Below are 56,300 nucleotides of genomic sequence, written 5' to 3' on the forward strand. Positions count from 1 at the left end.
CATGGCGGGTTACTACTACCGTCTGCTGGAGCGGGCTGACGAGCGCATGCGTATCGGCCTGACCGTGATGCACTGGCGGCATGACAAGGATTTGGGCGATTACTATCTGGGCCAGGGCGGCTACTACAGCCCGGAGCGCTACAACTCCATCGGCGTGCCGTTCAGCTATGCCTGGCGCAACTACGATTGGTCGGTATTGCTGGAAACCTCGGTCAGCTGGTCCCAGGCTAAGAGTGGTAGCCGTCCGCGCTATCCCAACCAATCGCTGAACGACAAGATGATCAATCGCTATGATCTCGAAAGCTCGAACCTCGGCGATATCAGTGAGGGCAGTACCAGCAACGGCGTGGGTTATCACCTCAGAGGCTTGTTCGAGCGCCGCCTGAGCGACCACTGGGCCTTGGGCGGGGGCTTCGACTGGCAGCACAGCGATGACTACGCGCCGAGCAGCGCCATGCTCTACGTGCGGTATCTGTTCGAGCCCTGGCGCGGCAACCTGCTGTTGCCGGTGGAACCGCTGGAGCCCTACAGCGAGTGGCGTTGAGGCCTGGCAGCCGCTTTTAGCAGGAACACCTGCCCCTGCTGAAAGCGGCCAGACGGTCCCCAAGATGAACAACAATTCATCCAGGCGATCCATCGCCCCCGGTTGACGACAGGGGGAGGGCAAGGCGTACTATTGATAGTTAGCAAACTATGAATATCCTTGGTTCCTCTCATGACGCTTGATGCACTGCACATGAAGATCAGCAGCGGCATGGTCGTGGCCGCCCGCCACTGGCGACGCATCTGCCAGGCGGCCCTGACGGGCTACGGCATCTCCGAAGCCTGCGCTGTGCCACTGCTGATGATCGTGCGCCTGGGCGATGGGGTGCACCAGGTCGCGGTGGCCCAGGCCGCCGGCCTGGAAAGCCCGTCGTTGGTGCGCCTGCTCGACCAGCTGTGCAAGGCCGAGCTGGTATGTCGCAGCGAAGATCCCCTGGACCGCCGTGCCAAGGCCCTGAGCCTGACCAAGGAGGGCCGCCGTCTGGCCGAGTCGATCGAAGAAGAGCTGGTGCGCCTGCGCCGACAGGTGTTGCGCGGGATCGACCAAGCCGACCTGGAGGCCACCTTGCGGGTGATCCAAGCCTTCGAAGACGCCAGCCAAGTCGCACCGGGCGGGCTTGCATGAACGGCTTCTTCAGTTCGGTCCCACCGGCCCGCGATTGGTTCTATGGCGTGCGCACCTTCGCCGCTTCGATGATCGCCCTGTACATTGCCCTGCTCATGCAATTGCCACGTCCCTACTGGGCCATGGCCACGGTGTACATCGTCTCGAGCCCCTTCGTCGGGCCGACCAGCTCCAAGGCGCTGTATCGCGCCTTGGGCACGTTGCTGGGTGCCGGCGGGGCGGTCTTGCTGGTGCCGCCTTTGGTACAGTCGCCAGCGCTGCTCTGCGTCGCCATTGCCTTGTGGACCGGCACGCTGCTGTTCCTGTCGCTGAACCTGCGCACGGCCAACAACTATGTGCTGATGCTGGCCGGCTATACCTTGCCTATGATCGCCCTGGCTGTGGTCGACAACCCGCTGGCGGTGTTCGATGTGGCCTCCTCCCGAGCCCAGGAAATCTGCCTGGGCATCGTCTGCGCGGCGGTGGTCGGCGCGATCTTCTGGCCGCGCCGCTTGGCGCCGGTGGTGCTCGGCTCGGCCAACGGCTGGTTCCACGAGGCGATTCGCTACAGCGACACCTACCTGGCCCGCGAAGTCGCCGCCGACAAGGTCGCCGGCATGCGCGCCTCGATGGTTGCCACCTTCAACGGTCTGGAGATGATGATCGGCCAGCTCGGCCATGAAGGCACCGGGCCCCACACCCTGAAGAACGCCCGGGAACTGCGCGGACGGATGATCCACCTGTTGCCGGTGATCGACGCCTTGGACGATGCGCTGATTGCGCTGGAAAACCGCGCCCCGGCCCAGTTCGCCCAACTCCAGCCGCTGCTGGCCGAGGCTCGCGCCTGGCTCGAAGGCACCGCCAAGGACGCCTCGCTGGCCCGCTGGACCGCCCTGCACGAGCAGCTCGAGCGCCTGCAGCCCAGCGCAGCCGCACTGGACCAACGCCAGCAATTGCTGCTCTCCAACGCCCTTTACCGACTGAGCGAATGGATCGACCTCTGGCAGGACTGCTGCGCCCTGCAGCACGCCCTGCGCAAGGATGACGCCACGCCCTGGCGCGCGGTGTACCGCCACTGGCGCCTGGGCCGACTGACGCCGTTCTTCGACCGAGGCCTGATGCTCTACTCGGTGTTTTCCACCGTCACCGCGATCATCGTCGCCAGTGGCCTGTGGATCCTGCTCGGTTGGAACGATGGTGGCAGCGCGGTGATCCTCGCCGCCGTGGCGTGCAGTTTCTTCGCCGCCATGGATGACCCGGCACCGCAGATCTATCGGTTCTTCTTCTGGACGCTGATGTCGGTGATCTTCTCCAGCGTCTACCTGTTCCTGGTGCTGCCCAACCTGCACGACTTCCCGATGCTGGTGCTGGCCTTCGCTGTGCCGTTCATCTGTGTCGGTACCTTGACCGTGCAGCCGCGCTTCTACCTCGGGACCTTGCTGACCATCGTCAACACCGCCACCTTCATCAGCATCCAGGGCGCCTACGACGCTGACTTCCTGACCTTCATCAACGCCAACATGGCGGGCCCTGTGGGTTTGCTGTTCGCCTTCATCTGGACCTTGCTGTTGCGTCCGTTTGGCGTGGAGCTCGCGGCCAAGCGCCTGACCCGCTTCAGCTGGCAGGACATCGTCGAGATGACCCAGCCCGCGACCCTGGCCGAGCATCGCCATGTCGGCGTGCAGATGCTCGACCGCCTGATGCAGCACCTGCCGCGCCTGGCCCAGACCGGGCAGGACAGTGGCGTGGCGCTGCGTGATCTGCGTGTGGGCCTCAACCTGCTGGACTTGCTGGCGTACATGCCGCGAGTCGGCCAGGCGCCACGCGAACGCCTGCAGACCGTGGTGGATGAGGTGGGCGCTCACTATGCCCAGTGCCTGCGCGCCAAAGAGCGCCTGCACGCCCCGGCGGCATTGCTGCGCAACATGGAGCGCGCCCGCCAGGCGCTGGCCCTGGATGCGCACGACAACGACCGAGGCGATGCCCGCGTGCACCTGTTGCATGCCTTGAGCGGCCTGCGTCTGGCGCTGTTGCCGGGCGTCGAGGTGATGCTCGAACCGGCCGACCAACCGCAATTGCCCCCGGGCATCGATGGAGCCCCACTGTGATCGGTGATCTGGATATCAGCGGGGTATTTCTGCCCACGCTGCTGGTGATGATGGTCTTCACCTACCTGTTGTTCCTGGGCGTGCACGCCGTGCTGGTGCGCCTTGGGTTCTACCGCCTGGTCTGGCACCGGGCGTTGTTCAACGTTGCCCTTTACGCCGTGCTCCTTGGCGCGGTGGATCACTTTTGTCGAAACCTGATGCTGCCATGAAAAAACCGTTGTTGACCTTGGGCCGAGTGGTCCTGACATTGCTGGTGGTGACCTTCGCGGCCGTGCTGGTCTGGCAGATGGTCGTGTACTACATGTTCGCGCCCTGGACGCGCGATGGGCACATTCGTGCCGACGTGATCCAGATCGCCCCGGACGTATCGGGGCTTATCCAGAAGGTCGAAGTGCGCGACAACCAGATGATCAAGCGCGGCGACGTGCTGTTCACCATCGACCAGGACCGCTTCACCCTGGCCCTGCGCCAGGCCAAGGCGACCCTGGCCGAGCGTCAGGAAACCCTGGCCCAGGCCTCCCGTGAGGCGCAGCGCAACCGTAAATTGGGCAACCTGGTGGCGGCCGAGCAGTTGGAGGAGAGCCAGTCGCGTGAGGCACGCGCTCGTTCGGCGGTCAGCGAGGCCCAGGTGGCGGTGGACACGGCCCAGCTCAACCTCGACCGTTCGGTAGTGCGCAGCCCAGTGGACGGCTACCTCAACGACCGCGCGCCGCGTGCTCATGAATTCGTCACCGCCGGGCGGCCAGTGCTGTCGGTGGTCGACAGCGCCTCGTACCACGTCGATGGCTATTTCGAAGAGACCAAGCTCGGCGGTATCCACATCGGCGATGCCGTGGACATCCGCGTGATGGGCGACAACACCCGGCTGCGAGGCCATGTGCAGAGCCTGGCGGCGGGCATCGAGGATCGAGACCGCAGCAGCGGCGCAAACCTGTTGCCCAACGTCAACCCGGCCTTCAGCTGGGTGCGCCTGGCCCAGCGGATCCCGGTGCGTATCGCCTTCGATGACGTGCCAGAAGACTTCCGCATGATCGCCGGGCGTACCGCCACGGTGTCGATCATCGAGGGCCAGCGGCCATGAAACAGCTGATCCTGGCGGGGCTGTGCCTGTCCCTGGGCGCCTGCATGATGGTCGGCCCGGACTACGAAGTGCCCAAGGACGCCGCCGTGCAGCGCAGCGACCTCAACGGCCCGCTGCGCCAGGACGCCGACAGCGTGGTCTCGGCGCCGGTACCAGACGACTGGTGGCAGCTGTACCAGGATCAGCGCTTGAACGATCTGGTGCGCCAGGCCCTGGCGGCCAACACCGAGCTACGCGTCGCGGCGGCCAACATCGCCAAGGCTCGTGCCCAGGTGGAAGTGGCCGAGTCCCAGGGTGGCTTCAACGGTGGGGTCAAGCTCGGCGCCCAGCGGCTGCAGGAATCCGGCGAAGCTTTCCTGCTGCCGGAAAAGGTGCCGGTGGCCAACATCGGCGAGGCGATCATCAGCGCCAGCTACCAGTTCGATCTGTGGGGCACCTTCAAGCGTGGCACCGAGGCCGCCAAGGCCAATGCCGACGCGGTGCAGGCCGCGGCCGATACTGCGCGCATCACCCTGGTGGCCGACGTGGTCAAGGCTTACACCCAGGTGTGCTCGGCCAACGAGGAGTACCACATCGCCCGTGAGTCCCTCGACCTGCAGGAACAGAGCGTGCAACTGAACCAGCGCCTGCGCGACGCTGGCCGCGGGGATGAAACCCAGGTCACCCGTTCGCAGACCCAGTTCAAATCCTTGCGCGCCGAGCTGCCGCGCTTCAAGGCCGAGCGTGAGGCTGGCCTTTACACCCTGGCGGCCCTGCTGGCCAAGCCGGTCGAGCAGCTGCCGGCCGGCACCGCTGACTGCGCGGAGCTGCCACACATCACCCAGTTGCTTCCGGTAGGCGATGGCGCTGCGCTGCTCAAGCGCCGCCCCGACGTGCGCCAGGCCGAACGTCAGCTCGCCGCCGCCACCGCCGCCATCGGCGTGGCCACCGGTGCGTTGTATCCGGACATCAGCATCGGCGCCCAGGTCGGCACCCTCGGTATCCTTGAAAACCTCGGTGACCCGTCGACCAACCGTTGGGGCTTCGGCCCGCAGGTCAGCTGGACGATCCCCACCAACGGCACCCGGGCGCGCATCCGCATGGCCGAGGCCTCGACCCAGGCGGCGTTGGCGCATTTCGATGGCGTGGTACTCAATGCCATCCGCGAAACCCAGACCCGCCTGGCCCAGTACAGCGCGTTGCTGGAGCGCCGCGACGCCCTGGCCGACGCCGAGCGCTCGGCGAAGGAGTCGGCGGACCAGACTCACCTGCGATACCAGGTGGGACGCGAGTCGTTCCTGGCCGATCTGCAGGCGACCCGCACTTATACCGATGTGCGCGCGCAGCTGGCTGCTGCCAATACACAGGTGGCCATGGGGCAGATCGGGGTATTCCTGGCCTTGGGCGGTGGATGGCAGGGCGCGGCGGCCAAGCCTTGAGGACCCATACGCGAGCGTCATGATCAAGGGCAACGCCCTCGGCGCGGCGCAAGTGTCGTCAGTTTGTCACAAGATTTTTCATGAAATCCGCCCATGAGCCTTGAGCGAAAGGGAGTGGAAGTGAACAATGTTCTCTTTCGTATTTACCGCGAGAGTGGCCATGATGCTCCCCTTCCGTCTGCTCGCCTGGCTGCCCGCCTTGTTGCTCGGCCCGATACTGGCGCTGAGCAGCACCCCGGCGCTGGCCGAATCCCCCGCCGAGGCTGCCAAGGCGTTGCACCTGCTCGACTACATCGGCGCCGACTACCCACCGACCGTGCACGACGGCAAGGTGGTGGATGCGGGTGAATACCGCGAGCAGCAGGAGTTCAGCGCCGTCCTGGCCGAAGTGCTCAAGGCCCTGCCGGACAATCCTGAGCGTAACGGGCTCGAACAGGGTGTGCAGGCACTGCGTCAAGCCATCGACCAACGCCAGGAGGGTGCAGTCGTCGCCAAGCAGGCCCGCCAGCTGGGCGCACGACTGGCGGTGGCTTATGAAGTCAGCCAGGCGCCGATCATCACCCCCGATCCGGCCCGTGGCGCCTCGCTGTACGCACAGAACTGCGCCATCTGCCACGGTGATACCGGTGCCGGCGATGGCCCGGCGGGCCTGGGGTTGGAGCCGCCGCCGGCCAACCTGCGCAGTGTCGCGCGCCTCGACCAGCTGAGCCTGTTCGACCTCTACAACACCCTGGCGCTGGGCATCGAAGGCACCGAGATGCCGTCGTTCGCCGACCAGCTCGATGAACGTCAGCGCTGGGATGTGGCCGCCTACGTGGCGAGCCTCACGGCCGACCCGCAGGCCGCCAAGGGCGACAAGACCTGGAACTTGGCCGACCTGGCGCGCCAGACCCCGGCCGAAGTCGCTGCCAGTGAAGGCGCCGAAGCCGTGCTCGCCTTCCGCGCCCAGCGTGCCCAGCCGCCGCAGGTCAAGCGTGGCCCTGCGCAGTTGCTCCAGTACACCGCCAGCACCCTGGACAAGAGCTTGGCCGCCTACCGCGAAGGCGACCATGACCAGGCTTATGACCTCTCGGTAGCGGCCTACCTCGAAGGCTTCGAGCTGGTCGAAAGCTCCCTGGATAACATCGACACCCTTGCACGCAAGGACACCGAGAAAGCCCTGATGGCCTATCGTCAATCGCTTCAGGACGGGCTGCCGGTCGCCCAGGCCGAGCAGCGCCTGGCCGAGGCCAAGGCCAAGCTCGACGGCGCCGCCAAGCTGCTGGGCGGCGATGGGCTGAGTTGGTCGCTGAGTTTCGTTTCCGGCCTGTTGATCCTGCTGCGTGAAGGGCTTGAGGCCATCCTGGTGCTGGCGGCGATCCTGGCCTTCTTGCGCAATACCGGCCAGCAATCGGCAGTGCGCAGCGTCAATCTCGGCTGGGGCTTGGCGCTGGTCGCAGGCTTCGCTACCTGGGCCCTGGCGGCCTACGTGATCGACGTCGGTGGTGCTCAGCGCGAGCTGCTCGAAGGCTGTACGGCGTTATTCGCCGCGGTGATGGTGCTGTGGCTGGGCGTGTGGATGCACGACCGTCGCCACGCTGCGGCCTGGCAGGACTACATCAAGAGCAGCCTGGTCAGCGGTGGTGGGCGCTTCGGCTTTGCGGTACTGGCGTTCTTCTCGGTGTACCGCGAGTTGTTCGAGGTGATCCTGTTCTATGAAACCCTGTGGCTGCAGGCCGGCCCAGCGGGCCACAACGCCGTGCTGGCCGGAGGGGCTACTGCGCTGGTGCTGCTGGTGGGCCTGGCCTGGGTGATCCTTCGTGGCTCGGCCAAACTGCCGTTGTCGCTGTTCTTCACGATCAATGCGGCCTTGCTGTGCGTCTTGTCGGTCGTGTTCGCCGGGCATGGCATCAAGGCGCTGCAGGAAGCCGGCGTGTTGGGCACGCGGCCCGTGGCGTTCTTCGAGTTCGACTGGCTGGGCATTCATGCCGATGCCTATTCGCTCGGCGCGCAGGCGCTGGCATTGCTGGCGATCATGTTCCTCTATGGGCGGTCACGCCTGGCCGAGAAGCGCCGGATCGCGGCGAGCTGAAAGCCGCTCCCGCAGGCATACTGTGAACCTGTGGGAGCGGCCTTGGGCCGCGATTGGTGGGGCAAGCCCTCCCCAACGATTTCGAGGAAACACCTGCAATGCGTGTATGGATCGATGCCGACGCCTGTCCCAAGGCGGCCAAGGACCTGATCGTCAAGTTCGCCCTCAAGCGCAAGTTCGAGGTGGTGCTGGTGGCCGGCCAGGCCCAGATCAAGCCGGCGTTTGCCTGTGTTCGGCTGATCGTGGTGCCCAGCGGCATGGACGCGGCCGATGACTATCTGGTGGAAAACGCCGTGCCGGGCGAGCTGGTGATCTGCAGCGACGTGCCGTTGGCCGATCGCCTGATCAAGAAGGGTGTGTCCGCCCTCGACCCGCGTGGGCGTGAGTTCGATGAGCGCAACATGGGCGAGCGCCTGGCGGTGCGCAACCTGTTCACCGAGCTACGCGAGCAAGGGCAGGTCGGGGGAGGGCAGGCGCCTTATGGCGAGCGGGAGAAGCAGGCATTCGCCAATGCCCTGGACCGGATTCTCACCCGGCTGTCGAAGGTGTGACGAACAGCCCCCAAGGGTTGGATGGGTATCCGACTGCTTGGGGGCGGAGCTGGTCAATCGTTCTCGTGGGTCAGCTCCAGCACTCGATCCACCAGCTTGTAGATACCGCTGGCCGCCTCGCTGATGGACGTGGCCAGCATGTAGGCGGGTGTGGTCACTAACTTGCGTTGGGTGTCCTCGACGATGTCGTGCACATCGCACTCCTCGTGGGTACCGCCCATCTTCACCACCGCCGCGCTGGTGTCGGCGTCGGTACCGATGGTGCAGACCACGCCCGGGCCGTAGATCTTCGCCGCCAGCGCCGGGGAAATGCAGATCAGACCCACCGGCTTACCCGCCTCGGCGAACGCTTCGGCCAGTGCCAGCACGTCCGGATTGACGGTGCAGTTGGCGCCCTCGACGGCAAAGTTGGACAGGTTCTTCGCCGCGCCGAAGCCACCCGGGACGATCAGTGCGTCGAAGTCCTCGGCCCTGGCTTCGCGGATGTCCTTGATCTGGCCGCGAGCGATGCGCGCCGACTCCACCAGCACGTTGCGCGATTCAGGCATGGGCTGGCCAGTGAGGTGATCGATCACATGCATCTGGGCGATGTTGGGCGCGAAGCACTGCACCTGGGCGCCGCGCTGATCGAGGCGCAGCAGCGTGATCACGCTTTCGTGGATCTCGGCGCCGTCGTAGACGCCACAGCCGGAAAGTATCACCGCAACTTTTTTCGTCATGCTCATTACTCCAGTGTCGAGGCGCTAAATGTCCTCTAGTTTGGCAGATGTCGCCATAGGGTTTCCCACGCACGAGGCCTAATCTTTGGGGATAACCCCGGAGATGCTTGTCCATGGACCTGATTCTGCTGGCCGTGCCGTTCTTTTTCGTGCTGATCGCCGTGGAGCTGATTGCCGACCGCGTGCGTGGTCAGCGCAACTACCGGCTGGCCGATGCGATCAACAGCCTGAGCACGGGCGTGCTGTCGACCAGCACCGGCCTGTTGACCAAAGGCGTGGGGCTGGTGAGCTACGCCCTGGCCTGGGAATATCTGGCCTTCTCGCGCCTGCCGGGGGACGCCTGGTGGACCTGGCTGCTGGCTTTCGTGCTGTACGACTTGTGCTATTACTGGCTGCACCGCCTGGGACATGAGCGCAATATTCTCTGGGCCGCCCATTCGGTGCATCACCAGAGCGAGGAGTACAACCTCACCACCGCCCTGCGCCAGACCAGCAGCGGCTTCATCTTCTCCTGGATCTTTTACCTGCCCCTGGCGCTGATCGGCGTGCCACCGCTGGTGTTCGTTACCGTGGCCTCGCTGAATCTGCTCTACCAGTTCTGGGTGCACACGCGGCACATCCCCAAGCTGGGCTGGCTCGAATGGGTGCTGATCACGCCGTCCAACCATCGCGTCCACCATGCGCAAAACCCTCTGTACTTGGATCGCAACTACGCAGGCGTGTTCATTCTCTGGGATCGACTGTTCGGCACCTTCCAGGAAGAGGACCCTCGTGAACCGGTGGTATTCGGCGTGACCACACCGCTGGCCAGCTGGAATCCGCTGTGGGCCAACCTGCAGTTCTATGCTCAGCTTTGGGAGGATGCCAGGCGTACCCACTCGCTGCGGGACAAACTGCGTATTTGGTTCATGCCCACCGGCTGGCGTCCGGCTGACGTCGCGGCACGTTATCCACAGGCCAAGCCGGACCTGGCGCGGTTTCACAAGTTCGAGATTCCGTTGGGGCGAAGGTCACAGGTTTACGTCGTGGCGCAGTTTGCAGCCTACGTTGCCTTGGGCAGCTACCTCATGCAGGTGGCCGAACAGGTGCCCACGGCCGGCCTCGTGCTGGGCTGGACAGTCATGGCGTTTGGTTTGTTCGTGCTCGGCGCTGCACTCGAGAATCGGCCTTGGGCCAGGCGCCTGGAGCTGGCACGACTGGCATCGAATGCACCGGCGCTGTACCTGGCCGGTGCCATGGGCTTAGGGCCGGTCACGCCCTTGGGGTGGCTGCTGCTCCTGGGATACAGCGTTGCCAGTCTCTGGGGTCTGACCCGCTGCGGCTGCCTTGCGCTCGGCGCGCAGGGTGCGGAACCGGCGGCGCAACCAGAGCAGGCCACCGAGCGCCAGCAGGCCGCCGAGCACCCATAGCTCGTACTTCTTCACATTGCCCAGCATGCCTTCGAGGATGGCGCCGAAGTGGTACGCCGCGGCGCCCAGGGCCAGGGCCCAGACCGCTGCGCCGATGCCGTTGAGCAACAGGTAGCGCCGGGGTGGGTAGCCGGACAGACCTATGGCCACGGGCATGACCGTGCGCAGGCCGTAGACGAAGCGAAAACTCAGGACCCAGATGTCCGGATGGCGGCGGATGTGGTCAAGTGCCCGGTCGCCCATGGCTTGCCAGCGTGGTTTGCGCGCGAGGATGGCCCGGCCGTGACGGCGGCCCATGAAGTACCACAACTGGTCGCCGGCATAGCTGCCGAAGAACGCTGTGAGCACCACCAGATTGATGTCCATGTATCCGCGGAACGCAAGGAAGCCCGCAAGAACCAGGATGGTCTCGCCTTCAAAAAACGTGCCGAGAAAAAGGGCAAAGTAGCCGAAATCCTGCAGGAATTGTTGAAGCATTTTCTGGGGTGCTAGCGAAATGAACGCGCAGCCTACCCCTTCGCGCGCGTTCGGGAAAGTGTCCAAATGTGTCTCGACGTGAACAATTCCTACAGGAAAGGTCGCTTTGGCCTCTGGTCAAAGGGTTGCCCAATACTGTCATCCCAGCGTCATAATGGCGGCTTATAACTGTCGCGCCAGCCCGCGTGCGCGGGCCCAGGAGTCTGCCGTGAGCGTTGCCCCGTTCATCCTCCTTCCTCTTGCCACCAGGCTGCGCAGCGACCGTCGGGATGCGTTTTCCACCAGGATCCTCTCCCTCGATGTACCGCTGGAAGCTGCGCAGGACTGGTGCCGCTTCAAACGGGCAGGCGCTGATGGCATCCTGACCTCTTTTCGCTGCCCGCGCCGCTCAATTGTCGAGAGGGCAGTCACGCCCTCCAGGAACGTCAGATGAACAATGAAGTGCTAACACCTGTCGCGATCAAGGATGCCCAGGCGGTTCCCGAAGAAATGGTGCAGACCCCGCCGGATCTGCCACCAGCAGCCGAGCCTGCGGCCGAAGCTGTCGCGCCTGCGCCCGCGCCTGCCATCGCCATTCCGAGCCTGGACGACAGCAGCCTGTACATTCATCGCGAGCTTTCGCAGCTGCAGTTCAACATTCGGGTGCTCGAGCAAGCGCTGGACGAATCCTACCCGCTGCTCGAGCGCCTGAAATTCCTGTTGATCTTCTCAAGCAACCTGGACGAGTTCTTCGAGATCCGCGTGGCGGGCCTGAAGAAGCAGATCACCTTCGCCCGCGAGCAAGCCGGTGCCGACGGCCTGCAGCCGCACCAGGCGCTGGCGCGCATCAGCGAGCTGGTCCATGGCGAGGTCGAACGCCAGTACGCGATCCTCAACGACGTGCTGCTGCCGGAGCTGGAGAAACACCAGATCCGCTTCATTCGCCGCCGGCACTGGACGACCAAGCTCAAGACCTGGGTACGTCGTTACTTCCGCGACGAAATCGCGCCGATCATCACCCCGATCGGCCTGGACCCGACCCACCCCTTCCCGCTGCTGGTCAACAAAAGCCTGAACTTCATCGTCGAGCTCGAAGGTGTCGATGCCTTCGGCCGCGATTCGGGTCTGGCCATCATCCCGGCACCGCGCCTGTTGCCGCGGGTGATTCGTGTGCCGGAAGACGTCGGTGGCGCCGGGGACAACTTCGTGTTCCTGTCCTCGATGATCCACGCCCACGCCGATGACCTGTTCCAAGGCATGAAGGTCAAGGGCTGCTACCAGTTCCGCCTGACCCGTAACGCTGACCTTGCGCTGGATTCCGAGGATGTCGAAGACCTGGCGCGGGCTCTGCGTGGCGAACTCTTCTCGCGCCGCTACGGGGACGCTGTGCGCCTGGAAGTGGCCGACAATTGCCCTAAACACCTGTCGGACTACCTGCTCAAGCAGTTCAGCCTGAGCGAGAGCGAGCTGTACCAGGTCAATGGCCCGGTCAACCTGACCCGGCTGTTCAGCATCACCGGCCTGGACAGCCACCCTGAGCTGCAATACACCCCATTCACCCCGGCGATTCCGAAGATTCTGCAAAACGCCGACAACATCTTCAGCGTGATCGGCAAGCAGGACGTGCTGCTGATGCACCCGTTCGAGTCCTTCACCCCGGTGGTCGACCTGCTGCGCCAGGCCGCCAAGGATCCGCACGTGCTCGCCGTGCGCCAGACCCTGTACCGCAGCGGCGCCAACTCCGAGATCGTCGACGCCCTGGTGGATGCGGCGCGCAACGGCAAGGAGGTCACGGCGGTGATCGAGCTGCGTGCGCGCTTCGACGAAGAGTCCAACCTACAGATGGCCAGCCGTCTGCAGGCTGCGGGTGCGGTGGTGATCTATGGCGTGGTCGGCTTCAAGACCCACGCCAAGATGATGTTGATCCTGCGTCGTGAACAGGGCGAGATCGTGCGCTATGCCCACTTGGGCACGGGCAACTACCACGCCGGTAATGCGCGCCTCTACACCGACTACAGCCTGCTCACGTCCGACGATGCGCTGACCGAGGACGTCGGCAAGCTGTTCAGCCAGCTGATCGGCATGGGCAAAACCCTGCGTATGAAGAAGCTGCTGCACGCGCCGTTCACCCTGAAAAAGGGCATGCTGGACATGATTGCCCGGGAAACCCAGTTCGCAGTGGAAGGCAAGCCTGCGCACATCATCGCCAAGTTCAACTCGCTGACCGATGCCAAGGTCATCAAAGCCTTGTACAAGGCCAGCCAGTCGGGCGTGCGCATCGATCTGGTGGTCCGCGGTATGTGCTGCCTGCGCCCAGGGATTCCGGGGGTTTCACACAATATCCAGGTGCGCTCGATCATCGGTCGCTTCCTGGAGCACACGCGGGTGTTCTACTTCCTCAATGGCGGCGAGGAGCAGATGTTCCTGTCCAGCGCCGATTGGATGGAGCGCAACCTCGACAAGCGCGTCGAGACCTGCTTCCCGGTGGAAGGTAAAAAGCTGGTGCTGCGGGTCAAGAAGGAGCTCGAGGGTTACCTCACCGACAATACCCACGCATGGATCCTGCAGCCGGACGGCCGCTACGTGCGCAGCACGCCGACCGGCAACCAGAACCCGCGCAATGCCCAGGCCGCCCTGCTCGAGCGCCTGAGCAATCCGGTTCTCAACGTACGCTGAGGATGAAGTTGACCCGGGCCAGCCACTGCGCCTCGTTGGCGAAGTCGGCCTGGGTCAGCTGGTTTTCTTCCAGCCAGCCCTGCGGGAATACCACTTCCAGGTTGTCCTCGCCTGCCTTGAGCTCCACCTTCGGCATCTGCTGTGTACCGCGGATGTGGTGGAACAGGATGGCGAAGCGCAGCAGCACGCACAGACGGATCAACTGCACGCCTTCATCGCCGAACTCCGCGAACTTGTCCTTGGGAATGTTACGGCGGTGGCCACGAACCAGCAGGGCCAGCATCTGCTGGTCCTCGCGGGAGAAACCAGCCAGATCGGAGTGTTCGATCAGATAGGCGCCATGCTTGTGGTAGTGGTAGTGGGCGATATCCAACCCGACCTCGTGCACTTTCGCCGCCCAGCTCAGCAGGTCCCGCCAGTTGCCTTCTTCCAGGCCCCAGGCCTTGGCCACTTGGTCGAACGCATGCAGCGCCTTGCGTTCGACACGTGCCGCTTGGCCTTGGTCGACGTGGTAGCGCTCCATCAGCGAATTCAGGGTGCGCTCACGAACGTCCTCGTGATGGTGACGGCCTAGCAGGTCGTACAGTACGCCTTCGCGCAGGGCGCCGTCACAATGGTCCATGCGTTGCAGTTCGAGGGCGTCGAAGATCGCCTCGAGAATCGCCAGGCCTGCCGGGAAGATCGCGCGACGATCCGGCTTGACGCCTTCGAAATCGATTTTGTCGACCTCGCCGAGCTTGAACAATTTGCGCTTGAGCGCCGCCAGGCCTTCGGCGTTGACCTCGCCACTGCCCATGCCGTTGGCCTTGATCGCCGCGCCAATGGCACGGATGGTGCCAGACGAGCCGATGGCTTCGTCCCAAGTCAGGCGATGCAGGGCGTTCTCGATGCTCATCAACTCCAGGCGTGCGGCGGTATAAGCCTGGGCGTAGCGTGCGGGGGTGATCTTGCCGTCGCGGAAATATCGTTGGGTGAAGCTGACGCAGCCCATCTGCAGGCTCTCGCGCAGCAGCGGCTCGAAGCGCTGGCCGATGATGAACTCGGTGCTGCCGCCGCCGATGTCGGCGACCAGGCGCTTGCCCGGGGTATCGGCCAGCGTGTGGGAGACGCCCAGGTAGATCAGGCGAGCTTCCTCGCGGCCGGAGATGACCTCGACCGGATGGCCGAGGATGGCTTCGGCGCGCAGGATGAATTCGTTGCGGTTGCGTGCTTCGCGCAGGGCGTTGGTGCCGACGATGCGCACGGCGCCCTGGGGCATGCCGTTGATCAGTTGCGAGAAGCGCTTGAGGCATTCGAGGCCGCGCTGCATGGCTTCTTCGCTCAACTGACGCTCTTCACTGATGCCGGCGGCCAGCTGCACTTTTTCCCCGAGCCGCTCGAGAATGCGGATTTCACTGTGGTGGGCCTTGGCCACGACCATGTGGAAACTGTTGGAGCCAAGGTCGATGGCGGCGATCAGAGACAGGTTCTTCGCGGTGGTATGCGGCATGATCTCGATGTTCTCGGTCGATAACCCGCCAATCCTGCCATGATCCATGGCTTGCGCCAACGCATGACAATTGTCGGGATTGATGCAGGGCAATGTGCCACTCGATGCTATGACAGTGATGTGACAGTTTCGATTCGTGGCGTCTTGCACAACTATAGTTACACTCAATCGTGCGCGACTTCCTGTAGGACGTAGGTGCAGCTATGATGGGCAACGTTTTTTATTGCTTACGACCTTGGAGATTTCCATGAGCGACAAAATCAAACACGTCACCGACGCCAGCTTCGAAGCCGACGTACTGCAGGCTCAAGGTCCGGTGCTGGTCGACTACTGGGCTGAATGGTGCGGCCCATGCAAGATGATCGCTCCGGTCCTGGACGACATCGCGGCTACCTACGAAGGCAAGCTGACCGTCGCCAAGCTGAATATCGACGAAAACCAGGAAACCCCTGCCAAGCATGGCGTGCGTGGTATCCCGACCCTGATGCTGTTCAAGAACGGCAACGTCGAAGCGACCAAGGTCGGCGCCCTGTCCAAGTCCCAGCTGGCCGCGTTCCTCGACGCCCACCTGTGATGTGAAAAGCCCCGCACATGCGGGGCTTTTTTCTGGGCCCAAGCGCTTGTGAGTGCAGGATTGCCCGCGAATTCGAGGGTGAAGCCACGGCTGCCTTCACAGGTAAACCGGTTCCCACGAGGCACGATTTACCCAGTCAAAACCCCTAGACGTCGAAAAAAGCAAGTGTTACATTCGGCCTCGCACTGTTTCTCCGGTGCCCTCTGCACGCCGTCGCCGAAGCATCCCTAATTCGAATCAGTACGCGATCCTGTCGCCATCTAGCGGCGCGGCCTCATTAAGCCAACGCTTAATTCTCCCTTCTTACATGATTACGTCACTCCCCTTATGAACCTGACTGAACTCAAGCAAAAGCCGATTACCGATCTTTTGGAAATGGCCGAACAGATGGGCATCGAAAACATGGCCCGTTCGCGCAAACAGGACGTGATTTTCGCCCTGCTGAAGAAGCATGCGAAAAGCGGCGAAGAGATCTCGGGTGACGGCGTGCTGGAGATTCTCCAGGATGGTTTCGGTTTCCTGCGTTCGGCGGATGCCTCCTACCTGGCCGGCCCTGACGATATCTACGTCTCGCCCAGCCAGATCCGTCGCTTCAACCTGCGCACTGGTGACACCATCGTCGGCAAGATCCGTCCGCCGAAGGAAGGGGAGCGTTACTTCGCCCTGCTGAAAGTCGACACCATCAACTTCGACCGCCCGGAAAACGCGAAGAACAAGATCCTGTTCGAGAACCTGACGCCGCTGTTCCCGAACGAGCGCCTGAAGATGGAAGCCGGCAACGGCTCTACCGAAGACCTCACTGGCCGTGTCATCGACCTGTGCGCTCCGATCGGTAAAGGCCAGCGTGGCCTGATCGTCGCTCCGCCGAAAGCGGGCAAGACCATCATGCTGCAGAACATCGCGGCCAATATCACCCGCAACAACCCCGAGTGCCACCTGATCGTCCTGCTGATCGACGAGCGCCCGGAAGAAGTGACCGAGATGCAGCGCACCGTACGCGGCGAAGTGGTCGCCTCGACCTTCGATGAGCCGCCGACCCGTCACGTGCAGGTTGCCGAGATGGTCATCGAGAAGGCCAAGCGCCTGGTCGAGCACAAGAAGGACGTGGTCATCCTGCTCGACTCCATCACCCGTCTGGCCCGTGCCTACAACACCGTCATTCCGAGCTCCGGCAAGGTCCTGACCGGTGGTGTCGACGCCCACGCCCTGGAAAAGCCAAAGCGCTTCTTCGGTGCGGCGCGTAACATCGAGGAAGGTGGTTCGCTGACCATCATCGCCACCGCGCTGGTCGAAACCGGCTCGAAGATGGACGAAGTGATCTACGAAGAGTTCAAGGGCACCGGCAACATGGAACTGCCGCTGGACCGTCGCATTGCCGAGAAGCGCGTGTTCCCGGCCATCAACATCAACAAGTCCGGTACCCGTCGCGAAGAGCTGCTGACCGCCGACGACGAACTGCAGCGCATGTGGATTCTGCGCAAGCTGCTGCACCCGATGGATGAAGTTGCCGCCATCGAATTCTTAGTCGACAAGCTCAAGCAGACCAAGACCAACGACGAGTTCTTCCTGTCGATGAAGCGCAAGTAAACGCTGTAGATCAGGATGTAATTGGGGCCGCCTCGTGCCCCTTCGCGGGTAAATCCGCTTCCACAGGTTTCGTGCGATTCTGGTGGAAGCAGGTTTACATGCGAAGGGCTGCGAAGCGGCCCCAAGTCATTTTTGCCCCCAACAAAGCCTTGAACGGCGCTACACTCTGCAACCCCGATCGATACGGCCAACACGAGGCTTCTGCATGCAGTATCGCGACTTGCGCGACTTCATCCGTGGCCTGGAACAGCGCGGTGAACTCAAGCGCATCCAGGTTCCGATCTCCCCCATCCTGGAAATGACCGAAGTCTGCGACCGCACCCTGCGCGCCAAGGGCCCGGCGCTGCTGTTCGAAAAGCCCACCGGCTTCGACATGCCTGTGCTGGGTAACCTATTCGGTACGCCGGAGCGCGTGGCCATGGGCATGGGCGCCGAGTCGGTCGATGAGCTGCGTGAAATCGGTAAGCTGCTGGCCTTCCTCAAGGAGCCCGAGCCGCCGAAAGGGCTCAAGGACGCCTGGTCCAAGCTGCCGATCTTCAAGAAAGTCGTGTCCATGGCGCCGAAGGTCGTCAAGGACGCGGTGTGCCAAGAAGTCGTGGTCGAGGGCGAGGACGTCGACCTCACCCAGCTTCCGATCCAGCACTGCTGGCCGGGCGATGTGGCGCCACTGATCACTTGGGGCCTGACCGTCACCCGCGGCCCCAACAAGGATCGCCAGAATCTCGGTATCTACCGCCAGCAGCTGATCGGCCGCAACAAGGTCATCATGCGTTGGCTGAGCCACCGTGGCGGTGCGCTGGACTACCGTGAATGGTGCGAGAAGCACCCCGGGCAGCCATTCCCCGTGGCCGTTGCCTTGGGGGCGGATCCGGCGACCATCCTCGGTGCCGTGACCCCCGTGCCGGACACGCTCTCCGAATACGCCTTCGCAGGCCTGTTGCGCGGCAATCGCACCGAGCTGGTCAAATGCCGTGGCAGCGACCTGCAGGTGCCGGCCACTGCCGAGATCATTCTCGAAGGGGTGATCCACCCAGGTGAAATGGCCCCGGAAGGGCCGTATGGCGACCACACCGGTTACTACAACGAGGTGGACAGCTTCCCGGTCTTCACCGTCGAGCGCATCACCCACCGGCAAAAGCCGATCTACCACAGCACCTACACTGGCCGTCCGCCGGATGAGCCGGCGATCCTGGGCGTGGCGCTGAACGAAGTGTTCGTGCCGATCCTGCAGAAGCAGTTCCCGGAGATCGTCGATTTCTATCTGCCGCCGGAAGGTTGCTCGTACCGGATGGCGGTGGTGACCATGAAAAAGCAGTATCCAGGGCACGCCAAGCGCGTGATGCTGGGTGTGTGGTCGTTCCTGCGACAGTTCATGTACACCAAGTTCGTTATTGTCACCGACGATGACATCAACGCCCGTGACTGGAACGACGTGATCTGGGCCATCACCACGCGCATGGACCCCAAGCGTGATACGGTGATGATCGACAACACGCCGATCGACTACCTCGACTTCGCGTCGCCGGTATCGGGCCTGGGGTCGAAGATGGGCCTGGATGCCACGCACAAGTGGCCGGGCGAGACTACACGCGAATGGGGGCGTGCCATCGTCAAGGACGAGGCCGTCACCCGCCGTATCGATGAGCTGTGGGATCAGTTGGGAATAGATTGATGCAGGTAACGTTGCAGCCGTCCGGAGCGGTACTGGCCGTCGAGCCCGGAGAACGGATTCTGGATGCGGCCCGGCGTCTGGGTTATGACTGCCCCAACAGCTGCCGCAACGGCAATTGCCACGTTTGCGCCGCGCTGCTGGTAGAAGGGCGGGTGCGCCAAGAAGGTGAAGTTCGCGATCATGGCGAGCTGTTCACCTGCATCGCCGAGCCGCTGGAGGACTGCGTGGTGCTCTGGGATGGTGTGCTGGCCCTGGGTGAGTTGCCGGTGCGCAAGCTGGCCTGCACCTTGAGTGAGTGCGTCGAGGTTGGTGGCGACGTCTGGCGCGTGCGCCTGCGCGCCCCCGCCGGCAAGGCGCCGCGCTATCACGCCGGACAATACCTGATGATCGAACGTGAGGGAGCCGACAAGGCGGCCTTCTCCCTGGCATCGGCCCCCCATGGCGGTCGTGACCTGGAGCTGCATGTGCTGGCGCGTGAAAACAGCGCCCGGCAACTGATCAGCCAGTTGCAGCGCGACGGCGTGGCACGCATCGAGCTGCCGTTTGGCGACGCGCACCTGGCCGAATTGCCGGACGGGCCGCTGGTATTGATCGCCGCCGGTACCGGCATGGGCCAGATGCACAGTCTGATCGAGCATTGCCGCGCCCAAGGCTTCAAGCATCCGGTTCACCTGTATTGGGGCGTGCGTCGACCCGAGGACTTCTACCAGATCGAGCATTGGTCCGAATGGGAGCAGTTGCCGAATCTTTTCCTGCACAAGGTGGTGAGTGATCTGTGCGGTTGGGAAGGACGCTGTGGGCTGTTGCATGAAGCGGTCTGCGAAGATATCGCTGACTTGAATCAGGTGCATGTCTATGCCAGCGGTTCGCCCACCATGGTCTACGCGACTCTGGATGCGTTGGTCGAGGCCGGTATGGATGCGCATCGCATGCGCGCCGATGTTTTCGCCTACGCACCGCGGGCCTGAAACAGCACACGGCACACCGCAAAGGTGTGCCGTTTTTAATAACCGAAGTGTGCCATTCGTATTATAAGGCGCTCATTGTTGCCGCCGCGGTTAATAACTTTCACTATACTCGGAACAATACCTGTCTGTTATCCGCAAAGGCAGATGAATACTGGGCTCACGCAATACTTTTGACTTGAGTTCCGGACACTTTCTGCCGTACGGTAATTCCAGCGAGGCGTCACGGCTTTTACAGTGACAGCCTTCGGTAGTTTACGGGGAATAATGGCGGCAGCATGATGTCGACACTTGAAAGTTCGTCGTGGCAGGTGACTTATCCTCCTTCGCTGGATTTCGGTCAGCAGTTGACCGAAGAGCAGTTGCATCACTCCATGAAACTGACCATGTCGCGTCACGAAGGTGGACCGGTGTGGTTGTTCGCCTATGGTTCGCTGATCTGGCGGCCGGAATGCAATTCGGTCGAGCGCCAGCGGGCGCGCGTGCATGGGTACCACAGGGGCCTGTATCTATGGTCCCACGAGCATCGTGGCACGCCCGATTGCCCGGGGCTCGTGTTCGGCCTGGACCGTGGTGGCTCGTGCAGCGGTTTTGCCTATCGCCTGGACGAGAACAACCTGGATGACTCGCTGATGGCCCTGTGGCAACGCGAGATGCCGTACCCGGCGTACCGGCCGCACTGGCTCAACTGCCGGTTGAGCGACGGCAGCAAGGTGCAGGCCCTGGGTTTTGTGCTGGAGCGGCATCTGCCGTGCTATGCCGGCAATCTGCCGGACGCGTTGCTCAGTCAGATTCTGGCCAGTGCCAAAGGGCGCTATGGCAGTACCCGGGACTATGTCGAACAGACGCTCAACGCCTTGCGCAGCCACCAGATGCCCGATCGCAATTTGGAAGCGCGGTTTCGCAGGTGCCATAACCTGCGCGAGGTGTAAGAAACGCCCGTTCCCCATCAAGTGCTTGCGACTCTCGGGGGGCTTGCCGTCCGTGGGCAGGCCTCGCCCAGCCCCCTATTTGGTCAGCACCACCAACTTGCCCACAGCCTTGCGCTGCGCCAATCGCTCGATGGCTGCACCGGCTTCTGCCAGCGCATAGGTCTGCGACACCAGCGGTTTGAGCTTGCCCTCGGCATGCCAGACGAACAACTGGCGGAAGTTGGCTGCGTTGTCCTCGGGCTGGCGCTGGGCGAAAGCGCCCCAGAACACGCCCAGCACTGCGGCGCCCTTGAGCAATGCCAGGTTCACGGGTAACTGGGGGATGGTCCCGCTGGCAAAGCCCACCACCAGTAGTCGACCGTTCCAGGCCAGACCGCGTACGGCCTGCTCGAACAGTTCGCCACCCACCGGGTCGTAGACCACATCGACGCCCTGGCCCCCGGTCAGGCGCTTGATTTCATCCTTCAGGCTGGCCTGGCTGTAGTCGATCAGCTCATCGGCTCCGGCAGCCTTGGCGACGGCGAGCTTCTCGGCGCTGCTGGCTGCGGCGATCACCCGGGCGCCCATGGCTTTGCCGATCTCCACGGCGGCCAAGCCCACGCCGCCGGATGCACCGAGCACCAATAGGGTTTCGCCGGCCTTGAGCTGGCCGCGCTGGCGCAGAGCATGCATCGAGGTGCCATAAGTCATGCCGAACGCTGCAGCGGTGGCGAAGTCCATCGACGCGGGAATCGGCAGCACGTTATAGAAGGGCACGGCGACCTGCTCGGCGAAGCTGCCCCAGCCGGTCAGTGCCATGACCCGGTCGCCGACCGCGAAGGCGCCGGCCTTATCCCCGACCGCCGCTACCACGCCGGCCGCTTCACCCCCAGGGGAGAACGGCAGCGGTGGCTGGAACTGGTACTTGCCCTCGATGATCAAGGTATCGGGAAAGTTGACGCCGGCGGCATGAACCTCCAGCAGAAGCTCGTTCTTCTTCGGTACCGGGCTTGCCACCTCCTCCAGCACCAGGTTTTGCGCAGGGCCGAGGGTTTTGCACAACACTGCTTTCATCGGGGCTATTCCTTTGCGTGCGTTGGCCGATAAGTGTAGGAGGGGCACAGGACGGGTCAACGAGCATGCCCCGCCCTGATGGGGCGGCATAAGCCCGGGCTTGGGTTTGAGCGATGTGCTGGGTAAGCTGGCGCCAACTGTATTGAGGAGCGAATTCGTGAAAGCGTGGATCTTGATGATGCTGGCCTTGTTGTTGCCAGCGGCGGCCCTGGCCGAGGAAGCCAAGGAAGGAGAGCCCAAGGTGGCCTACATCAGCCTAAGTCCACCTTTCGTCGGCAACTATGCCCTCGACGGCAGCCCCAAGCTGCGTGTGTACAAGGCCGACGTTGCCCTGCGCGTGACTGGTGATGCCGCGGCCACCGCGGTCAAGCACCATGAACCGCTGATTCGCAACCAGCTGGTGGCACTGTTCACCCAGCAGGGTGTGGACAACATGAGCAATGTCGAGGCCAAGGAAAAGCTGCGCCAGGAAGCGCTCAAGCAGGTTCAGCAGGTGATGGAAGCCGAGGAAGGCAAGCCGATCGTCGAGGACTTGTTGTTCAACAACCTGATCGTGCAATAAACGCGCTTTTCACGGGTGGACCCGTTCCCGCAAGGCTTACCGTCGGGCCTGCGGGGCCGGGTTTACCAGTGTGTCAGGTCGTCAGCGCCAAAATCGCTGCCCACTGTTCGGCCGTGACCGGCATTACCGACAAGCGGCTGCCTTTTTGCACCAACGGCAGTTCGTCGAGGGCGGCCTGCTGCTTGAGCAGCCCGAGGCCCAGCACCTGGCGAAAGGTCTTCACATGGGCAACGTCCACGGCGCTCCAGGGGTTCTTCTCGGCAGTGGCCTTGGCGTCGTAGTAATGGCTCTCGGGGTCCAGCGCGGTCGGGTCGGGATAGGCCGAGGCAGTGATGCGCGCGATACCGGCAATGCCCGGCTGTGGGCAGCTGGAGTGGTAAAAGAAGAATTCGTCGCCCACGCTCATGGCGCGCAGGAAATTACGGGCCTGATAGTTGCGCACCCCGTCCCAGCGCGCCTGTCCGAGACCTGCCAGGGCTTCGATGGAGAGCTCGTCTGGCTCGGATTTCATCAGCCAATAGGCCATGGGTGAGGCTCCTGAAAAAGTTTGAAATAACCTGACGCATTTAACCGACAGTCGGTTGGCGTCAACGTTTGCGTGTCGACTCAGGTTGTCGGAAAATGCGCCGATTTTAAGCTTGACGCTCCGGCAGCACCAAGAAGGTTGCCGAGCCTGACTGTTTGCCTAGGGGGGCAATCATCAATGAACCAACGCAAACCGGACCTGCTCTGGATCCTGGTCTTTATCTTTGGCCTGGGTGTCGTCACCACCGGTTATGCGCAGAGTTTCCTTGAGCGCAAGGTGGACGCCGCCTACCAGATGCCGGTAGATCCAGCCCAGCCGCAGCGCTGATCTGTCCGCAGGCGCCGTTCAAGCCGGCGCCAGGTACCAGCCTCGGTCCGAGACCGTTCCCTTGAGCGGAACATCCCAACTGGCCTGAGCTAGCCGCTCCACTTTCTGGCACTCATGGGCCAGCCCCAGCAGCAGCGGTTTCTTCCACATCTTGCGGCGCGCCTGGTAAGCCAGGCTGCGGTCATAGAAGCCGCCTCCCATGCCCAGGCGCCCCCCCACCTCGTCGAATCCCACCAATGGCAGCAGGATCAGGTCCAATGACCAGATCGGCCGTTGGCGCTTGCGTTCGACCACAGGTTCAGGAATGCGGAAGCGGTTGGGGCGCAGCTTTTCGCCGTGCTCGAAACGCTGGAAAACCATGCGCGTGCGCGGCCAGGCATGCAGTACCGGCAGGTAGACACGCTTGCCGCGTCGTTGGGCCTCGCGCAGCAACAGGCGCGGATCGATCTCGCCATCGTTGGGCAGATACAGGGCGATGTGCCGGGCGCGGCGGAACAACGGATGCTGGGCCAGCTGGCGGTACAGGCCGAGGGAGGCTTGGCGTTGTTGGGCGGGCGTCAGTGCGCGGCGGGCATTGCGAAGCAGACGGCGCAATTGGGGGCGGGTGAGCGGCGCGGTGTCGGTCATGGCACAGGCGTTCCCAGATGTGCCGGACGCCGTGGCGACCGGACGATTTGCCCGCCAGGGCAGGCGGGCAAGAAAGAATTCAGGCTCCCCGACAAGACCGCTATCGGTGTAGCCCTTGAACCCGAAAGTTCAAGGTGGAGATTGCAGGGGGCGTTAAGGCTTTCCGTCGGGCGGACATGCACACCGGCCCCAGCGTGCAACCCCCGTGGTTGTGCGTATCGGCTCAGGGACATAACCGACTGGCGCATCCCCCAGGGAGTGGCGCCAGTATACCAAGCTCAGCCGATTTTGGTATCCGCGTCGTCGGACAGCGCCTGGTCGACCCGCTCGAGCAGGTCGCGCACTTGCTCGCGTGTGGTGCCGCTGGCGGCAACATCCGGACGCTCCTGACGGTGCAGCAGTTCGTGGGTGATGTTCAGGGCTGCCATGACCGCGATGCGGTCCGCACCGATCACCTTGCCGCTGCTGCGGATCTCGCGCATCTTGCCATCCAGGTAGCGGGCGGCGCTGACCAGGTTGTTGCGCTCTTCCGGCGGGCAGATGATCGAGTATTCCTTGTCGAGGATCTGGACGGTGACGCTATTGCTTGAACTCATGAGTCTTGCTCCAGGGCCTTGAGGCGTAAAATCATCGACTCGACCTTTCGCCTTGCGATCTCGTTCTTTTCGATGAGGTGGGCGCGCTCCTCGCGCCAGGATTTTTCCTGCGCTAGTAGGAGTGCATTTTGCCGTTTTAGTTGCTCGACTCGCTCGATCAGCAACTCGAATCGGCTCATCAGCGCTTGCAAGTCGTTCTCTGGCATGGGTTGCACTCGATTCGCTCCCTCGTTGACTGCCTGGCGATCATGCCTCTTCCGGGGGCGGTACAGCCAGTGCGGATGGTCTTGGCGCGCCTGCCGGTGCTAGGATACAAGGTCTTCATTCTAGTCATTGCGCCGCCTGGCGCCTAGCTGCCCATGCCCAATACCCAATCGCCCTACACTGCCTTCGCCACGCTGCTCTCCAGCAATGGCCATCCTGTCTCCCCCGCCGAACTGCACGGCCTGCTGATCGGTCGCAGCTGCGCCGGCGCAGGCTTCGATGCCGATTCCTGGCTGGCCGACGCCGCCGGTGCGCTGGAGAACGAGCCGGTGGATGCCGTGCGCGCCGCCTTGCTTGGTCTGCAGGAAATGGTCAAGGCCGAGCTCACTGGCGAAGACATTGCCATCGTCCTGCTGCTGCCGGGCGACGATGCGCCGCTGACCGAGCGTGCCACTGCCCTGGGCCAATGGTGCCAGGGCTTCATCACAGGCTTCGGGCTCAACGCCGGCGGCAAGGACCTCTCCGACGAAGCCAAGGAAGTCCTACAGGACTTGGTGGCCATTTCCCAGGTTCAGGACGCCCTCGAAGAGTCCGAGGACGGTGAGAGCGACTACATGGAAGTCATGGAGTACCTGCGCGTCGCCCCGTTGTTGCTGTACACCGAGCTGGCCAAACCCGCTGCGCCCGCGCCCAAGCCATCGCTGCACTGATACCCCGGGGGTCCTGCCCATGAGCCATATTCCGAAGGCCGAATATGCCCGTCGGCGCAAGGCGCTGATGGCGCAGATGGTCCCCAACAGCATCGCCATCCTGCCGGCGGCCGCGGTTGCCATCCGCAATCGCGACGTCGAGCACGTTTACCGGCAGGACAGCGACTTCCAGTACCTGAGTGCCTTCCCTGAGCCCGAGGCGGTCATCGCGCTGATTCCTGGCCGTGAGCATGGCGAGTACGTGCTGTTCTGCCGCGAGCGCAACCCTGAGCGTGAGCTGTGGGATGGCCTGCGTGCCGGCCAGGAAGGCGCGATCCGCGACTTTGGCGCCGACGACGCCTTCCCCATTACCGATATCGACGAGATCCTGCCCGGCCTGATAGAAGGCCGCGACCGGGTCTATACCGCCATGGGCAGCAATCCCGAGTTCGACCGCCGGTTGATGGAGTGGATCAACGTGATTCGCTCCAAGGCGCGGCTCGGCGCCCAGCCTCCGAACGAATTCGTTGCCCTGGATCACCTGCTGCACGACATGCGCCTGTATAAATCGGCGGCAGAGGTGAAGGTGATGCGCACCGCCGCGAAGATTTCCGCGCAAGCTCACGTGCGGGCCATGCAGGCGTGCCGGGCCGGGTTGCACGAATACAGCCTGGAAGCAGAACTGGATTACGTATTCCGCAAAGGCGGCGCGAAGATGCCGGCCTATGGTTCGATCGTTGCGGCCGGACGCAACGCCTGCATCCTGCACTACCAGCAGAACGACGCCCCACTCAAGGATGGCGACCTGGTGCTGATCGATGCCGGCTGTGAAATCGACTGCTACGCCAGCGACATCACCCGGACCTTCCCGGTCAGCGGGCGTTTTTCGCCGGAGCAGAAAGCCATCTACGAACTGGTGCTCAAGGCCCAGGCCGCCGCGTTCGCCGAGATCGCGCCGGGCAAGCACTGGAACCACGCCCATGAGGCGACCGTGCGGGTTATCACCGAGGGGCTGGTGGAGTTGGGGCTGCTCAAAGGTGACGTGCAAGCGCTGATCGACAGCGAGGCCCATCGTGCGTTCTACATGCATCGCGCCGGTCACTGGCTGGGCATGGATGTGCACGATGTGGGCGATTACAAGGTGGGCGGGCAGTGGCGCGTGCTCGAGCCGGGCATGGCGCTGACCGTCGAGCCCGGTATCTACATTGCCGCCGACAACCAGAACGTCGCGAAGAAATGGCGCGGCATCGGCGTAAGGATCGAGGACGATGTGGTGGTGACCAAGCAGGGCTGTGAAATTCTGACCTCCGACGTACCGCGCACGGTTGCCGAGATCGAAGCGTTAATGGCCGCCGCCCGCAAGGACGCGGCATGAACCGGGTCAACCTGGCGATCATCGGTGGCGGCCTGGTCGGGGCCAGCCTAGCCCTGGCCTTGCAGGCCGGCGCCAGGGCGCGCGGTTGGAAGATTCTGCTGATCGAGCCGTTCGCCCCGGGTCACAGCTTCCAGCCCAGCTACGATGCCCGCTCCTCGGCGTTGTCCTACGGCACCCGGCAAATCTATGAGCACTTGGGCCTGTGGCAGCTGATCAGCCAACGCGCCGAGCCAATTAGCCAGATCCAGGTGTCCGACCGAGGTCGCTTCGGCGCCACCCGCCTGGATGCGATCGAGGAAGGCGTGCCGGCGCTGGGCTATGTGGTGGAGAACGCCTGGCTTGGCCAATGCCTATGGCAAAGCCTTGATGCCGATGTGGTGAGCTGGCGTTGTCCGGCCGAGGTCAAGGCCATGCAGGCTGTCGCCGGCGGCTACCGCTTGCTGCTGGACGACGACACCAGCCTTGAGTGCGACCTCGCGGTACTCGCCGACGGTGGCCGCTCGGGCTTGCGCGAACAACTGGGCATCCATGTCCGGCGTACCCCCTATGAACAAAGCGCACTGATCGCCAACATCACCCCGGGCGAAGCCCATCGCGGGCAGGCCTTCGAACGGTTCACCGAGCAGGGCCCGATGGCCTTGCTGCCGCTGCCGGAAAACCGCTGTGCGCTCGTCTGGACCCGCCAAGGGATGGACGCCCAGCGCCTGGCCGAGATCGACGAACGCAGCTTCCTGCGTGAACTGCAAGATGTATTCGGCTACCGCCTGGGCGCCCTGCGTCAGGTAGGGGTGCGCCATCTGTATCCGCTCGCCTTGATCGAAGCCCAGGAGCAGGTGCGTCCACATCTGGTGGTGCTGGGCAACGCGGCCCACAGCCTGCACCCGATCGCAGGGCAGGGCTTCAACCTGTCGTTGCGTGACGTGCAGTCGCTGGCCGAAGCCCTGCTGGCCGGCCCGCAGCCGCTGGGCGACCTTGCCACGTTGCAGGCCTACCATCAGCGCCAGCAACTGGACCAGGCCATGACCATCGGTTTTTCCGACCAGGTCACCCGCTTGTTCGGCAGCAGCCAGCCTTTGCTGGCCGCCGGTCGCAACCTTGGGTTGCTCGGCCTGGACCTGCTGCCGCCGGCCAAGCGCTGGTTCGCCCGACAGGCCATGGGCCTGGGTACCCGTCCCGACCCGCGAGGCCGTGCATGAGCGATTCGCGCAGGCTCGCCCGAAAGGCCCGCATGTTGCGGTGGCTGCTCAACCTCTACCCACCCTATCTGGGCGCCGGTATCTGCGTGCAGCACATCAGTCCCGACATGCGCAGCATCAGGGTGCGCATGAAGCTGACCCGTTGGAACCGCAACTACGTCGGCACCCAGTTCGGTGGCAGCCTCTATTCGATGGTCGATCCTTTCTACATGTTGTTGTTGATCGAGCGACTCGGGCGTGAATACATCGTCTGGGACAAGGCCGCCACCATCGATTTCATCGCACCCGGCAAAGGCCCGGTATTCGCCGAATTCCATGTCGATGACGCGTTGCTGGAGGACATTCGCCAGCAGACCGCCAGCGGCAAGAAGTACCTGCCTCGTTTGCAGGTCGATATCCGCGACGGTGCAGGCGAACTGGTTGCGCGGGTCGATAAAACCCTTTATGTGCGGCTCAAGCCGCAAGCGAGGCAGGCGTAAGGCATGGAAATGCGCGCAGATCTGTTGATTGTCGGTGCCGGTATGGTCGGCAGCGCCCTGGCCTTGGCCTTGCGCCACAGCGGCCTGGAAATTCTCCTGCTCGACGGCAGCCCGCTGTCGGTCAAACCCTTCGATGCCCAAGGGCCATTCGAACCCCGCGTCAGCGCACTGTCGGCGGCCAGCCAGCGTATCCTCGAGCGCCTGGGCGCCTGGGAAGGCATCGCCGGGCGCCGGGTCTCGCCGTATACGGACATGCACGTCTGGGATGGCAGCGGTACGGGTCAGATCCACTTCTCGGCAGCCAGCGTGCACGCCCAGGTGCTTGGCCATATCGTCGAGAACCGCGTGGTGCAGGATAGCCTGCTGGAGCGTCTTCACGACAGTGACGTCGGCCTGCTGTCCAATGCTCGCCTGGAGCAGATGCGCCGCTCCGGCGACGAATGGCTGCTGACCCTGGCCGATGGGCGGACCCTGCGTGCGCCGCTGGTGGTGGCCGCCGATGGCGCCAACTCCGCGGTACGCAAGCTGACCGGTTGTGAAACCCGTGAGTGGGATTACTTGCACCACGCCATCGTCACCAGCGTGCGCTGCAGCGAGGCGCACCAGGCCACGGCCTGGCAACGCTTTACCGATGAAGGGCCGCTGGCTTTCCTGCCGTTGTCCCGTGATGACGGGCAGGCCTGGTGCTCGATCGTCTGGTCGACCACGCCGGAGCAGGCCGAGAAACTCATGGCCTTGGATGACGCCGCCTTCTGCGAGGCGCTCGGTCGTGCTTTCGAGGGGCACCTGGGTGAGGTGGTGAGTGCCGATCCACGGCTTTGCGTGCCGCTGCGCCAGCGCCATGCCAAGCGCTATGTGGACGAGGGGCTGGCGCTGATCGGCGACGCCGCGCACACCATCCATCCGCTGGCCGGACAGGGCGTCAACCTGGGCTTTCTGGATGCTGCCGTGTTGGCCGAGGAGCTGGAGCGTGCCTGCGAACGTGGCGAACGGCTCGCCGACGTGAAGGTGCTGAGCCGCTTCGAGCGGCGACGCATGCCGCACAACTTGGCGTTGATGGCAGCGATGGAAGGTTTCGAGCGGCTGTTCCAGGCTGATCCATTGCCGCTGCGCTGGCTACGCAACAGCGGGTTGAAGCTGGTGGAGCAGATGCCGGAGGCAAAGGCGTTGTTCGTGCGCCAGGCGCTGGGGCTTTCCGGGGATCTGCCGGCCTTGGCCAAGGCCTGAGGGCGTCCGGCAACATTCGGTAACGTCTGCGCAGGTGAGGTAGATAATGGGATTCACTACCATTTGCACCTCTCAACTCAGCGAGGAAGACCCCGATGTTGCCACGCAAGCCCCTATTGGCCGCTCTGGCCCTGACCCTGTTCGGCGGCACTGCCCAGGCGGCGGACGAAGTGGTGGTGTATTCCTCGCGCATCGACGAGCTGATCAAGCCAGTGTTCGACGCCTACACCGCCAAGACCGGCGTGAAGATCAAGTTCATCACCGACAAGGAAGCCCCATTGATGCAACGCATCAAGGCCGAGGGCGAGAACGGCGTGGCCGACCTGCTGCTCACCGTCGATGCCGGCAACCTCTGGCAGGCTGAACAAATGGGCATCCTGCAACCGATCAAATCGGACGTCATCGACCAGAACATCCCTTCCCAGTACCGCGCTTCCTCCCACGACTGGACAGGCCTGAGCCTGCGTGCGCGGACCATTGCCTACTCCACCGAGCGGGTAAAACCCCAAGAGCTGACCACCTACGAAGCCCTGGCCGACAAGCAATGGGAAGGCCGTCTGTGCCTGCGCACGGCCAAGAAGGTCTACAACCAGTCGCTGACTGCGACCCTGATCGAGAACCACGGCGAGGCCAAGACCCAGGAAATCATCAAGGGTTGGGTGAACAACCTGTCCACCGATGTGTTCTCCGACGACACCGCCGTGCTCCAGGCCATCGAGGCCGGTCAGTGCGACGTGGGCATCGTCAACACCTATTACTACGGTCGTCTGCACAAGGAAAAGCCCAACCTGCCGGTCAAGCTGTTCTGGCCCAACCAGGGCGACCGTGGCGTGCATGTCAACTTGTCGGGCATCGGCCTGACCAAGCACGCGCCGCACCCGGAGGCGGCGAAGAAGCTGGTCGAGTGGATGACCGGCGTCGAGGCGCAGAAGCTGTTTGCCGACATCAACCAGGAATTCCCGGCCAACCCGAAGGTCCAGCCGTCCGAGGAAGTCGCGGCCTGGGGTAGTTTCAAGGCCGACAGCATTCCGGTGGAAGTGGCCGGCAAACGCCAGGCCGAGGCCATTCGCTTGATGGACCGGGCTGGCTGGAACTAAGCCCCAGGCTTTATCCTTCAGGGCCTGCAAAGGCCCTTCGCGGGTAAACCCGCTCCCCAGGAACACCCGCTCCCTCGAGGGTGTTCCTGGGGAGCGGGTTTACCTGCGAACGACCGCGCAGCGGTCGCCATCAGCACAGAGACGTTCGCCTTGCCCCACACCCTCCAACGCCGTTGGTACTTCCCGGTCTTTCTCGTCGCTGCTTTGGTGCTCTTGCCCCTGAGCGTGCTGCTGCTGTCCTGGCAGTCGATCGACGTGCAGATCTGGTCGCACCTGCTCGACACCCAGATGAGCCGCTTGCTGGGCAACACGCTCACGCTGGTGCTGGGAGTGGGCGTCGGGGTGACGGTGCTGGGTGTGAGCCTGGCCTGGCTGACCAGCCTTTGCCAATTCCCCGGCAGGCGGTGGCTGGACTGGGCGCTGATGCTGCCCTTCGCCATCCCAGCCTACGTATTGGCATTCGTCTTCGTCGGCCTGCTCGATTTCGCCGGCCCCGTGCAGACTGCCCTGCGCGAGGTGTTCGGGCCCATGCGCCTGCCTCGGGTGCGCTCCACCGGTGGCGTGATCACCGTGCTGGTGCTGGTGTTCTACCCCTACGTCTATCTGCTGGCGCGTAGCGCCTTCCTGGCCCAAGGCAAAGGGTTGATGGAGGCGGCGCGGGTGCTTGGGCTGTCGCCGCTACAGGCGTTCTGGCGTGTGGCGCTGCCGATGGCCAGGCCCGCCATCGGTGCAGGCATCGCCTTGGCCCTGATGGAGACCCTGGCAGATTTCGGCGCCGTGGCGGTGTTCAACTTCGACACCTTCACCACGGCCATCTACAAGACCTGGTATGGCTTCTTCAGTCTTTCCAGCGCAGCGCAACTGGCCAGCCTGTTGCTGCTGGTGGTGATGCTGGTGCTGTACGGCGAGCGGCGGGCTCGTGGCAAAAGCCGCCATGGCAACGAGCGGCCCCGGGGGCAGGCGCTCTATCACCTGCGTGGCCTGAAAGCGCTGGCGGCTACCGGCTGGTGCCTGTTGGTATTCGCCTGTGCTTTCGTCATCCCGCTGCTGCAATTGCTGGCGTGGTTCTGGCAGCGGGGGCGGCATGACCTTGACGAGCGGTACATTGGCTTGGTGCTGCATACCCTCTACTTGGGCGCCATGGCTGCCTTGATCACGGTCAGCGTGGCCCTGCTGTTGGCCTTTGCGCGGCGTCAGTCGCCAACCCGAGGCATCCGCGCCGGGGTGGGCGTGGCCAACCTGGGCTACGCCCTGCCGGGCTCGGTACTGGCCGTGTCGATCATGCTTGCCTTCAGCTACCTGGACAACCAATGGGTGGTTCCGTTGTCCCGATGGTTGGGCGGCGCCGGCAAACCGTTGTTGCTGGGCAGCCTCTGGGCTTTGCTGCTGGCCTACCTGGTGCGCTTCATGGCCGTGGCCTACGGTCCGCTGGAGAGCAGCCTGGAGCGTATACGGCCGTCGCTGCCGGAGGCTTCGCGCAGTCTGGGGGTCGGTGGCGTGGGGTTGTTTTTCAAGGTGTATCTGCCATTGCTGGTGCCGGGCGCCCTGAGTGCGGCGCTGCTGGTGTTCGTCGATGTGCTCAAGGAGATGCCGGCGACGCTGCTGATGCGACCGTTCGGCTGGGACACCCTCGCCGTCAGGGTGTTCGAGATGACCAGCGAAGGCGAATGGGCACGAGCCTCGCTGCCAGCGTTGACGCTGGTGCTGGTCGGCCTGCTGCCGGTCATCGGGTTGATCCGCCGTTCGGCTCGGCGTCCCGGGCATCGTCACTGAGGGTGCCAGGCTCCGCCCTTGCGGCTACAATGCGCGGCATTCGCTGCGGCGGGTCCTGAACAAGATCAGGCGACGGATCAACGTTGCCGACCGCCGCTGCCTCGCCACGCCCGGAAGGAGAAACCCATGGGACAGCGTACGCCTCTGTATGACCTGCACCTGGCGCTCGGCGCCAAGATGGTCGATTTCGGTGGTTGGGACATGCCCCTGCACTACGGTTCGCAAGTCGAGGAGCACCACCAGGTGCGCAGTGATTGCGGCGTCTTCGATGTATCCCACATGACCGTCATCGATGTTGCCGGCGACCAGGCCACACCCTGGCTGCAACGTTTGCTGGCCAACGATGTGGCCCGTCTGGATAGCCTAGGCAAGGCGCTGTACAGCCCGCTGCTCAACGCCGACGGCGGCGTAATCGACGACCTGATCGCCTACCGCACGGAAATCGGCTATCGCCTGGTGGCCAACGCCGCCACCCGCGACAAGGTCCTCACCTGGCTGCAGGCGCAGAGCGCCGGTTTCGCCATCAACTTCGTCGAGCGCTCCGAGCTCGCCATCCTCGCCATCCAAGGCCCCCATGCCCGCGAAAAAGTCGCCCAGTTGCTCAGTGCCCCGCGTGCTGCACTGGTCCGTGAGCTGCGCCCGTTCGAAGGGGTTGCCGAAGGTGACTGGTTCATTGCCCGCACCGGCTACACCGGCGAGGACGGCCTGGAGATCATATTCCCCGGCCAGCAGGCGCCAGCCTTCTTCAACGACCTGGTCGGTGCAGGCATTACGCCGAGCGGCCTAGGTGCGCGCGACACGTTGCGCCTGGAAGCCGGCATGAACCTTTACGGCCAGGACATTGACGAAAACCATACGCCACTGACCTCCAACCTCGGCTGGAGTGTCGCCTGGGAACCGGCCGAGCGCGACTTCATCGGGCGTACCGGCCTGCTTGCGGAAATCGAGCAGGGTGTGCAAGAGAAACTGGTCGGCCTGGTGCTGGAAGAGCGTGGTGTACTGCGCGCCCATCAGGTAGTGCGGGTAGCCGGGATTGGCGAAGGGGAGATCACCAGTGGTAGTTTCTCGCCTACGCTGAGCAAATCCATCGCCTTGGCGCGTGTGCCCATGGCTACGGGCGAGCGTGCCGAGGTGGAGATTCGTGGCAAGTGGTATCCGGTGCGGGTGGTCAAGCCGACCTTCGTGCGCCATGGAAAGATTCTGATCTGAACAATTACCGGCGGGCTGACCGCTGAGCCAATCGAGGAAGACAACAGATGAGCAATATCCCCGCCGAACTGCGTTTTGCCGAAAGCCACGAGTGGGCACGCCTGGAGACCGATGGCAGCGTGACCGTCGGTATCAGCGATCATGCCCAGCAAGCCCTGGGTGATGTGGTGTTCGTCGAATTGGCAGAAGTGGGCAAGGTGTTTGCCGCTGGCGACGCCGCGGGCGTGGTCGAGTCGGTCAAGGCCGCTTCGGATATCTACGCACCTGTGGCCGGCGAAGTCATCGCCGTCAACGAAGAACTGGCCGACAGCCCTGAGCTGCTCAACGAAGAGCCCTACGCTGCCTGGATCTTCAAGCTCAAGCCAAGCAACCCAGCCGATCTGGACAACCTGCTGGACGCTGCTGGCTACCAAGCTGCCATCGGCGAGTAAGCCTTCCTGGCACAACTAAACCCCTCCTGCAGGCGCGATCCGAGCCCTGCGGGAGCGGGTTTATCCGTGAAGAAGTCACTGGGCAACGCAAGATTTCACGCAGCATGGGCAATCCCTTCCTAGACTTGTAAGTCTCCATGAGACCTGGTCCAGGAAGAGACGATCGCCATGTCCCAGTCGCCATCCTTGAGGCAACTGCAAGAGCTCAACCCCTTCCTGCGTCGTCACCTGGGGCCTGATGCCTCAGAGCAGAAGGCCATGCTCGATGCCCTCGGCATCGCCAGTCGCACCGAACTGATCGAACAGACCGTCCCCCCGGGCATCCGCCTGGCCCGCCCGCTGGACCTTCCGCCCGCCCTGGATGAGCAAGCTGCCCTGGCCAAACTGGCTGGGTACGCGGAGCAGAACCAGATCTGGACCAGCCTGATCGGCATGGGTTACCACGGGACCGTCACGCCCACCGTCATTCTGCGCAATGTGCTGGAGAATCCGGGCTGGTACACCGCCTACACGCCTTACCAGCCGGAAATCGCCCAAGGGCGGCTGGAGGCGCTGCTGAACTTCCAGCAAATGGTGATCGACCTCACCGGCCTGGCCCTGGCCAATGCCTCGTTGCTCGATGAAGCCACTGCGGCGGCCGAGGCCATGGCCCTGGCCAAGCGGATGGCCAAGAGCAAAAGCAATGTCTTCTTTGCCGACGAGCACTGCCATCCGCAAACACTCTCGGTGCTGCGCACCCGCGCCGAAGGGTTCGGCTTCGAACTGATCGTCGATTCACTGGACAACCTGGCCAAGCATCAGGTGTTCGGCGCCTTGATGCAGTATCCCGACACCCATGGGGAAGTGCGCGACCTGCGTCCACTGATCGAGCAATTGCATGGCCAACACGCCTTGGCCTGCGTCGCGGCGGATATCCTCAGCCTGGTGGTGCTAACCCCGCCCGGTGAGCTGGGGGCCGATGTGGTGCTGGGTTCGACCCAGCGTTTTGGCGTACCCATGGGCTATGGCGGCCCCCATGCCGCATATTTCGCCTGTCGTGATGAGTTCAAGCGCGCGATGCCGGGGCGCATCATCGGCGTCTCGCGCGATGCTCGCGGCAATACCGCCCTGCGCATGGCCTTGCAGACCCGCGAGCAGCACATCCGCCGCGAGAAAGCCAATTCCAACATCTGCACCGCTCAGGTGCTGCTGGCCAACATCGCCGGGTTCTACGCGGTCTACCATGGTCCTGAAGGGCTCAGGCGCATCGCTCAGCGCGTGCATCGGCTGACGTTCGTCCTGGCCGCAGGCCTCGAAGCCAAGGGCATCAAGCGGGTGAACCAGCACTTCTTCGATACCTTGACCCTCGACGTTGGCGGTACCCAGGCGGCGATCATCGAAAGCGCCGAGAAGGCCCGGATCAATTTGCGCATTCTCGGGCGCGGACACCTGGGCGTCAGCCTGGACGAGACCTGCACCGAGGCGACGGTCATGCGTCTGTTCGATGTCTTCTTGGGCGTCGACCATGGCCTGCGCATCGCCGACCTCGACGCCCAGGCGCTCCCCGAAGGCATTCCGGGGGCGCTGGTCCGGCGTACGCCGTTGCTCACCCATCCGGTGTTCAATCTGCACCACAGCGAAACCGAGATGCTGCGCTACCTCAAGCAGCTGGAGAACAAGGACCTGGCGCTGAACCAGTCGATGATCCCGCTGGGCTCGTGCACCATGAAGCTCAATGCCACCAGCGAGATGATCCCCATCACCTGGCCTGGCTTCGCCTCGCTGCATCCCTTCGTCCCGGCCGGCCAGGCCCAGGGCTACAAGGCCATGATCGACGAGCTGGAAAGCTGGTTGTGCGCCATCACCGGCTTCGATGCCATCTGCATGCAGCCCAACTCGGGCGCCCAAGGCGAATATGCAGGGCTGATGGCAATCACCCGCTATCATCAGAGTCGCCATCAGCCGCAGCGGACCCTGTGCCTGATTCCATCATCGGCGCACGGCACCAACCCTGCATCGGCGCAGATGGCTGGCATGGAGGTGGTGATCGTCGACTGCGACGATGATGGCAACGTCGACCTCGACGACCTCAAGGCCAAGGCGCGCGCTGCTGGCGATAGACTTTCCTGCCTGATGATCACCTACCCCTCGACCCATGGGGTGTATGAAGAAGGCATTCGTGAGATCTGTGAGGTGATCCACCAGCAGGGGGGCCAGGTGTACATGGACGGCGCCAACCTCAATGCCCAGGTCGGCCTGACACGGCCGGCCGACATCGGTGCCGATGTCTCGCACATGAACCTGCACAAGACCTTCTGCATCCCCCATGGCGGCGGGGGGCCCGGCATGGGGCCGATCGGGGTGCGTGCCCACCTCAAGGCGTTCGTTGCCAGCCACCCGGTGGTGCCGGTGCCAGGGCTCGACCCGAACAATAGCGCAGTCAGCGCCGCGCCCTGGGGCAGTGCGAGCATCTTGCCGATCAGCTGGATGTACATCGCGATGATGGGGCCGCAACTGGCCGATGCCAGTGAGGTGGCGATTCTTTCAGCCAACTACCTGGCTCACCAGCTCGATGGGGCATTCCCGGTGTTGTACCGGGGGCGCAACGAGCGTGTCGCCCACGAGTGCATCCTCGATCTGCGCCCGCTCAAGGCGCTGACTGGAATCACCGAGGAGGACGTGGCCAAGCGCCTGATGGACTACGGCTTCCATGCCCCGACCATGTCCTTCCCGGTGCCGGGTACCTTGATGGTCGAGCCTACCGAGAGCGAATCCAAGGCTGAGCTGGACCGCTTTGTCGAGGCGATGCTGGCGATCCGGGCGGAGATCGATGAAGTGAAGGAAGGCAACTGGCCCGCCGAGGACAACCCGCTCAAGCATGCCCCCCATACCCTGGCCGATGTGCTGGCGCCCTGGACGCGCCCCTACAGCCTGGAGCAAGGCGTAGCTCCCAGTGCTCATGTGCGCTTGCACAAGTATTGGCCAGCGGTGAACCGGGTCGACAATGTGTATGGGGACAGGAACCTGTTCTGCTCGTGCGTGCCGGTGGAGGCGTATCGCTGAGGCTGATGCTAGGCCACCCAAGGTAGGTAGGAAGCAGAGGGAAATGGGCGATTGAAGCAGCGGTTAGATGACCCCAGCATCTGAGTCGTCTGCTTGCGGGTCAGCCGCTCCCACAAGGCCAGCGCGGACCAGTGGGAGCGGGTTTACCCGCGAACACGACGCCACGGAGCAAGACCGTTGCTCATACAGGCCCGAGATGGATCTGTCGGAAGGACCCTGCGGTGTTACTCGACGACGGCGTTCTTGGCCAGGATAGCGTTGGCCAGGTCCATGTCGGTCGCTTGCATGCCAGGGTTGTCGGCGCGCACCTTGCGGAGCGCTGCCTCCAGGTATGGCCCGCGGATGGCGCCTTCGCTGGCAACGAAGCTGCCGGCATCGTCTTGGGCGGCCACGACCATCTTGTGGTCTTTGGAGGTCAGGTAGCTCGACGCGGTGGTCGCGCCGGAAGTCATGACGTTACGCCAGAAGGTATCGGCCATGGCGGAGCCAACAGGCAGCGAGAGCAGGGCGGCGGCTGCGATGGCGGTTTTGAGACGCATGGTGCATTCACCTCGAGTGGTGAGGGTTGTGGGAATGGCCGTTTGGATCGTGTCTGAGTGACGCAAGTTCCCTGAATACAAGGGAATTTTGCTCAGGAGCAGACCCTGAGCACCTCCGCCAGGCTGGTCTGTCCGGCGCTGATTTTCACCTCCCCGCAGTGGCGCAGGTCCTGCAAACCTTCCGCCAGAGCCATCCGACGCAGGGCGGCCAGATCGCTGTTGGAGCCGATACTGGCGCGCAGGCCTTCGCTTGGGATCAACAGCTCGAACAGCCCCGTGCGGCCATGAAACCCCGTCCCTCGGCAAGCACGACAGGCAACACCGTCGAGGGCCGCCGTGCCCTGGCAGTCGCCGCAGAAGGTACGCACCAGGCGCTGGGCCATGACGCCGAGCAGTGTGGCTTTGAGCAGGTAGTCCGCCACACCCAGCTCCTGTAGACGGGTGATCGCGCTGCAGGTGTCGTCGGTGTGAAGGGTGGACAGCACCAGATGCCCCGTCAGGGCTGCTTGCACCGCGACCTGGGCGGTCTCGCGATCACGTATCTCACCGATCATGATGATGTCCGGATCCTGGCGCAGCAGGGCGCGCACGCCATTGGCAAACCCCAGGTCGAGGCTCGGCTGGACCTGCAGCTGGTTGAACGCAGGCTCCAGACGCTCGATAGGGTCTTCGATGGTGCACAGGTTGACCTGGGGCGTGGCCAGTTGGCGTAGGCTGGCGTAGAGCGTGCTGGTCTTGCCCGAGCCTGTGGGGCCTGTGACCAGGACGATACCCTGGCGGTGGTTCAGCAGCCCTTGCCATTGGCGTAGCAAGTCGCCCTCCAGGCCCAAGTGGTGAAAGTCCTGGTGCGATTGTTGGGAGTCGAACAGCCGCAGTACCAGTTTTTCGCCGAAAGGCGTGGGTAATGTGGACAGCCGCAGTTCCACGTCGCCACCCCCCGGCAGACGGCTTTTCAGTCGACCGTCCTGGGGGCGGCGCTTTTCTGCGACATCCATGCGCCCCAAGTGCTTGAGGCGGCTGACCAACGCCAGGGTGACACCTGCCGGAAAGGCATAGACCGTATGCAGCAAGCCATCTATGCGGTATCGCAGCTGGCCCTGTTCTCGGCGCGGTTCGAGGTGGATATCGCTGGCGCGCTGTTCGATGGCGTACTGCAGCAGCCAGTCGACGATGTGCACGATGTGGGCGTCGTCGGCGCTGGCCTCGGTGTGGCGCTGGCCGAGCTCCAGCAGATGCTCCAGTTCACCCAGGCCAGTGGTCTGCTGGCGCTGTGCGCCCTTGACCGAGTGGGCCAGGCGAACGAAGGTCTGGGCCAATTGGCGAACCTGCACCGGGCTGGCCAGTACGCGGCGGATCGGCTTGCCCAGGCTGCGGACCAAGTCGGCCTCCCATTCGCACTGGTAGGGTTGGGCGCTGGCCACCGTGACGCAGCTATCGTCCACAGCCACGGCGAGGATGCCGTGGCGCTGGGCGAAAGCTGGCGACATCAGGCCGCTGACCTGCTGCAGGTCGACTTGCAGTGGGTCTATGCGCATGAACGGTTGGCCGGCCCGGTTGGCGAGCCATTGGCAGAGGATGTCCAGGTCCAGGCGTCGGTCGGGGTGGCGACGGTCATGGAGGTCGAGGCTGGCGATGGTCTCGAGCGGATGCTGATCTGGGTGGCGGTGGGCCTGTTCGAGAACGCGCAGGGTGTCGCTGGCGTCCAGGTGCTGTTCGATGAGCAGGGCGTCGAGCACTCGGCTCAGGTCGAGGGCGTGGGTGTCGTCGGTATACATAGATGGCTTCCTTGCCAGGGTGGATCGGTCCCGGGGAAGGCTAGCCGGCCTCAGGTGAAGGAGTCGGGGCAAAAAGTGTCTGGATCTTGCTCAGAGAAGCCGAACGAGGCCACCCCCGTCTCGCAGTCCTCAGCTCGCAGCCACCTCGGCCATCCGCGGCATGTTCTCAAGGCGCACTTCACCGACACACACCAGGTTGCGCAATTTCTGTGCAATGACTTCGGCCCGATGCCAGCTAAGTCCGTCCACACCCACTTCGATATCCAGCAGATCGTCCTGCTGTTGCACATGGACGCTGTGCGGAGTCAGAAACTGCAACGCGAACAGATTGAGCACCCGGCACAGGCTGTCCGGCTCGGCCTCGGCCTGCAGGCGATAGCGTGCGGTGCAGTGAGCGGCGCTGGCGGCCCAGGTGTCGGTGCGTTGCGGGGTGTCGGGGCGTTCGAGTGCGTTCATGCCGATCTCCATCGTCGAGGGAGAAAGTCTGGCAGGTCGAGGGGGGTATTTTTTCGCTATGATTCCAGCCAATCGCCCCTTGTCAGCTATTTCTATTCGAATCTGTGCGAAATGGAGAATTATTCATGCAAAGCGACCTTGACGCTTACGATCGCCGCATCCTGGAGCTGTTACAAGAGGATGCTTCGCTGTCCAGCGCGCAGATCGCCGAGCGCATCGGCCTTTCGCAATCGCCGTGCTGGCGGCGCATACAGCGCTTGAAGGACGAGGGAATCATTCGTGGCCAGGTGACCTTGCTCGACCGCAAGAAGGTTGGCCTCAATACGCAGATCTTTGCCGAGGTTAAGCTCAATGCCCATGGGCGTTCTAACTTCACCGAGTTCACCGAGGCGATCCGGGGTTTTCCGCAGGTGCTGGAGTGTTATGTGCTGATGGGATCGGTTGATTTCCTGCTGCGCATCGTCACGCCGGACATCGAAGCCTACGAACGGTTCTTCTTCGAGAAATTGTCCAACGTGCCAGGGATCCAGGAAGTCAATTCGATCGTGGCCCTGTCCGAAATCAAATCCACCACCAGCCTGCCGTTATCGAGGTGAAGCGTTCACAGGGGAACCCGCGCTCACAGGGCTGCGCAAAACCAGGATCTGCGCCGTATCTGTAGGAACGGGTCCACCCGTGAAGTAGCGAGCCGGTATCAAACTTTGAGCAAATGCTTCCAGCCCCTGCTCTGATCGATGACGCGGGCCTGCTCGATCCGCGCCTCCAGCAGTTCATCGCTGATCGGCAGTTCCGCCAGCTCATGTAGCTTCTTCAGGTCGCCATACAGCCGGTCCATCTGCGGCGCCTCGAGGACGTGACGCGCGTGGTGCAGCCAGGCCAGCAATTGCTCGATGCGCGGCAGTTGCTCGGCAAGGTCTTCTGGACGCTGGGCATACAGCGGCAACTTCAGCGAACGGCCTTCCTCGCCCAGCAGGTGCGCCAGCCAGCTGGCCAGGTGCGCCTTGCCCTGGCGCTCGCCCCGGCCGGCGCGCTCGACGGTCCAGGTACGGGCCAGCAGCCAGCGCGAGGTTTCCAGGGAGAACTGACCCCAGCGAGTGTCTTCGAGCTCGTCGGCGAACTGCTCGGGGGCGGCGCGGCGGACGTCTTCGTCGTCGTTGCCGGCCTGTACCAACGGACGCCAGTCTTCCAGCAGGGCGTCCAGGCGCAGACGTAGGTCACGTGTGGTCGCGCGGGGGGCGGCCTGGCCCAGAGTGCTGACCAGGGCACGCAGCTCGGCCAGGCACTGCACCCAGTCCTGCAGCAGGCGCCAATGGCCGCTGTGACGGTACTGCTCGGCCAGGCGCTGGCTACTGCCGAGCAACTGCCAGGCCAGCGCCGCGAAGGCGTCGTCCACCGAGGTTTCGGCTTCAAGTTCGGTGTTCGGCAAACTCAGCTCATAGCTTTCGGGCTCGAGCAGGCGGTAGCCGCGCTCGGCTTTGCTGATGTCGCAGGGCATCAGCGGCAGACTGGCGGCCAGTTCGGCGGCCAGTTCCAGCAGCGCTTCAGGGGCACCTTCGCGCAGCTCAAGCTCCAGCTCGCAGATTTCTTCCTTGCGCTTGCTAGCGATGACGAAGCCTTGGTCAAGGGCGGCTTCGATCACCACCTTGGCTTTGCCACGACCCCAGGCGATCTCGGCGAATTCGCGGGTGAAGTCGGTGGTGAACAGCGGCTTGATGGTCTTTTTGTCCAGCCCCGCTAGCTGCTCTGGCCAGCAGGTGTGGTCGAGCTTCTTGAGGTCCAGCTTGACCTTGTCCAGGTGCCATTCGTGTTCGTTGCGCTCGGACAGCCCGGCCACGCTCTGGCCGCGGCACTTGAGGGTCTGGATGATGACCTCGCCGTCCCGACGCAGGCGCAGGGCAACGCGGGCAGCCGCGAGGTCGCGGTCTGGGGTGTCGAAGTACTGGTTGAGCAGTTCGCGGGTCTGCCAGCCGGACTTGTTGCGCTTCTTCAGCAGGGGGTGCTCGCGCAGGGCGGCAAGGGTCTCGCGGCTGGCGCGGAGCTTGAGTTCGGTTTCTTTGTGCATCGCAGACTCGAAGGAGGGGGCATCGTTGTCGTGCAGTCTACAGGAGTCGGCTCCCGGCTGTTGGGTTGTTCCGGGGACGGGATGCATTGCTATGATGGGCCTCGAGCCCGAGGAGAGCGCTTATGCCCCTGCCGTCGCTGAAAGACCAGTTCGCCGCCCTGATCGCCGCACCGTCGGTCAGTTGCACCCAGGCTGCGCTGGACCAGTCCAACCGTCAGGTCATCGACTTGCTGGCCGGCTGGCTTGGCGATCTTGGCTTTGTCTGCGAGATCCGCCAGGTAACGCCTGGCAAGTTCAATCTGCTGGCCAGCCGTGGCACGGGCCCCGGCGGCCTGGTGTTGGCCGGACACAGCGACACCGTGCCCTATGATCCACAACTGTGGGCCAGCGATCCGCTCAAGCTGACCGAGGTCGATGGCCGCTGGGTGGGCTTGGGCAGTTGCGACATGAAAGGCTTCTTTGCGCTGGTCATCGAGGCCGTGTTGCCGCTGTTGGAACACGATTTCAAGCAACCGCTGCTGATTCTTGCGACCTGCGACGAGGAGAGCTCGATGTCCGGCGCCCGCGCCCTGGCTGAGGCCGGTCAGCCCCTAGGCCGCGCGGCAGTGATCGGTGAGCCCACGGGCTTGCGGCCGATTCGCATGCACAAGGGCATCCTCATGGACCGTATCGACATCCTGGGACGCAGCGGGCATTCCTCTGACCCAAGCCTTGGGCACAGTGCCCTTGAGGCGATGCATGCGGTGATGGGCGAGCTGATGGGCCTTCGCCAGCAATGGCAGCAGGCCTACCGCAACCCGCAGTTCAGCGTGCCGACCCCGACGATGAACTTTGGTTGCATCCACGGCGGCGACAACCCTAATCGCATCTGCGGCCAATGCGCCCTGGAGTTCGACCTGCGTCCGCTGCCTGGCATGGATGTCGACCAGCTGCGCGCGGCGATCCGGGAAAAACTCGTGCCGGTGGCCGAACGCCACGAAGTGCGCATCGACTATGCGCCGTTGTTTCCGGAAGTCCCACCGTTCGAGCAGGCCGCCGACGCCGAACTGGTGCAATTGGCCGAACGTCTGACCGGCCATCGCGCCGAGGCAGTGGCCTTTGGCACCGAAGCGCCTTATCTTCAACAACTGGGCTGCCAGACCATCGTGCTGGGCCCGGGCGACATTGCCTGTGCCCACCAGCCGGGCGAATACCTTGAAATGTCACGTATCGAGCCTACCGTGCGTCTATTGCGTGATCTGATCCGGCACTATTGCCTGAGCTAGGGTCTGTATGAAATGTGTTCGCCCGCGCGTACACGCGCATTGGAGCCCTGTTCCAACGCAGCATGGCCCAGAGCGGATACATTTCGTACAACGCCTAAACGTCCATTGACCTGATTCGTCCCTGCCTAGAGGAGACCGCGCGTGACCGCAAGCCTGTTCCGACGATGATTTTGAACGCCGCCGTTTGTTCGCCGTTCTCCGTTCACTTATCCACAGGCCTTGTCATGCCCGATTACGTCAACTGGCTGCGCCATGCTTCTCCCTACATCAACGCTCATCGCGACTGCACCTTCGTGGTCATGCTCCCAGGCGATGGCGTGGAACACCCCAATTTCGGCAACATCGTCCACGACCTGGTGCTGCTGCATAGCCTCGGCGTGCGGCTGGTGCTGGTCCATGGCTCGCGTCCGCAAATCGAGAGCCGCCTGGCCGATCGCGGCCTGACACCTCATTATCATCGCGGCATGCGTGTCACCGACGCGGCGACCCTGGACTGCGTGATCGATGCCGTCGGCGCCCTGCGCCTGGCCATCGAGGCGCGCCTGTCGATGGACATCGCCGCCTCGCCGATGCAAGGCTCGCGGCTGCGGGTGGCGTCGGGCAATCTGGTCACCGCCCGGCCGATCGGGGTGCTCGAAGGGGTCGACTATCACCACACCGGCGAGGTGCGGCGGATCGACCGCAAGGGCATCAACCGCCTGCTCGACGAGCGCTCCATCGTGTTGCTGTCGCCCTTGGGCTATTCGCCTACCGGCGAGATCTTCAATCTGGCCTGCGAAGACGTGGCGACCCGCGCCGCCATCGAGCTTGGCGCCGACAAACTGCTGCTGTTCGGTGCCGAACCCGGCTTGCTGGACGAGCAGGGCAAGCTGGTGCGTGAGCTGCGTCCACAACAGGTACCCGCGCATCTGCAACGCTTGGGCAGCGACTATCAGGGCGAACTGCTCGATGCCGCCGCCGAAGCCTGCAAGGGCGGTGTGGCGCGCAGTCACATCGTCAGCTATGCCGAGGACGGCGCGCTGCTGACCGAGCTGTTCACGCGTGGCGGCGGGGGCACGCTGGTGTCCCAGGAGCAGTTCGAAGTGGTGCGTGAGGCGACCATCGACGATGTGGGCGGTTTGCTGGAGCTGATCAGTCCGCTGGAGGAGCAGGGGATCCTGGTGCGGCGCTCGCGTGAAGTGTTGGAGCGAGAGATCGAGCAGTTCAGCGTCGTCGAGCGCGAGGGCATGATCATCGCCTGCGCGGCGCTGTATCCGATCGCCGATTCCGACGCAGGAGAGCTGGCGTGCCTGGCGGTGAACCCTGAGTATCGCCATGGCGGACGTGGCGACGAGTTGCTGGAGCGGATCGAGAGCCGGGCGCGGCAGCAGGGCCTTAGCACCTTGTTCGTGCTCACCACCCGTACCGCGCATTGGTTCCGTGAACGCGGCTTCGCGCCCAGTGGGGTGGAGCGGCTGCCGGCGGCGCGGGCATCGCTGTACAACTACCAGCGCAATTCGAAGATTTTCGAGAAGCCGCTTTGAGACTGTGCTGATCTCTTCGCGGGCGACACGGTCCCGGAATGAAAAACGCCGCCCCTTGGGGCGGCGTTTTCGTTTACACGGTATGCAGGTACCAGTTGTACTCGAGGTCGGAGATCGAGTGCTCGAACTCCTCCAGCTCGCTCTCCTTGCACGCGACGAAGATGTCGATGTACTTCGGATCGATGTACTTGTTCAGGATTTCGCTGTCGTCCAGCTCGCGCAGGGCATCGCGCAGGTTGTTCGGCAGGCTCTGCTCCAGCTGTTCGTACGAGTTGCCTTCGATCGGCTCACCCGGCTCGACCTTGTTGGTCAGGCCATGGTGCACACCGGCCAATACGGCGGCCATCATCAGGTACGGGTTGGCGTCGGCACCGGCCACGCGGTGCTCGATGCGCACGGCATCCGGCGAACCGGTTGGCACGCGCAGGGCTACGGTACGGTTGTCCAGGCCCCAGCTCGGCGCATTCGGCACATAGAACTGTGCACCGAAGCGACGGTACGAGTTGACGTTCGGGCACAGGAACGCCATGGACGCGGGCAGGGTCTCGAGCACACCGCCGACAGCGTGACGTAGCGCGGCGTTCTGCTCGGGATCCTCGCTGGTGAAGATGTTGTTGCCATCTTTGTCCAGCACGGAGATGTGTACATGCAGGCCATTGCCCGCCTGGCCCGGGTAGGGCTTGGCCATGAAGGTGGTGTCCATCTCATGGTCGTAGGCGATGTTCTTGATAAGGCGCTTGAGCAGTACGGCGTAGTCACAGGCCTTGAGCGGGTCGGGGACGTGATGCAGGTTGACTTCGAACTGGGCCGGGGCGCTTTCCTTGACGATGGCGTCGGCCGGAATGCCTTGCTCCTTGGCGCCTTCGAGGATGTCCTGCAGGCAATCGGCATACTCGTCCAGATCGTCGATCAGATACACCTGGGTCGATTGCGGACGCTTGCCCGAGATTGGCGAACGCGGCGGCTGGGGACGGCCGTTCACGTTTTCCTGGTCGATCAGGTAGAACTCGAGCTCGAAAGCTGCGCAGATCGTCAGGCCCATCTCGGTGAACTTGTTCACCACTTGGCGCAGGACCTCGCGCGGGTCGGCGAAGAACGGCTCGCCTTCCAGTTCGTGCATGGTCATCAGCAGTTGAGCGGTGGGGCGCTTCTGCCAGGGTTCGTTGGAGAGGGTGCCGGGGATCGGGTAGCAGATGCGGTCGGCATCGCCGATGTCCAGGCCAAGGCCGGTGCTTTCGACGGTGGAACCGTTGATATCCAGGGCGAAGAGGGAGGCGGGCAGGTTGATGCCTTTCTCGTAAACCTTGTGGAGGCTGGTGCGCTCTATGCGCTTGCCGCGCACCACACCATTCATATCTGCAATCAGAAGGTCAACGTAGAGAACCTCAGGATGTTCCTTAAGGAACGCGTTCGCTTCGTTAAGCTGAACGGCACGCGGGGGTACCGACATGATGCAACACCTTTGTTGTTAAAAATATCAATCAAGGGGGGCTTGCAAGCCCAGTCAATCCGAAAGACCTAGCGAAGTCAAGCCAACCCCATGATGCCCCGAAATGGCACAGCAACGGCAGAAATGCTGCATCTGGGGGCAACTCATTATCCGCTATTTTGGCCCCAAAGGGCTATCGCAGGCTGAGCGTGGTTTATTTTTTACGGAGTGGTTGTGTAAAAAAATGAACAAGGCTAAGCTCGGCCTCAACCCAGAACACAATAATACGAGGGTCACATGGTCCGCCTGCCGAGACCTGAAAGCGCTGCCTGCGCCGCGCACACAGGTGTTCCCAGCATTCGCCGCGAAGGCTGCGCACGCATCGAGTCCTGCGCGCGCGCTCTGCTCGCAATAATTGACGGCTGGTCAGGTCCATCCTCCGTTCGTAGCAGTTTCCTGCACGTCCTTTCGCTTCTCTGCCCTTTGTTTGTATCGCGGACACGCTTGTTTCGAGTGTATCTGCTGTCGTCTTGCGCGTGGGTTTTTGCTTTAGCCAAGCACTGCATCCAGAATCAAGGCGCGGGTCTGCCATGGCATTTGCGGCCAGGCAGCGTCCGTCTTGATCGACGCCAGGCGTCAGCGGCGCCCGACTATCGTCAGCCGGGCCACATTACCTCCTGAGGTATTTATGAGTACCAACCTCGACCAGCTCACCGATTGGTTGAAAGAGCACAAGATCACCGAAGTGGAATGCCTGATCAGCGACCTGACCGGCATCACCCGCGGCAAGATTTCGCCGACCAACAAGTTCATCGCCGAAAAGGGCATGCGCCTGCCCGAAAGCGTCCTGCTGCAGACCGTGACCGGCGACTACGTCGACGACGACATCTATTACCAACTGCTGGACCCGGCCGACATCGACATGATCTGCCGCCCAGACGAGAGCGCCGTGTTCCTCGTGCCATGGGCCATCGAGCCGACCGCCCAGGTCATCCACGACACCTACGACAAGAAGGGCAACCCGGTCGAGCTGTCGCCGCGCAACGTGCTCAAGAAAGTCCTGAAGCTGTACGCCGACAAAGGCTGGCAGCCGATCGTGGCGCCTGAGATGGAGTTCTACCTGACCAAGCGCAGCGAGGATCCGGACTTCCCGCTGCAACCGCCAGTGGGTCGCTCCGGCCGTCCGGAGACCGGTCGCCAGTCGTTCTCCATCGAGGCTGCCAACGAGTTCGACCCGTTGTTCGAGGACGTCTATGACTGGTGCGAACTGCAGCAACTGGACCTCGACACACTCATCCACGAAGACGGCACGGCGCAGATGGAGATCAACTTCCGTCACGGCAACGCTCTGCACCTGGCCGACCAGATCCTGGTGTTCAAGCGCACCATGCGCGAGGCGGCGCTCAAGCACAACGTGGCCGCGACCTTCATGGCCAAGCCCATGACCGGCGAGCCTGGCAGCGCCATGCACCTGCACCAGAGCGTGGTGGACGTGGCCACCGGCAAGAACATTTTCTCCAACGAGGACGGCAGCATGAGCGAGCTGTTCCTCAACCACATCGGCGGCCTGCAAAAGTTCATCCCTGAAGCGCTGCCGCTGTTCGCCCCCAACGTCAACTCGTTCCGCCGATTCCTGCCGGACACCTCGGCACCGGTGAACGTCGAATGGGGCGAGGAGAACCGCACCGTTGGCCTGCGTGTGCCTGATGCCGGGCCGCAGAACCGCCGCGTGGAAAACCGTCTGCCAGGCGCCGACGCCAACCCTTACCTGGCCATTGCCGCGAGCTTGCTGTGCGGCTACATCGGTATGGTCGAGGGCATCGGCGCCAGTGCGCCGGTCCAGGGCCGTGGCTACGAGCGGCGCAATCTGCGGCTGCCGCTGACCATCGAAGATGCCTTGGAGCGCATGGAAAACTGCCGCGCGCTGGAACAGTACCTGGGCAAGAAATTCATCAGCGGCTATGTGGCCACCAAGCGGGCCGAGCACGAGAACTTCAAACGGGTAATCAGCTCCTGGGAGCGAGAGTTCCTGCTGTTTGCCGTCTGATCAAACTTGGGGCCGCTTCAGCGCGGCTGTCGGATAACGGAGAAGCACATGAGCGTCAACAACCCGCAAACCCGTGAATGGCAAACCTTGAGCGGTGAGCACCACCTGGCGCCTTTCAGCGACTACAAGCAGCTGAAGGAAAAAGGACCGCGCATCATCACCAAGGCCCAGGGCGTGCATTTGTGGGACAGCGAGGGTCACAAGATCCTCGACGGCATGGCCGGCCTGTGGTGTGTGGCCGTAGGCTATGGCCGTGAAGAACTGGTGCAGGCGGCGGAAAAACAGATGCGAGAGCTGCCGTACTACAACCTGTTCTTCCAGACCGCTCACCCGCCAGCCCTGGAACTGGCCAAGGCGATCACCGATGTGGCGCCCAAGGGCATGACCCATGTGTTCTTCACCGGTTCCGGCTCCGAAGGCAACGACACCGTGCTGCGTATGGTTCGCCACTACTGGGCGCTCAAGGGCAAGCCTGGCAAGCAGACCATCATCGGCCGCATCAACGGCTATCACGGCTCCACCGTCGCTGGCGCAAGCCTCGGCGGCATGAGCGGCATGCACGAGCAGGGCGGCCTGCCGATCCCGGGCATCGTGCACATTCCACAGCCGTACTGGTTCGGTGAGGGCGGCGACATGACCCCTGATGCGTTCGGGGTATGGGCTGCCGAGCAACTGGAAAAGAAAATCCTGGAAGTGGGCGAAGACAACGTCGCGGCGTTCATCGCCGAGCCGATCCAGGGGGCGGGCGGGGTAATCATTCCACCGGACACCTACTGGCCGAAGATCAAGGAGATCCTCGCCAAGTACGACATTCTGTTCGTCGCCGACGAAGTGATCTGCGGCTTCGGCCGTACCGGCGAGTGGTTCGGCTCGGACTACTACGGTCTGGAACCCGACCTGATGACCATCGCCAAGGGCCTGACCTCCGGTTACATCCCCATGGGCGGTGTGATCGTGCGTGACACCGTGGCCCAGGTTCTCAGCGAAGGCGGCGACTTCAACCACGGCTTTACCTACTCAGGCCACCCGGTGGCCGCTGCCGTGGGCCTGGAAAACCTGCGCATCCTGCGCGATGAGAAGATCGTCGAGCGCGCCAGGACCGAAACGGCACCTTATTTGCAAAAGCGTTTGCGTGAACTGCAAGACCACCCACTGGTGGGCGAGGTACGCGGCCTGGGCCTGCTCGGTGCGATCGAGCTGGTCAAGGACAAGGCGACCCGCACCCGTCACGAGGGCAAGGGCATCGGCATGATCTGCCGTACGCACTGCTTCGAGAACGGGCTGGTGATGCGTGCGGTGGGCGACACCATGATCATCGCGCCGCCCTTGGTGATCAGCCACGCAGAGATCGATGAGTTGATTGAAAAGGCGCGCAAGTGCCTGGACTTGACGTACGAAGCGATCAAGTGACGGTCTGCTAGGCTGGCAAAGCGACATTAAGCGGTTACAGGGCCCTGCTTTCCTTGAAACAGCGCCTTGTAACTTGCCAGACTAGCGGCTGTTTCAGTCGCCCAGCGCTGTACCGTGGGATCTTGGCTGCTGAACAGATGGCTTGATAATAAATTCTGGAGCATTACGCATGAAGAAAATGGGCAAGACGTTGCTGGCCGCGGCCCTGATGGGTGCCATGGCTACCGCTGTTCAGGCTGACGACAAAACGCTGCACGTCTACAACTGGTCCGACTACATTGCACCGGACACCATCGCCAACTTCGAGAAGCAGACCGGCATCAAGGTCGTCTACGACGTTTTCGACAGCAACGAGACCCTGGAAGCCAAGCTGCTGGCCGGCAAATCCGGCTACGACGTGGTCGTGCCGTCGAACAACTTCCTGGCCAAGCAGATCAAGGCAGGTGTCTACCAGGAGCTGGACCGCTCGAAGCTGCCGAACTGGAAGAACCTGGACGAAGACCTGCTCAAGGCCGTGGGCGATGCCAGCGACCCGGGCAACAAGCATGCCTTCCCGTACATGTGGGGCTCGATCGGCATCGGCTACAACCCGGAGAAGGTCAAGGCCGCGCTGGGCGTGGACAAGATCGATTCTTGGGACGCCGTGTTCAAGCCTGAGAACATCGCCAAGCTCAAGAGCTGCGGCGTGAGCTTCCTGGATGCACCGACCGAAATGATCCCGGCGGCCTTGCACTACCTGGGCAAACCGTCCAACAGCACCGACAAGAAAGACCTGAAGGCCGCCGAAGAGCTGTTCCTGAGCATTCGTCCTTCGATCACCTACTTCCACTCCTCCAAGTACATCTCTGACCTGGCCAACGGCAACATCTGCGTGGCAGTCGGCTACTCGGGCGACCTGGAGCAATCCAAGGCCCGTGCCCACGAAGCCGGCGACAAGGTCAAGCTGAGCTACGTCATTCCGAAGGAAGGCGCCGGTACCTTCTACGACATGGTCGCCATTCCGAAGGATGCCGAAAACGTCGAAGCCGCCTACAAGTTCATGGACTTCCTGATGCAACCGGAAGTCATGGCTGGCATCACCAATGCCGTGCGCTTCCCGAACGGCAACAAAGCTGCGACTGCACTGGTAGACAAGGAAATCACCAGCGATCCGAGCATCTACCCGCCAGCTGACGTGAAGAAAAAGCTGTACGCGATCGCCGACCCGGGTGCCAAGGCACAGCGTGAGATCACTCGCAGCTGGACCAAGATCAAGTCGGGCAAGTAAGCCCGTCTCGAAGCCCTCTGGGCCGGGGTTTCCCGGCCCGGAAGGCGTGTAAGGCAATTTTGTTTGCGGCATCGATGCAGCAAAGGTAAGTTGCGCGCCGGTTTTGCGTGTACGGCAGCGTCGCCGTCACCCAGAGGCACTGATTGTGAGGACCATCCACTTGTCTATTTCCGTATTTCGCAAGGCCATGATGGCTGGAGCGGGTCTGACGCTGGCATTCGGCGTCCAAGCAGCGCCCACGGTGCATATCTACAACTGGTCGGACTACATTGGCCCGACGACCCTCGCCGATTTCCAGAAGGCAACCGGCATCGAGGCCAAGTACGACGTCTTCGATTCAAACGAAACCCTGGAAGGCAAGCTGCTCGCCGGTCGCACCGGCTATGACGTGGTCGTGCCGTCCAACCATTTCCTGGGCAAGCAGATCAAGGCGGGCGCCTTCCAGAAGCTCGACCGCAGCCTGCTGCCGAATTATTCCAACCTGGACCCGGCTCTGATGAAGCGCCTCGAGCGCAATGACCCGGGCAACCAGTACGCCGTGCCGTATCTGTGGGGCACCAACGGCATCGGTTACAACGTCGAGAAGGTCAAGGCGGTGCTGGGCACCGACAAGATCGACTCCTGGGCTGTGCTCTTCGAGCCCGAGAACATGAAGAAGCTCTCCCAGTGCGGCGTGGCGTTCCTGGACTCGGCCGACGAAATGCTGCCGGCCGTGCTCAACTACATGGGCCTGGACCCTAACAGCAGCAATCCCAAGGACTACCAGGCGGCCGAAAAGAAACTCCTGGCCGTGCGTCCCTACGTGACCTACTTCCATTCCTCGAAATACATCACTGACCTGGCCAATGGCGATATCTGCGTCGCCGCCGGATTCTCCGGTGATGTGTTCCAGGCCAAGGCCCGCGCCGAAGAGGCCGGCAAGGGCGTGAAACTGGCCTACGCCATTCCAAAAGAAGGCGGCAACCTCTGGTTCGATGTGCTGGCGATTCCCAAGGACGCCAGCAACGTCAAGGAGGCCCATGCCTTCATCAACTATCTGCTGAAACCTGAGGTCATCGCTCAGGTCAGCGATTATGTCGGTTACGCCAACCCGAACCCCAGGGCTGGCGACCTGATGGATCAGGCCGTGAGGACTGACGCTGCGGTCTACCCTCCGCAGGAAGTGCTGGACAAGATGTTCGTCAATGCTGAGTTGCCACCGAAGGTGCAACGTCTGATGACCCGTAGCTGGACCAAGGTCAAGTCGGGCAAGTAATCATCCAGACCCTCTACGTTCCTGCCAAAACAGGCCGTGTGGGCATAAAAATCTTGTTGGGAGTTTCACTCATGGCAGTTGCCTCCGGTGCCTATAAAAAAGCCCTCGAGGGTGGCCAGCAACCCAAGCAGGTGCTGGTCAAAATCGACCGGGTCACAAAAAAGTTCGACGAAACGGTAGCCGTGGACGATGTGTCCCTGGAAATCCGCAAGGGTGAGATCTTCGCCCTGCTGGGTGGCTCCGGCTCCGGCAAGTCCACCTTGCTGCGTATGCTTGCCGGCTTCGAGCGTCCGACCGAAGGGCGGATCTTCCTCGATGGCGTCGACATCACCGACATGCCGCCCTACGAGCGGCCGATCAACATGATGTTCCAGTCCTACGCGCTGTTCCCGCACATGACCGTGGCGCAGAACATCGCCTTCGGCCTGCAGCAGGACAAGATGCCCAAGGCCGAGATCGACGCCCGCGTGGCCGAGATGCTCAAGCTGGTGCACATGACTCAGTACGCCAAGCGCAAGCCGCACCAGCTTTCCGGCGGCCAGCGCCAGCGTGTGGCCCTGGCCCGTTCGTTGGCCAAGCGTCCGAAGCTGCTGCTGCTGGACGAACCGATGGGCGCCCTGGACAAGAAACTGCGCTCGCAAATGCAACTGGAGCTGGTCGAAATCATCGAGCGGGTCGGCGTGACCTGCGTGATGGTGACCCACGACCAGGAAGAGGCCATGACCATGGCCCAACGCATCGCCATCATGCACCTGGGCTGGATCGCCCAGATCGGCAGCCCGGTGGATGTGTACGAGACCCCGACCAGCCGCCTGGTCTGCGAGTTCATCGGTAACGTCAACCTGTTCGAGGGTGAAGTGGTCGACGACGCCGAAGGCCATGCGCTGATCGCAAGCCCTGAGCTCGAACGCAATATCTACGTGGGCCACGGTGTCACCACCTCGGTCGAAGACAAGCACATCACTTATGCCCTGCGTCCGGAAAAACTCCTGGTGACCTCCGAGCAGCCGACCTGCCAGTACAACTGGTCGCGTGGCAAGGTCCATGACATCGCCTACCTGGGTGGTCATTCGGTGTTCTACGTGGAGCTGCCGAGCGGGAAAGTGGTCCAGTCCTTCGTCGCCAACGCCGAGCGCCAGGGCACCCGCCCGACCTGGGGCGATGAAGTGTACGTCTGGTGGGAAGACGACAGCGGCGTGGTATTGCGCTCATGAACATTCGCAAGCTCAAGCGAGCACTCAACAAAGTGACCCCGGAGGGCCGCCATCTGGTGATCGGCGTGCCGTTCATCTGGCTGTTCCTGTTCTTCATGCTGCCGTTCTTCATCGTCCTGAAGATCAGCTTCGCTGAAGCCGACGTGGCGATCCCGCCCTACACGGAGATCTACAGCTACGTCGAGGACAAGATCCAACTGGTGCTCAACCTGGCCAACTACGGCCTGTTGACCGAGGATGAACTGTACATCTCGGCCTATCTGGGCTCGCTGAAGATGGCCTTCTTCAGCACCCTTCTGTGCCTGCTGATCGGCTACCCGATGGCCTACGCCATCGCCAATGCCCGCAAGGAAACCCAGACGGTCCTGCTGCTGCTGATCATGATGCCGACCTGGACCGCGATCCTGATCCGCGTCTATGCCTGGATGGGCATCCTCAGCAATAACGGCCTGCTCAACAGCTTCCTGCTGTGGATCGGCTTGATCGACCAGCCGCTGCAGATCCTCAACACCAACCTGGCGGTGTACATCGGCGTGGTCTATTCGTACCTGCCGTTCATGATCCTTCCGTTGTACGCGAACCTGGTCAAGCACGACCCGAGCCTGCTCGAGGCCGCAAGCGACCTGGGTTCGAGCACCTTCAACAGCTTCTGGAAGATCACTGTGCCGCTGTCGAAGAACGGCATCATCGCCGGCTGCATGCTGGTGTTCATCCCGGTGGTGGGCGAGTTCGTGATTCCTGAACTGCTCGGCGGCCCGGAAACCCTGATGATCGGCAAGGTGCTGTGGCAGGAGTTCTTCAACAACCGTGACTGGCCGGTGGCATCCGCCCTGGCGGTGGTGATGCTGGCGATCCTGATCGTGCCCATCCTGCTGTTCAACCGCAGCCAGGCCAAAGAAATGGAGGGCAGAGCATGAAGCGCTTCGGTTTCTCCAAGCTGATGCTGGTGCTCGGCTTGCTGTTCATCTACCTGCCGATGCTGATCCTGGTGATCTACTCGTTCAACGCCTCCAAGCTTGTGACGGTCTGGGGCGGCTGGTCGGTGAAGTGGTACGTCGGCCTGCTGGACAACAGTCAGTTGATGGGCTCGGTGATGCGCTCGCTGGAGATCGCCTGCTACACGGCGATCGCCGCCGTGGCGTTGGGTACCCTGGCCGCCTTCGTGCTGACCCGGGTGACCCGTTTCAAGGGCCGTACCCTGTTCGGTGGCCTGGTAACAGCGCCTCTGGTGATGCCTGAGGTGATCACCGGTCTGTCGCTGCTGCTGCTGTTCGTGGCCATGGCGCAGATGATCGGCTGGCCGCAGGAGCGTGGCATCGTCACCATCTGGATCGCTCACACCACTTTCTGCGCAGCCTATGTGGCGGTGGTGGTGTCGGCGCGCCTGCGTGAGCTGGACCTGTCCATCGAAGAGGCTGCCATGGACCTGGGTGCCAAGCCGTGGAAGGTGTTCTTCCTGATCACCATCCCGATGATCGCGCCATCGCTGGCGGCGGGCGGCATGATGTCCTTCGCCCTGTCGCTGGATGACCTGGTACTGGCCAGTTTCGTGTCCGGTCCAGGTTCGACCACCTTGCCGATGGAAGTGTTCTCCGCTGTGCGCCTTGGCGTGAAGCCGGAAATCAACGCCGTGGCCAGCTTGATCCTGCTGTCGGTATCGCTGGTGACCTTCCTGGTGTGGTACTTCAGCCGCCAGGCCGAAGAGCGTCGTCGCAAGGCTATCCAGCAAGCCATCGAAGAGGGCGCTGCGGCGAATGTTTCGCAGCCGCAGGTCAAGCGTCCGGTTCAGGCTACCGCGTCGGTCTGATCCATCCGTGGGCCGCTTTGCGGCCCTTCGCAGGCTCCGCGAGCTCCTGCAGGTATCGCATGCGATACCTGCAGGAGCGCATCGGGGCCGCGCGAGGGCTGCGACGCATCCCCAGGCTCAATCCGGCCAGTTCCAGGCCGGTTCATCGAGCATCCCCTGCCCAGCCATCAACGTCTGCCCGAGATCTTTTTCCAGGCGGATCGAGTGACAGGCTTCGTCTTCTTCTAGCGCCGCCACCAAGCGCGGAGCATGGGAGACCACCCACACTTGGCAATGCTGCGCAGCGTGGCGGATCAAACGCGCCAAGGCCGGTAGCAGGTCCGGGTGCAAGCTGGTTTCCGGCTCGTTGAGCACCATCATGCTCGGCGGCCTGGGCGTCAGCAGGGCGGCCACCAGCAGCAGATAGCGCAGGGTGCCGTCGGACAGTTCCGCGGCGCTCAACGGGCGCAGCAGCCCGGCTTGGTGAAAACGCAGGCTGAACAAGCCCCCGGGCTGCGCATCGATTTTCAGATGAGCCCCAGGGAAAGCGTCGCCGATGGCTTGCTGCAAGGCGCCGAAGTCACCGATGGCAATGGCCAGGGTGTTGAGCATGGGCCTTTTCCTTGTCCTGTGAAGCGGCAGTATCCCCGATTCTGCGTGCAGAAGTTTTGATGGATCTGAGTCAGTGCCAGTTGTCCGTGCCTGATCTACGCTTTCACTCGCGTCCCTCAATCCAATTGGCACAAGCAAGGAGCCTGCATGACGTTAGCGCGTCCGCTGATGGTCGTTTGCCTGGGGCTGCTGTCCATGCTGTCGGGCTGTAGCAAGGAAGAGTCGAAAGCTGAACTCCCCAGGGTGGGTGTAATCCAGGTCAAACCTACCGATTTTGCCGCCAGGGTGACCCTGACCGGCGATGTCCAGGCGCGGGTGCAGACCGACCTGTCGTTCAGGGTCGGCGGCAAGATCATTTCCCGTAGCGTGGATGTAGGCAATCACGTCAAAGC

The 56,300-nt window shown here is 63.0% G+C and carries 51 protein-coding genes, 1 other RNA gene and 2 pseudogenes (2 of these 54 running past the window's edge); 39 read left to right on the forward strand and 15 right to left on the reverse strand.

What is annotated here, in order from left to right; all coding sequences use genetic code 11:
• The 8 genes from bcsC to R6G97_RS10570 all read left to right on the forward strand — a co-directional run.
• Window positions 1-544 carry the final stretch of a cellulose synthase complex outer membrane protein BcsC gene (bcsC, locus tag R6G97_RS10535; protein ID WP_317848072.1) on the forward strand. Its footprint begins 2,978 nt before the window's first position, so the window shows 544 of its 3,522 coding nt (coding positions 2,979-3,522); its start codon lies off the left edge, out of view; its stop codon occupies window positions 542-544.
• Window positions 545-715: 171 nt separating this feature from the next.
• Window positions 716-1,168 (forward strand): MarR family winged helix-turn-helix transcriptional regulator, encoded by a 453-nt coding sequence (locus R6G97_RS10540; protein WP_182816911.1) that lies wholly within the window; start codon window positions 716-718, stop codon window positions 1,166-1,168.
• Complete coding sequence (locus R6G97_RS10545; protein WP_317848073.1) at window positions 1,165-3,255, forward strand: FUSC family protein; 2,091 nt, start codon at window positions 1,165-1,167, stop codon at window positions 3,253-3,255. Before R6G97_RS10540 ends, R6G97_RS10545 begins: the two co-directional genes overlap by 4 nt.
• Window positions 3,252-3,464: a DUF1656 domain-containing protein gene (locus tag R6G97_RS10550; RefSeq protein ID WP_043212118.1), complete on the forward strand. Its 213-nt coding sequence runs from the start codon at window positions 3,252-3,254 to the stop codon at window positions 3,462-3,464. Before R6G97_RS10545 ends, R6G97_RS10550 begins: the two co-directional genes overlap by 4 nt.
• Window positions 3,461-4,336, forward strand: coding sequence for an efflux RND transporter periplasmic adaptor subunit (locus tag R6G97_RS10555; RefSeq protein WP_043212120.1), 876 nt, complete (start codon window positions 3,461-3,463; stop codon window positions 4,334-4,336). The genes R6G97_RS10550 and R6G97_RS10555 overlap by 4 nt, the downstream gene beginning before the upstream one ends.
• Window positions 4,333-5,754, forward strand: coding sequence for a TolC family protein (locus tag R6G97_RS10560; protein WP_317848074.1), 1,422 nt, complete (start codon window positions 4,333-4,335; stop codon window positions 5,752-5,754). The genes R6G97_RS10555 and R6G97_RS10560 overlap by 4 nt, the downstream gene beginning before the upstream one ends.
• A 127-nt stretch (window positions 5,755-5,881) precedes the next feature.
• The gene (locus tag R6G97_RS10565; protein ID WP_317848075.1) at window positions 5,882-7,825 is read left to right on the forward strand and encodes a cytochrome c/FTR1 family iron permease; all 1,944 of its coding nucleotides are present in this window, start codon (window positions 5,882-5,884) and stop codon (window positions 7,823-7,825) included.
• A 98-nt stretch (window positions 7,826-7,923) separates the two neighbouring features.
• Entirely contained in the window at window positions 7,924-8,376 is a 453-nt protein-coding gene (locus tag R6G97_RS10570; RefSeq protein ID WP_070571798.1) for a YaiI/YqxD family protein, read from the forward strand.
• Window positions 8,377-8,429: 53 nt separating this feature from the next.
• Here R6G97_RS10570 and elbB read toward each other — a convergent pair whose 3' ends face one another.
• Window positions 8,430-9,095 carry an isoprenoid biosynthesis glyoxalase ElbB gene (elbB, locus tag R6G97_RS10575; RefSeq protein WP_043212126.1) on the reverse strand — a complete coding sequence of 222 codons (666 nt, stop codon included), beginning with the start codon at window positions 9,093-9,095 and terminating at the stop codon, window positions 8,430-8,432.
• A 113-nt stretch (window positions 9,096-9,208) separates the two neighbouring features.
• Here elbB and R6G97_RS10580 point away from each other — a divergent pair.
• Window positions 9,209-9,835, forward strand: a pseudogene (locus R6G97_RS10580) (sterol desaturase family protein); the annotation flags it as partial.
• Between the two features lie 501 nt (window positions 9,836-10,336).
• Here the strand turns inward: R6G97_RS10580 and R6G97_RS10585 are convergent.
• Window positions 10,337-10,981 (reverse strand): DedA family protein, encoded by a 645-nt coding sequence (locus R6G97_RS10585; protein WP_317848076.1) that lies wholly within the window; start codon window positions 10,979-10,981, stop codon window positions 10,337-10,339.
• 208 nt (window positions 10,982-11,189) lie between these two features.
• On the opposite strand from R6G97_RS10585, the gene R6G97_RS10590 reads away from it, so the two are divergent.
• Window positions 11,190-11,414 (forward strand): hypothetical protein, encoded by a 225-nt coding sequence (locus R6G97_RS10590; protein WP_043212130.1) that lies wholly within the window; start codon window positions 11,190-11,192, stop codon window positions 11,412-11,414.
• On the forward strand, window positions 11,411-13,636 hold the full coding sequence (ppk1, locus tag R6G97_RS10595) for a polyphosphate kinase 1 (protein ID WP_317848077.1): 2,226 nt from the start codon (window positions 11,411-11,413) through the stop codon (window positions 13,634-13,636). Before R6G97_RS10590 ends, ppk1 begins: the two co-directional genes overlap by 4 nt.
• On the opposite strand, the gene ppx is transcribed toward ppk1, so the two are convergent.
• A complete protein-coding gene (ppx, locus tag R6G97_RS10600; RefSeq protein ID WP_043212175.1) occupies window positions 13,623-15,125 on the reverse strand; it encodes an exopolyphosphatase in 1,503 nt (500 codons plus the stop codon). The genes ppk1 and ppx overlap by 14 nt on opposite strands.
• A gap of 247 nt (window positions 15,126-15,372) precedes the next feature.
• Between ppx and trxA the strand changes: the two genes are divergently transcribed.
• From trxA to R6G97_RS10625, 5 genes are all read left to right on the forward strand, one after another.
• Complete coding sequence (gene trxA, locus R6G97_RS10605; protein ID WP_012274768.1) at window positions 15,373-15,699, forward strand: thioredoxin TrxA; 327 nt, start codon at window positions 15,373-15,375, stop codon at window positions 15,697-15,699.
• A 327-nt stretch (window positions 15,700-16,026) separates the two neighbouring features.
• Window positions 16,027-17,286: a transcription termination factor Rho gene (rho, locus tag R6G97_RS10610; RefSeq protein ID WP_043212134.1), complete on the forward strand. Its 1,260-nt coding sequence runs from the start codon at window positions 16,027-16,029 to the stop codon at window positions 17,284-17,286.
• 205 nt (window positions 17,287-17,491) lie between these two features.
• The gene (gene ubiD, locus R6G97_RS10615) at window positions 17,492-18,958 is read left to right on the forward strand and encodes a 4-hydroxy-3-polyprenylbenzoate decarboxylase (protein WP_070093669.1); all 1,467 of its coding nucleotides are present in this window, start codon (window positions 17,492-17,494) and stop codon (window positions 18,956-18,958) included.
• On the forward strand, window positions 18,958-19,926 hold the full coding sequence (locus R6G97_RS10620; protein WP_043212136.1) for a CDP-6-deoxy-delta-3,4-glucoseen reductase: 969 nt from the start codon (window positions 18,958-18,960) through the stop codon (window positions 19,924-19,926). Before ubiD ends, R6G97_RS10620 begins: the two co-directional genes overlap by 1 nt.
• Before the next feature lie 278 nt (window positions 19,927-20,204).
• Window positions 20,205-20,855 carry a gamma-glutamylcyclotransferase gene (locus R6G97_RS10625; RefSeq protein WP_043212177.1) on the forward strand — a complete coding sequence of 217 codons (651 nt, stop codon included), beginning with the start codon at window positions 20,205-20,207 and terminating at the stop codon, window positions 20,853-20,855.
• Between the two features lie 75 nt (window positions 20,856-20,930).
• On the opposite strand, the gene R6G97_RS10630 is transcribed toward R6G97_RS10625, so the two are convergent.
• The gene (locus R6G97_RS10630; RefSeq protein ID WP_090343480.1) at window positions 20,931-21,908 is read right to left on the reverse strand and encodes an NADPH:quinone oxidoreductase family protein; all 978 of its coding nucleotides are present in this window, start codon (window positions 21,906-21,908) and stop codon (window positions 20,931-20,933) included.
• Between the two features lie 157 nt (window positions 21,909-22,065).
• Between R6G97_RS10630 and R6G97_RS10635 the strand changes: the two genes are divergently transcribed.
• Window positions 22,066-22,470, forward strand: a complete 405-nt coding sequence (locus R6G97_RS10635) for a flagellar basal body-associated protein FliL (RefSeq protein WP_043212140.1) — start codon at window positions 22,066-22,068, stop codon at window positions 22,468-22,470.
• A gap of 73 nt (window positions 22,471-22,543) precedes the next feature.
• On the opposite strand, the gene R6G97_RS10640 is transcribed toward R6G97_RS10635, so the two are convergent.
• Window positions 22,544-22,996 (reverse strand): EVE domain-containing protein, encoded by a 453-nt coding sequence (locus R6G97_RS10640; protein WP_043212142.1) that lies wholly within the window; start codon window positions 22,994-22,996, stop codon window positions 22,544-22,546.
• Window positions 22,997-23,173: 177 nt separating this feature from the next.
• Between R6G97_RS10640 and R6G97_RS10645 the strand changes: the two genes are divergently transcribed.
• Window positions 23,174-23,323 (forward strand): hypothetical protein, encoded by a 150-nt coding sequence (locus tag R6G97_RS10645; RefSeq protein WP_167358061.1) that lies wholly within the window; start codon window positions 23,174-23,176, stop codon window positions 23,321-23,323.
• Between the two features lie 18 nt (window positions 23,324-23,341).
• Here the strand turns inward: R6G97_RS10645 and R6G97_RS10650 are convergent, their stop codons facing one another.
• The 4 genes from R6G97_RS10650 to R6G97_RS10665 all read right to left on the reverse strand — a co-directional run bounded on the left by R6G97_RS10650 (window position 23,342) and on the right by R6G97_RS10665 (window position 24,752).
• On the reverse strand, window positions 23,342-23,950 hold the full coding sequence (locus tag R6G97_RS10650; protein ID WP_090343479.1) for a 5-formyltetrahydrofolate cyclo-ligase: 609 nt from the start codon (window positions 23,948-23,950) through the stop codon (window positions 23,342-23,344).
• 81 nt (window positions 23,951-24,031) lie between these two features.
• A non-coding RNA gene (gene ssrS / locus R6G97_RS10655) (6S RNA) lies at window positions 24,032-24,211 on the reverse strand.
• Window positions 24,212-24,228: 17 nt separating this feature from the next.
• Window positions 24,229-24,546 carry a cell division protein ZapA gene (locus tag R6G97_RS10660; protein WP_043212146.1) on the reverse strand — a complete coding sequence of 106 codons (318 nt, stop codon included), beginning with the start codon at window positions 24,544-24,546 and terminating at the stop codon, window positions 24,229-24,231.
• Window positions 24,543-24,752 (reverse strand): TIGR02449 family protein, encoded by a 210-nt coding sequence (locus R6G97_RS10665; RefSeq protein WP_043212148.1) that lies wholly within the window; start codon window positions 24,750-24,752, stop codon window positions 24,543-24,545. Before R6G97_RS10665 ends, R6G97_RS10660 begins: the two co-directional genes overlap by 4 nt.
• A 153-nt stretch (window positions 24,753-24,905) precedes the next feature.
• On the opposite strand from R6G97_RS10665, the gene R6G97_RS10670 reads away from it, so the two are divergent.
• The 10 genes from R6G97_RS10670 to gcvP all read left to right on the forward strand — a co-directional run bounded on the left by R6G97_RS10670 (window position 24,906) and on the right by gcvP (window position 37,268).
• Window positions 24,906-25,460 (forward strand): YecA/YgfB family protein, encoded by a 555-nt coding sequence (locus R6G97_RS10670; RefSeq protein WP_043212150.1) that lies wholly within the window; start codon window positions 24,906-24,908, stop codon window positions 25,458-25,460.
• A gap of 19 nt (window positions 25,461-25,479) precedes the next feature.
• Complete coding sequence (gene pepP / locus R6G97_RS10675) at window positions 25,480-26,814, forward strand: Xaa-Pro aminopeptidase (protein WP_317848078.1); 1,335 nt, start codon at window positions 25,480-25,482, stop codon at window positions 26,812-26,814.
• Complete coding sequence (gene ubiH / locus R6G97_RS10680; RefSeq protein WP_253132169.1) at window positions 26,811-28,010, forward strand: 2-octaprenyl-6-methoxyphenyl hydroxylase; 1,200 nt, start codon at window positions 26,811-26,813, stop codon at window positions 28,008-28,010. Before pepP ends, ubiH begins: the two co-directional genes overlap by 4 nt.
• The gene (locus R6G97_RS10685) at window positions 28,007-28,489 is read left to right on the forward strand and encodes a DUF4442 domain-containing protein (RefSeq protein WP_317848079.1); all 483 of its coding nucleotides are present in this window, start codon (window positions 28,007-28,009) and stop codon (window positions 28,487-28,489) included. Before ubiH ends, R6G97_RS10685 begins: the two co-directional genes overlap by 4 nt.
• Window positions 28,490-28,498: 9 nt before the next feature.
• Entirely contained in the window at window positions 28,499-29,716 is a 1,218-nt protein-coding gene (locus R6G97_RS10690; protein ID WP_178113792.1) for a 2-octaprenyl-3-methyl-6-methoxy-1,4-benzoquinol hydroxylase, read from the forward strand.
• Window positions 29,717-29,811: 95 nt separating this feature from the next.
• Complete coding sequence (locus tag R6G97_RS10695; RefSeq protein WP_070571787.1) at window positions 29,812-30,813, forward strand: extracellular solute-binding protein; 1,002 nt, start codon at window positions 29,812-29,814, stop codon at window positions 30,811-30,813.
• A gap of 150 nt (window positions 30,814-30,963) precedes the next feature.
• Window positions 30,964-32,586 carry an ABC transporter permease gene (locus R6G97_RS10700; protein ID WP_070571786.1) on the forward strand — a complete coding sequence of 541 codons (1,623 nt, stop codon included), beginning with the start codon at window positions 30,964-30,966 and terminating at the stop codon, window positions 32,584-32,586.
• A gap of 126 nt (window positions 32,587-32,712) precedes the next feature.
• Entirely contained in the window at window positions 32,713-33,795 is a 1,083-nt protein-coding gene (gene gcvT, locus R6G97_RS10705) for a glycine cleavage system aminomethyltransferase GcvT (RefSeq protein WP_317848080.1), read from the forward strand.
• A 47-nt stretch (window positions 33,796-33,842) separates the two neighbouring features.
• Entirely contained in the window at window positions 33,843-34,226 is a 384-nt protein-coding gene (gene gcvH / locus R6G97_RS10710) for a glycine cleavage system protein GcvH (protein ID WP_043211560.1), read from the forward strand.
• A 168-nt stretch (window positions 34,227-34,394) separates the two neighbouring features.
• A complete protein-coding gene (gene gcvP / locus R6G97_RS10715; protein ID WP_317848081.1) occupies window positions 34,395-37,268 on the forward strand; it encodes an aminomethyl-transferring glycine dehydrogenase in 2,874 nt (957 codons plus the stop codon).
• A gap of 224 nt (window positions 37,269-37,492) precedes the next feature.
• Here gcvP and R6G97_RS10720 read toward each other — a convergent pair whose 3' ends face one another.
• The 3 genes from R6G97_RS10720 to R6G97_RS10730 form a co-directional block, all read right to left on the reverse strand.
• Entirely contained in the window at window positions 37,493-37,807 is a 315-nt protein-coding gene (locus R6G97_RS10720) for a DUF2388 domain-containing protein (RefSeq protein ID WP_043211555.1), read from the reverse strand.
• 92 nt (window positions 37,808-37,899) lie between these two features.
• Entirely contained in the window at window positions 37,900-39,582 is a 1,683-nt protein-coding gene (locus R6G97_RS10725; protein WP_043211553.1) for a GspE/PulE family protein, read from the reverse strand.
• A 129-nt stretch (window positions 39,583-39,711) separates the two neighbouring features.
• The gene (locus R6G97_RS10730; protein WP_043211552.1) at window positions 39,712-40,038 is read right to left on the reverse strand and encodes a hypothetical protein; all 327 of its coding nucleotides are present in this window, start codon (window positions 40,036-40,038) and stop codon (window positions 39,712-39,714) included.
• 125 nt (window positions 40,039-40,163) lie between these two features.
• Here R6G97_RS10730 and R6G97_RS10735 point away from each other — a divergent pair, with 125 nt between their 5' ends.
• Window positions 40,164-40,634 carry an Lrp/AsnC family transcriptional regulator gene (locus R6G97_RS10735; protein WP_090343465.1) on the forward strand — a complete coding sequence of 157 codons (471 nt, stop codon included), beginning with the start codon at window positions 40,164-40,166 and terminating at the stop codon, window positions 40,632-40,634.
• A 98-nt stretch (window positions 40,635-40,732) separates the two neighbouring features.
• Here the strand turns inward: R6G97_RS10735 and R6G97_RS10740 are convergent, their stop codons facing one another.
• The gene (locus R6G97_RS10740; RefSeq protein ID WP_317848082.1) at window positions 40,733-42,100 is read right to left on the reverse strand and encodes a CYTH domain-containing protein; all 1,368 of its coding nucleotides are present in this window, start codon (window positions 42,098-42,100) and stop codon (window positions 40,733-40,735) included.
• Window positions 42,101-42,222: 122 nt separating this feature from the next.
• Between R6G97_RS10740 and argE the strand changes: the two genes are divergently transcribed.
• Together argE and argA are read left to right on the forward strand one after the other, a co-directional pair.
• Window positions 42,223-43,365, forward strand: coding sequence for an acetylornithine deacetylase (argE, locus tag R6G97_RS10745; protein WP_102081401.1), 1,143 nt, complete (start codon window positions 42,223-42,225; stop codon window positions 43,363-43,365).
• A 224-nt stretch (window positions 43,366-43,589) separates the two neighbouring features.
• Window positions 43,590-44,888, forward strand: coding sequence for an amino-acid N-acetyltransferase (argA, locus tag R6G97_RS10750; RefSeq protein ID WP_043211546.1), 1,299 nt, complete (start codon window positions 43,590-43,592; stop codon window positions 44,886-44,888).
• 73 nt (window positions 44,889-44,961) lie between these two features.
• On the opposite strand, the gene R6G97_RS10755 is transcribed toward argA, so the two are convergent.
• Entirely contained in the window at window positions 44,962-46,338 is a 1,377-nt protein-coding gene (locus tag R6G97_RS10755) for a glutamine synthetase family protein (RefSeq protein ID WP_043211544.1), read from the reverse strand.
• 667 nt (window positions 46,339-47,005) lie between these two features.
• On the opposite strand from R6G97_RS10755, the gene R6G97_RS10760 reads away from it, so the two are divergent.
• The 7 genes from R6G97_RS10760 to R6G97_RS10790 all read left to right on the forward strand — a co-directional run bounded on the left by R6G97_RS10760 (window position 47,006) and on the right by R6G97_RS10790 (window position 55,317).
• The gene (locus R6G97_RS10760) at window positions 47,006-48,364 is read left to right on the forward strand and encodes a glutamine synthetase family protein (protein WP_043211541.1); all 1,359 of its coding nucleotides are present in this window, start codon (window positions 47,006-47,008) and stop codon (window positions 48,362-48,364) included.
• A gap of 48 nt (window positions 48,365-48,412) precedes the next feature.
• Window positions 48,413-49,774, forward strand: a complete 1,362-nt coding sequence (locus tag R6G97_RS10765; RefSeq protein WP_317848083.1) for an aspartate aminotransferase family protein — start codon at window positions 48,413-48,415, stop codon at window positions 49,772-49,774.
• Window positions 49,775-49,943: 169 nt separating this feature from the next.
• Window positions 49,944-51,041, forward strand: a complete 1,098-nt coding sequence (locus R6G97_RS10770; RefSeq protein ID WP_043211536.1) for a polyamine ABC transporter substrate-binding protein — start codon at window positions 49,944-49,946, stop codon at window positions 51,039-51,041.
• A 160-nt stretch (window positions 51,042-51,201) separates the two neighbouring features.
• Window positions 51,202-52,296, forward strand: a complete 1,095-nt coding sequence (locus R6G97_RS10775) for a polyamine ABC transporter substrate-binding protein (RefSeq protein WP_043211534.1) — start codon at window positions 51,202-51,204, stop codon at window positions 52,294-52,296.
• A 71-nt stretch (window positions 52,297-52,367) separates the two neighbouring features.
• Window positions 52,368-53,510, forward strand: coding sequence for a polyamine ABC transporter ATP-binding protein (gene potA / locus R6G97_RS10780; protein ID WP_043211532.1), 1,143 nt, complete (start codon window positions 52,368-52,370; stop codon window positions 53,508-53,510).
• The gene (locus R6G97_RS10785; RefSeq protein WP_043211531.1) at window positions 53,507-54,427 is read left to right on the forward strand and encodes an ABC transporter permease subunit; all 921 of its coding nucleotides are present in this window, start codon (window positions 53,507-53,509) and stop codon (window positions 54,425-54,427) included. Before potA ends, R6G97_RS10785 begins: the two co-directional genes overlap by 4 nt.
• Window positions 54,424-55,317 (forward strand): ABC transporter permease subunit, encoded by an 894-nt coding sequence (locus R6G97_RS10790; RefSeq protein WP_043211529.1) that lies wholly within the window; start codon window positions 54,424-54,426, stop codon window positions 55,315-55,317. The genes R6G97_RS10785 and R6G97_RS10790 overlap by 4 nt, the downstream gene beginning before the upstream one ends.
• Before the next feature lie 117 nt (window positions 55,318-55,434).
• Here R6G97_RS10790 and R6G97_RS10795 read toward each other — a convergent pair.
• A pseudogene (locus tag R6G97_RS10795) lies at window positions 55,435-55,890 on the reverse strand (AAA family ATPase); the annotation flags it as partial.
• Between the two features lie 165 nt (window positions 55,891-56,055).
• Between R6G97_RS10795 and R6G97_RS10800 the strand changes: the two are divergent.
• A protein-coding gene (locus tag R6G97_RS10800) for an efflux RND transporter periplasmic adaptor subunit (protein WP_317848084.1) crosses the window boundary here: on the forward strand, window positions 56,056-56,300 show its start. It continues 844 nt past the right edge of the window; the window shows 245 of its 1,089 coding nt (coding positions 1-245); the start codon lies at window positions 56,056-56,058; its stop codon lies beyond the right edge, outside the window.

The sequence above is a fragment of the Pseudomonas sp. HTZ2 genome (assembly GCF_033173945.1).
Taxonomy (GTDB): domain Bacteria; phylum Pseudomonadota; class Gammaproteobacteria; order Pseudomonadales; family Pseudomonadaceae; genus Aquipseudomonas; species Aquipseudomonas guariconensis.

Bases quoted from the DNA above. Each gene is read 5' to 3' on its own strand.
- R6G97_RS10585 (WP_317848076.1), bottom strand. From the start codon at position 10,981: ATGCTTCAACAATTCCTGCAGGATTTCGGCTACTTTGCCCTTTTTCTC.
- R6G97_RS10555 (WP_043212120.1), top strand. From the start codon at position 3,461: ATGAAAAAACCGTTGTTGACCTTGGGCCGAGTGGTCCTGACATTGCTG.
- R6G97_RS10785 (WP_043211531.1), top strand. From the start codon at position 53,507: ATGAACATTCGCAAGCTCAAGCGAGCACTCAACAAAGTGACCCCGGAG.
- R6G97_RS10540 (WP_182816911.1), top strand. From the start codon at position 716: ATGACGCTTGATGCACTGCACATGAAGATCAGCAGCGGCATGGTCGTG.
- R6G97_RS10670 (WP_043212150.1), top strand. From the start codon at position 24,906: ATGCCCAATACCCAATCGCCCTACACTGCCTTCGCCACGCTGCTCTCC.
- gcvP (WP_317848081.1), top strand. From the start codon at position 34,395: ATGTCCCAGTCGCCATCCTTGAGGCAACTGCAAGAGCTCAACCCCTTC.
- R6G97_RS10650 (WP_090343479.1), bottom strand. From the start codon at position 23,950: ATGACCGACACCGCGCCGCTCACCCGCCCCCAATTGCGCCGTCTGCTT.
- ppk1 (WP_317848077.1), top strand. From the start codon at position 11,411: ATGAACAATGAAGTGCTAACACCTGTCGCGATCAAGGATGCCCAGGCG.
- R6G97_RS10645 (WP_167358061.1), top strand. From the start codon at position 23,174: ATGAACCAACGCAAACCGGACCTGCTCTGGATCCTGGTCTTTATCTTT.
- pepP (WP_317848078.1), top strand. From the start codon at position 25,480: ATGAGCCATATTCCGAAGGCCGAATATGCCCGTCGGCGCAAGGCGCTG.
- R6G97_RS10625 (WP_043212177.1), top strand. From the start codon at position 20,205: ATGTCGACACTTGAAAGTTCGTCGTGGCAGGTGACTTATCCTCCTTCG.
- ubiD (WP_070093669.1), top strand. From the start codon at position 17,492: ATGCAGTATCGCGACTTGCGCGACTTCATCCGTGGCCTGGAACAGCGC.
- R6G97_RS10760 (WP_043211541.1), top strand. From the start codon at position 47,006: ATGAGTACCAACCTCGACCAGCTCACCGATTGGTTGAAAGAGCACAAG.
- R6G97_RS10620 (WP_043212136.1), top strand. From the start codon at position 18,958: ATGCAGGTAACGTTGCAGCCGTCCGGAGCGGTACTGGCCGTCGAGCCC.
- gcvH (WP_043211560.1), top strand. From the start codon at position 33,843: ATGAGCAATATCCCCGCCGAACTGCGTTTTGCCGAAAGCCACGAGTGG.
- rho (WP_043212134.1), top strand. From the start codon at position 16,027: ATGAACCTGACTGAACTCAAGCAAAAGCCGATTACCGATCTTTTGGAA.
- R6G97_RS10790 (WP_043211529.1), top strand. From the start codon at position 54,424: ATGAAGCGCTTCGGTTTCTCCAAGCTGATGCTGGTGCTCGGCTTGCTG.
- ubiH (WP_253132169.1), top strand. From the start codon at position 26,811: ATGAACCGGGTCAACCTGGCGATCATCGGTGGCGGCCTGGTCGGGGCC.
- R6G97_RS10630 (WP_090343480.1), bottom strand. From the start codon at position 21,908: ATGAAAGCAGTGTTGTGCAAAACCCTCGGCCCTGCGCAAAACCTGGTG.
- R6G97_RS10755 (WP_043211544.1), bottom strand. From the start codon at position 46,338: ATGTCGGTACCCCCGCGTGCCGTTCAGCTTAACGAAGCGAACGCGTTC.
- R6G97_RS10570 (WP_070571798.1), top strand. From the start codon at position 7,924: ATGCGTGTATGGATCGATGCCGACGCCTGTCCCAAGGCGGCCAAGGAC.
- ppx (WP_043212175.1), bottom strand. From the start codon at position 15,125: ATGCCGCATACCACCGCGAAGAACCTGTCTCTGATCGCCGCCATCGAC.
- R6G97_RS10770 (WP_043211536.1), top strand. From the start codon at position 49,944: ATGAAGAAAATGGGCAAGACGTTGCTGGCCGCGGCCCTGATGGGTGCC.
- R6G97_RS10765 (WP_317848083.1), top strand. From the start codon at position 48,413: ATGAGCGTCAACAACCCGCAAACCCGTGAATGGCAAACCTTGAGCGGT.
- elbB (WP_043212126.1), bottom strand. From the start codon at position 9,095: ATGACGAAAAAAGTTGCGGTGATACTTTCCGGCTGTGGCGTCTACGAC.
- R6G97_RS10695 (WP_070571787.1), top strand. From the start codon at position 29,812: ATGTTGCCACGCAAGCCCCTATTGGCCGCTCTGGCCCTGACCCTGTTC.
- R6G97_RS10740 (WP_317848082.1), bottom strand. From the start codon at position 42,100: ATGCACAAAGAAACCGAACTCAAGCTCCGCGCCAGCCGCGAGACCCTT.
- trxA (WP_012274768.1), top strand. From the start codon at position 15,373: ATGAGCGACAAAATCAAACACGTCACCGACGCCAGCTTCGAAGCCGAC.
- argE (WP_102081401.1), top strand. From the start codon at position 42,223: ATGCCCCTGCCGTCGCTGAAAGACCAGTTCGCCGCCCTGATCGCCGCA.
- R6G97_RS10690 (WP_178113792.1), top strand. From the start codon at position 28,499: ATGCGCGCAGATCTGTTGATTGTCGGTGCCGGTATGGTCGGCAGCGCC.
- R6G97_RS10685 (WP_317848079.1), top strand. From the start codon at position 28,007: ATGAGCGATTCGCGCAGGCTCGCCCGAAAGGCCCGCATGTTGCGGTGG.
- R6G97_RS10730 (WP_043211552.1), bottom strand. From the start codon at position 40,038: ATGAACGCACTCGAACGCCCCGACACCCCGCAACGCACCGACACCTGG.
- gcvT (WP_317848080.1), top strand. From the start codon at position 32,713: ATGGGACAGCGTACGCCTCTGTATGACCTGCACCTGGCGCTCGGCGCC.
- R6G97_RS10660 (WP_043212146.1), bottom strand. From the start codon at position 24,546: ATGAGTTCAAGCAATAGCGTCACCGTCCAGATCCTCGACAAGGAATAC.
- R6G97_RS10565 (WP_317848075.1), top strand. From the start codon at position 5,882: ATGTTCTCTTTCGTATTTACCGCGAGAGTGGCCATGATGCTCCCCTTC.
- R6G97_RS10640 (WP_043212142.1), bottom strand. From the start codon at position 22,996: ATGGCCTATTGGCTGATGAAATCCGAGCCAGACGAGCTCTCCATCGAA.
- argA (WP_043211546.1), top strand. From the start codon at position 43,590: ATGCCCGATTACGTCAACTGGCTGCGCCATGCTTCTCCCTACATCAAC.
- R6G97_RS10720 (WP_043211555.1), bottom strand. From the start codon at position 37,807: ATGCGTCTCAAAACCGCCATCGCAGCCGCCGCCCTGCTCTCGCTGCCT.
- potA (WP_043211532.1), top strand. From the start codon at position 52,368: ATGGCAGTTGCCTCCGGTGCCTATAAAAAAGCCCTCGAGGGTGGCCAG.
- R6G97_RS10665 (WP_043212148.1), bottom strand. From the start codon at position 24,752: ATGCCAGAGAACGACTTGCAAGCGCTGATGAGCCGATTCGAGTTGCTG.
- R6G97_RS10725 (WP_043211553.1), bottom strand. From the start codon at position 39,582: ATGTATACCGACGACACCCACGCCCTCGACCTGAGCCGAGTGCTCGAC.
- R6G97_RS10560 (WP_317848074.1), top strand. From the start codon at position 4,333: ATGAAACAGCTGATCCTGGCGGGGCTGTGCCTGTCCCTGGGCGCCTGC.
- R6G97_RS10545 (WP_317848073.1), top strand. From the start codon at position 1,165: ATGAACGGCTTCTTCAGTTCGGTCCCACCGGCCCGCGATTGGTTCTAT.
- R6G97_RS10735 (WP_090343465.1), top strand. From the start codon at position 40,164: ATGCAAAGCGACCTTGACGCTTACGATCGCCGCATCCTGGAGCTGTTA.